The following is a 57,671-nucleotide window of genomic DNA, read 5'->3' as shown; positions in this document are numbered from 1 at the left end:
CTGCAGTAAAAACTTTTCTTCCAGATACCCCTAAAAAGTTTTTCAATTCATCTTTAGTCTTTTTATCAAACCTTTCAAGGTCTATATCAAATTTCAGATTTCCAAGAGTTTCTACTTTATTTGCAACTGCTCCTATCTTAATTATTCTTTCACTATCAAGTTTTGACTGCATATAGAATCCATCTACATTTTCAAAAAGTCCTCTAAGATAAAAACTTAATTTTTCATATCTTCCAAAACTTCTATCTGATATTCTTCCATTAACTACTATTACTTTCCCTTTTTTATGACATTCATTGATAAGATTTGGCCATATTTCAGTTTCAATAAGAATAAGTATTCTCATTTTTATTCTTTCAAGTATATTTTTTATGATTTTTTTATCATCTAAAGGAAAATATAGTATATCTACTCTTTCACTGTTTTTATATTTCTCTTTTGCTGTTCCCATCCCAGTATCTGTCATTACTGTAAGAAATATTCTTTCTTTTCTTTCAGATAGTATTTTTTTTACTAATGCTTCTGAAAGATTCACTTCTCCTACTGAAGAACAATGCACCCAAATATATTCCTCTTTTTTTAATATATCTATATTCTGATTTATTCTCTTATGAAAAAATTCTTTTTTTTCTTTATTTACAAGCATATACACATATAAAAACGGCATAATTAAAGCTCTTAAAATATTGTACAACATTTAATTTACCTTCTTGTCTATGCATTCAGATATAGCTTGAACTACTTCATCTATTGTCATTACACTGCTGTCTATTTCCACAGCATCATCTGCTTTCATAAGAGGGCTTTCTTTTCTTGTAGAATCTATATGATCTCTTTCTTTTATAGAAGTTATCACAGATTCAAAATCAGCTTCTATCCCTTTTTCTTTATATTCATTAAGTCTTCTTCTTGCTCTCTCTTCTGGTGAAGCAACTAAAAATATCTTCACTTGTGCATTTGGGAAAACCACAGTTCCAATATCTCTTCCATCTAAAATAGTTTTCTTTCCTTTGCTTATTTCTCTTTGCAATTCTACCAGTTTTACTCTTACAGCTTTTATTGCTGCCACTGGAGAAACTATTCCACTCACTTCAGGAGTTCTTATTTCTTCTGACACATCTTTTCCATTAAGAAAAAATTTATTTCCTACAATATCCAGTTTTGTATTTTCCAGCATTGCCTCTACACTTTTTTCATCTTCAAGATTTACACCGTTTTCCAAAGCATAAAGAGCAATCATTCTGTACATTGCTCCTGTATCTAAATATGTAAGTCCATATTTAGCTGCAACTATTTTAGCTATTGTACTTTTCCCGCTTCCTGCTGGTCCATCTACTGTTACTATGAATTCTTCCATTTTTCCCCCTGATTATTAATTAGCTTTTATAAGCATTGCTCTCCATTCTTTATCAGCTTTTATTTCCAATACCTTAAATCCTAATGCCTCTACTTCTTTTTTCAAAATTTCGCATTTATCTTCAATAATACCAGAAAAAATTATTAATCCATCTTTTTTTACTACTTTAGATATATCATTCAGCAGAATTAAAAGTACATCTGCCAATATATTAGCTACTACTACATCAAATTTTTTATCTTCAACTACAGATATGAGATCACCTTTAAATACTTTAGCTTTATTTTCATCTATTTTATTAAGTTCAAGATTTTCTTTTGCTGATTCTACAGCTAGTTCATCAATATCTGTTCCATATATCTCAGAAGCCCCAAGTCTGTCAGCTGCTATCATCAATATCCCTGACCCTGTTCCTACATCTATAACACTGTCCCCCTCTTTAATGTTTTCTTCCATTAATTTAAGACAAAGAGATGTTGTAGGGTGTGATCCTGTTCCAAAGGCTCTTCCTGGATCAAGTTCTATTATAAGTTCATCACTTTCTGGTTCATACTCTCTCCAAGTAGGTTTAACTACAAACTTTTCACTCACTTTTTCAGGAAAAAGATATTTCTTCCAGCTGTTTTGATAATCTTCCTCATCATATTCATAAAAATCAACAGTATATATTATATCATCTCTTTCTGAAAATTGCTCTTGAAATCTTTCTAATATAGCAATTTTTCTTTTTTCAGAATATGGATTCAATGGAAAATAAGCTGATATAGCATGATCCACCATTAAAAAATCTTTTTCATTTTTATAAAAGTCTAATGGATTTTTATGAGAAAGAGGTTCCTCTATCTTTAATCCTGTAACTCCAAAATCATAAAATATATCTGATATTTCTTTTGTAGCTTTTTCTATATTGTCACTTTCATAAATTACTTTTATTTCTACTACTTTCATTCTCATCTCCATTAACTAAAACTTATTTCAGTAAGTGATTTATTTATTCTCTCTATACTTTTACATTCTCCTGTTTCCATATCTATCTCTACTTCTATTCCATTTAATCTTTCGTTTCCTTCAGCTATTTCAAATCTCTGAGGAAGTGCATTTAAAAACTTTGGAAGTATTGACTCAACAGACATTCCTATAACTCCATTATCTGAACCAGTCATACCTACATCAGTTATGTATCCTGTTCCTTCTGGAAGTATCTTATTATCTGCTGTCTGAATATGTGTATGTGTTCCATATATTACTGAAGCATATCCATCTACATGCCATCCCATAGCTATTTTTTCTGATGTAGCTTCAGCATGAAAATCTATTATGATAATTTTTGTTTCTTTTTTTATCTCTTCTATCAGTTCTTTTGCTTTTTTAAATGGACAGTCAATAGGCGGCATAAAAACTCTTCCTTGAAGAGATATAATCCCAACTTTATTTCCATTTCTATCCTTTACTATAGTGTGTCCTACTCCTGGTACTCCATCTGGGTAATTTGCTGGTCTTAATACCTTATCTGTTTTATCAAGGTAATCATAGAATTCTTTTTTATCCCAGATATGATTTCCTCCAGTTATAACATCACAACCCCAGCCAAATAATTGATCTGCCAGTTTACCTGTTATTCCAAATCCTGCTGCTGAGTTTTCTCCATTTACTATAACTAAATCATAATCTTTTTTCTTTCTTTCTAAATATGTTTTTAATGTTTCTCTTCCTGGATTTCCTACTATATCTCCAACTATTAAAACTTTCATTTTCGTCCTTCTTTCTATAACGTTTTATCCAACACAAATTATATCATTTTTTCTCTAATTTTAAAACCCCACTAAAATATTAAACATATATTTCAGTGGGGCGATTATTTTCTATTACATTTTTTTCTTATTTAGCGTATTCTACTGCTCTAGTTTCTCTAACAATAGTTACTTTTATTTGTCCAGGATACTGCATTGTTTCCTCAATTTTCTTAGCTACATCTCTAGACATTTTAGTTGCTGCATCATCACTTATAGAATCTGGATTAATTATTATTCTGATTTCTCTTCCAGCTTGTATAGCATAAGATGATTCAACTCCATTAAATGAATTTGCTATTTCTTCTAAATTTTCCAGTCTTTTTAGATAAGCAGTAAGAGTTTCTCTTCTTGCTCCTGGTCTTGATGCTGATATAGCATCTGCTGCTTGTACAAGTATAGCTTCAACAGTTTCAAACTCTACTTCATTATGATGAGCCATAACAGCATTTATTACATCTGATTTCTCTCCAAATTTTCTTAAAAATTCTCCACCAATAATAGCATGAGAAGCTTCTATATCATTTTCAAGAACTTTTCCTATATCGTGTAAAAGTCCTGCTCTTTTTGCCAATTCTGTATCTGCACCTATCTCAGCTGCTAGGTTAGCTGATAATTTAGCTACCTCGATTGAATGAGTAAGTACATTTTGTCCATAACTTGTTCTGAATTTCAATCTTCCTAAAGTTCTTATTACTTCAGGGTGCATTGCTGGTATTCCTAATTCGATTAATGCTTCTTCTCCAGCATCCACTATTTCTTTCTCTATTTCTTTTTTAGCTTTATTTACTACTTCTTCAATTTTACCAGGATGAATTCTTCCATCAGTAATAAGTTTTTCTATAGCTATTCTTGCTATTTCTCTTTTTACTCCATCAAAACTAGAAAGTACTACTGCTTCTGGAGTATCATCTATTATAATATCTACACCTGTTAAAGCTTCAATAGCTCTAATATTTCTTCCTTCTCTTCCAATTATTCTTCCTTTCATTTCATCATTAGGAAGGTTTACAACTGAAACAGTTGCATCTACCACATAATCAGCTGATGCTTTACCAATAGAAGTTGAAAGTATTCTTCTAGATATTCTGTCTTTTTCATCTTCAAGTTTACACTCATACTCTTTAATAGCTACTGCAGTTTCATGAGTAAGATCATCTCTCAATTTTGCTATAAGGATATCTCTTGCTTCCACTTTTGAAAGTCCTGATATTCTTTCAAGTTCATTTTCCTGCTGTAATCTTATTTTATCTATTTCTTCTCTTTTTAACTCAAGTTCTTCAGTTGTTTTTTCAAGTTCCTGACTCTTAACTTCTAATTTTTCTATCTTATTATCAAGAGTTTCCTCTTTTTTAGTAAGTCTTGCTTCCTTTTGAAGAAGTTCATTCTTAGAGTTTTTTATCTCTCTTTCAGCTTCCTCTTTTAATTGATACACATGCTCTTTAGCTTTTAACTCTATCTCTTTTCCCTTTGCTAATGCTTCTTTTTCAGCTAATTCTATTATTTCTTTAGCTTTTATTTTTGATTTTGTAACCTCATCTTCTAAGTCATTTAACTCATTTATTTTTTTATCTATAACAGACTTTTTATACATCAGTGAAATGATGATACTAAGTCCGATTATCGCCAATCCTATACTTATTCCTATATTCATAATTTATCCTTTCTCCATTTTTTTATTTTTATTTGAAGCTTTCTACTGCCTCATCTTCTGTTTCGTATATTTCGAATATTTCGTCTAATCCTATCATTTCAAATATAGTCTTAATATTCTCGTTTAATTTTATAAGTTTGATGTCCCCACCTATTTCTTTTACTACTCTTAATTTTCCTCTTAGGATTCCCATAGCCAGACTGTTTATGTGAACTAATTCTTCAAAATCGATTATGAATTTTATTGTGTCCATCTCAACAAGCTTTGTTATTCTTTCTTTTAATTTTGGAGCTACTAAAGCATCTAATTCTCCAACTACTTTTATAACTTTTATATCCCCAACATTTTTTTCGATTATATCAAAATTTTCTACCATTTTTTATACAGCCTCCTTAATTCTCTTTTCTATCTTAAAAAGTGTTCCATTCAATTTTTTTTCAATTTTAAAATTGTCAGCTATGGCTCTTGCTATATACAGCCCCATCCCGCCTTCTTCTTTACTCAATTTTTCCTCATCAAAACCGATTCCATTATCTTCCACTATCAATTGTATTACATCATTTGATTTCTGTATTTCTAGAATAATGTCTCCTGGCTTATACTTATATCCATGTTCCACCACATTTGTTGAAAGTTCATCTACCACAGACAACAGCTGAAATATATCTTTCTCATTTATATGTTGAACTTCTAAATAAGTTTTTACCAAAGCTCTAATAAGAGATAAATTCTCTAAAGAAGATGGGATTGACATCCTAATGATATTTTTCACTCTCCTATCACCTTCTCTCTTTAAATTCTGTTATTTTCCATTCCCCTTTTTCTAATAAAAATTTTACATCAAAGTATATAGTTCTATCTTCAAAATTAAATGCAGTTATATTACTAGCGTTTTTCTTATAAAATTTTGGCTTAGTAACAAATATATTCATTTGGGAAAAATCTATTTTTTCTATTTCATTCCCTAAAAAAACATTCTTCAAAGAAAAATTAAGCGTTTTCTGTAAACTTTCTGTATCACCCTTTTGTAAATCTATCTTTATCTTCTCTATCAATGTTTCTAGAGCGATTTTATCTTTTTCTCTTTCAGTTAATAACTTTTGATACTTAATAATCAAGGAATTTTCCCCTTGAGTCATTTTGTTCTCATTAAGTTGTTTTTTAAGATTTTCCAATTCCCAGTTTTCATATAAGTATACATATTGTTTTTCATACTCATTTTCAACTTTTTTATTTATCAAATTAGAACATCCTGTCAAAAAAAAGATTGAAATTATCCAAATAAAAATCTTTCTCATAATTACATACACCTAATCCCTATTACTATTAATAATACCATATCACTATGTTTTTATCAAGAATTTAATTACACTTGATTGCAGTTAATCATAACTTTAATTCAGTTGTTATTTTATTTACTATTTCCTCTTCATTCATCTTGTCTAGATCATACCAGGTATATGAAGGGTCATTTTTAAACCAAGTAAACTGTCTTTTTGCATATCTTCTTGAATCTCTTTTGATATTTTCAACTGCCTCTTCAAAGGTACAGTTATTGTTAAAATAGTCTATTAATTGTGTATAACCTATAATATTTATTTTTTTTAAATTTTCTCCATACTTTTTATATAATTCTTCTACTTCTTCCAGAAGACCTTTTTCCAGCATTATATCTACTCTTATATTTATTCTCTCATAGAGAATATCTCTGTTTCTTTCTAAAGCTACTTTTAAAAAATTATAATTATTTCCTTTGATATTTTTCTTAGACAGAACAGAAAATTTTTCTCCTGTCAGTTTAAAAACTTCAAGGGCTCGTTCTACTCTTCTTCTATTATTTTTATGTATCTCAAGTGCTGCTTCTGGATCTACAGCTGTAAGTTCATTATAAAGTTCATCTATATCTTTTTTTAAAAGCTCTTCTCGAAGTATTGGATTCCCCGCTGGTAAAGAGGATAATCCCTCAGTTATAGAACTTATATACAGTCCTGTTCCCCCTGTAAGAATAATATTTTTCCCCTCTGCTTCTTTTCCTTTTAAAATGTTATCCACATCTTTTTGATAATCTCCAACATTATATTTTTTTACAGGTTCTACTATATCAAGCATATAGTGTTTTATTCCCTGCATCTCTTCAGCAGTAATTTTAGCTGTTCCTATATTCATTCCCTTATATACCTGAGCTGAATCTGCTGAAAATATATCTGCCTTCATCAACTTGGCCAGTTTAATAGATAAATCTGTCTTCCCTACCCCTGTAGGCCCTGCAATGACTAGTCCCTTCAACATCTATTTTCCTTTCTAAATCACAAAAAAGCTGAATAATGTAAATTCAGCTTTCATGTTTTTATATATTTATTACTCTACATATTCAAACTCTACATCTGCTATTCTTACATTATCTCCATCTTGAATTCCAGCTTCTCTCATAGCTTCTTCCAATCCAAGTGATCTCATCATATGAAGGAAATTAATGATAGATTCCTCTTCCATAGTAATAACATATTTAGCAAGAACTTCATCTAAAATTCTTCCTTCTATTACATATGTTCCCTCTTCATCTTGAGTTATTACAAAATCTTCCATATCTCCTTTTATTTCTCTCAATACTTCATTTACATTAACTTCATCTTCCAATGGTTCTCTCTCTATTTCTTGAAGCATTGAGTAACTTCTATAAAGCACCTCTTTGATTCCTTCATTTAAGATAACAGAAACTGGAAAAACTTCATGTCCTTGAGCTTCCACATGAGCTTTAAATTTTTCATATTTTTCCATATCCCATAATAGATCCATTTTATTCGCAAGAACTATCTGTTTTTTAGTTGAAAGTTTCTCACTGAATTTTTTTAATTCCTCATTTATTTTCTCATAATCTTCAATAGCATCTCTTCCTTCTATTTCAGCCACATCTACAAGATGATATATCATTTTACATCTTTCTATATGTCTAAGGAATTTATCCCCAAGTCCTACTCCTTCATGAGCTCCCTCAATAAGCCCTGGTATATCTGCTATTACAAATGATTTTCCTTCTTCAAGTCTTACTACTCCTAGTTTTGGTTCAAGAGTAGTGAAATGATAACTTCCTACTTTAGAGTTGGCAGCTGATACCTTGTTGATAAAACTTGATTTTCCAACTGATGGATATCCTACAAGAGCCACATCTGCTAAAAGTTTCAACTCAAGTTTTACTTTTATCTCTGCTCCCTCTCTACCTTTTCCAGCAATTCTTGGAGTTTTTCTTGTAGAAGATTTAAAATGAACATTTCCTGCCCCTCCTCTTCCACCTTTTAAAAGTGTTCTAGGTTCTCCCTCTACATTCATATCTAAAAGAAGTTTTCCAGTTTCTATATCTCTTACCTGAGTTCCAACTGGAACTTTTATAACAAGATCTTCTCCTGTTTTTCCATACATTTGTTTTTTTTGTCCATTTTCTCCATTTTCAGCTTTAAATACTTTTTTAAATTTAAAGTCAATAAGAGTATTTATGTTGGGATCTGCAATAAATATTACACTCCCTCCATTTCCTCCATCTCCTCCATCTGGTCCACCAAACTGGATGTACTTCTCTCTTCTGAAAGCTGCTGATCCATCTCCTCCATTACCGGCTTTGACCGTTACTATTACCTCATCTATAAACATCTTATTTTCACTCCCGATTATATATCAAATTTACTATCAATATATTTTACCTTAATTTATATCTTTTTACAAGTTTTTTTCAAGCTCTCTGTTTATCTGTACTTATCTCTATTGAATATTTTCAGCGGGTGCTACTTGGTTACTACTAAAAGGTATAATTTATACCTTCTCTTACAAATTCTAGCAAGTAGATATCTACCATTTTAAATATTAACCAAAGTTTGAATCTAATACCTTTTCAATAAATAAAAGTCTTTAAAATCAGTTTATAAAATCATAAAAAAATTTCAAAAAATAGAAAAAAGAGCTAGTATTATCTCTAGCTCTTCTTAAATAAAATTTAAAATCACATTAATTTGCTATTTTGAAATAAAGGTATAAAGTTATTTATGTGCTTTGAGATATTTTAGTTAATGTAAATTTATATATTTCGAAAGTGCATCATGATAAAGATCCAAATTTATTTCTTTTGGTTCTGTTGGTTCATTTAAAATCAAATCAATCATATGGTGTGGTATTTTCCCTCCAATTGCCATAGACTTAATGCAAGAAACACAATAAACAACAACATTTTGACAAGGCATTTGATCAGCTCTTTTTTTCTGTAGTTTATTGACTTCCTTTATTGAAAGCTTTGAATAAAAAGTATCTCCACAACAAATAGATTTTGTTCCATTGAATTTAGATTCAATAATTTTTATATTCATTTTTTGAAGTAGATTTCGTACAGCTGTATGAACTTGAGGTTTACATCTAAAAGAGCAAGAATCTTGGACAGAAACAATTAAATTATCATAAACAGGAAGTGGCAAATCTTTGATACTATCAATAATTTCCCATAAACTAATTGTCTGAATTCCTTCATATAATGAACGGAAACGTCGATCACACCCTGCACAATTATTTATGATAGTTGATCCATGAGGCAATTTTGGATTATGACGACAACAAACATTATGCATTTTTACTTCTCCAAAATACTTATTTAAAAATTTAAGAATTTTTAATTCTGAATTTGAACTATGTATACTTAATGCACATCCAGGATTAAAATAACATTTATTCATATCAATATTCATAATATCTATACTAGAAATTATATTTATACTCATAATGTATCCTCCTTCATTAAATTTGATAATACATTATAACAAATTATCTTATTATTTTTACGCTATATTCGGACATATAAACAATTTTATTTAAAATTTATTTTGAATTTATAATTTATATTTAAAAAGTTTTTCAGAATTTTTTTGAATATTTTAAAAATACTTTAAAATTAATTAAAAAAGCAAAAAAATAAATACATCATGACAACCAGAGACTTAGAAAAGAATCTGTTAATATTTGAATATTATAAAAAAGAAAAAAGAGGAACTGTACAAATTTTTTTCATAGTATTTAAGTGCATATAAAATATTTTTTTATTGCTTTTTTTCAGAATTTATTGTATATAATATCTATATGTTATCTATTATTTTAACTTTTTTCTTGGGAGGAATGTATTAATAATGAAAAAATCTATTGTAATTCTTGCAGGAGTTTTGTTGATTCAACAAATATCTCTTTCTGAAGTTATTAACAAAGATGTAACTTTTACTGAAAAAACTTATGGAGTATGTTCTACTGAAATGACTGTTTCTGTTAAAGATGGTAAAATTGAATCATTTTCTGCTGTAAAAGGGTGTCCTGGAAACCTTGCTGCAATTGGGAAACTGCTGCCTGGTATGGAAGTAACTAAAGTAATTGAACTTTTAGATGATAATTATTGTTCTGGAGCTCCTTTGGCAGGATATACTTCATGCATGGATAACTTAGTTGAAATGCTAAAACAACATGTTACTGGAGAAGGAGAGGGTCCTTTAATTGAAGTCAGAAAAGCTCAAAAAGCAGCTGCTAATAAAGTAGCTTTTGCTGGTCATGTTTGTTCTGGTTGTGGTCTTTGTCAAGCTTCTTTATCTTAAAAATTACTTAAATTTATAGGAGGAACAAAATGAAAAAATTACTTATTTCTGCTTTAATAGTTATATCTTCAGTTGCTGTTTTTGCAACATCAGAAGGAATAGGATTTGGATATAAAGATGAAATTAAAGTTTCTGTGGAAAAAGATGGAGACAAAATTGTTGCCATCAAAGTTTTAGAAATGAAAGACACTAAAAGAATAGCTGAACCAGCTATTGAAAAACTAACTTCTGAAATTATAGCTAAACAATCTGTTGAAGTCGATGATGTAGCAGGTGCTACTTATACTTCTCAAGGATTCAAAGAAGCTGTAGCTGACGCTTTGAAAAAATAATAAGATTAGCTTCTGTAATTTAAAAATAGTCTAATAACTTAAAAACTGACTTGAAGTTTTTCTTCTTGTCAGTTTTTTATTTATCAAATTTTTTCTTCAGAATCTTACAGCATTTTTTAATTATAAATATTTTTTCAATTTATTCTATTCTCTAACTTACTTTTCTTGCAAATCGTTTAAATTTTTCAAAATCATTTTCAAATAACTGCTGCCATTCTTCATTATACCCAAATAAAGATCGTTTATGTATTTTAAATAAATAGTCTATAATCCATATTTCATTTTCATTGACAGGAATACAATACTTATTTTTTGTTTCTTCTGCAATACACAGTCCATAGATAGGTTTTCTGCTGTAATTACTTCTCGCTTCTTCCAAATAGATCCATACTATATTATCAATATCTATGATATATAAATATTTTTCAATTCTAAAAAGCATCCATTTTTCATTTATCCAAACATTTTTTATCAATGGTTTTTCACTGCATAGTTCATTTATTTTCTGCCAAGTATATTCATAATTTGAAGATTTTTCACAATAATCTTTTAAATAACCTAAATAACTATCTTTTTCTGATTTTATTATTAAACAAGATGCTGCTGTCACCAAGAAAAAAGAAAGACCAGTCAATAGCCACATTACTGTAATATCTATAGCTACTGATACAGAGCCTCCAAAGTAAGATACATATCCTAAAAAAATTAATATTGCTCCCATTATAAAAAGAAATGCAGCTAATCTATTTTTTCTCTTTATTGAATAACCTACATTGCTAATTCCCATTATACTTCCCCTTATTTTTATAACTCTTTAAATATATTATAATTAACCACTGCAAATGGTGATACTTCATAAATATTATCTGAAAATTCTGATACTTTTATTTCATAATTTTGTTCATCTAAAGTTACTTTTTTCACTTCATTGACAAGGGTTTTGAATAAAAAACTGCTTTTGAACACTGCACCAAAAAGAATTATTTTTTCAGGATTAATTACTGAAATTATTCCATCAATAGCATGAGCAGTGAGATAGATTGCTTCGTTCATTATATTTAAAGTAAGCATATCCTTTTCTTTTACAGCATTTATTATATCTCCTATATCCAAGCTTCCCTTTTCATTAAGAATATTTTTAAGGCTGCTATAATTGTTCAATTTTATCTGAGATATTACTTTTTTAATAACTGCTACATTGGATACCTCTGTTTCAAGACATCCCCTCTTTCCACACGAACATTTTTCAGAGCTATTTCTTTTTACCACCATATGTCCTAATTCTCCTGACATAGATCCATACCCTTGATAAAGAGAATCATTAAGAAAGATACTTCCTCCTACTCCATCACCAATATTCAGTACAACAAAATTATGCTTTTCCCTGCAAGAACCAAATATTTTTTCAGTAAGAGCCATACCTCTTACATCATTCTCTATAAAAACTCTTTTATTAAATTTCTTCTCCAATAATTCTTTAAGCTTTATATTTTTCCAATTATAATGTGGAGAAAATATTGATATCCCAGCTTCACTATCCACCATTCCATTTATTATAACAGATATTATAGTTATCTCTTCATTTCTTAATTCTCTTTTTATAAGAACTTCAACAGCTTTAAATATATTATTTTCTTTTTGAGCCAGTCTTTTTTTCAATGAATATCTTTTAGTTTTTAATATTTTTCCATTTATATCCCCTACTGATATTTGAATAAATCTTGGTGCTAATGATATTCCTAATATTTTCCCTATATTTTCTTCATTTATTCTTAATATAAGGGGTTTTCTTCCTCCAGTAGAAATTCCTTCACTGTATTCTTTTATAATACCTTTATTTAAAAATCCATTTACAATTTTTCCAATTCCTGCTGGGGTAATATCTAATTCTTTAGCCAACTCTATTCTAGAAATTCCATCTGCATTTTTTATGAGTTCTAAAGCTTTCATTTTTACACTTGTTGATTTCATATTCTACCCCCTTTTTTCTGTATACTATATTATACAATATTTTTAACAAAACTCCAAAATCTTATTTTACTTAGTTTATAAAGTTGTGGTGTTTTTTCATAATTTTAGTTGTTAAAATCAATTTATACTATATACTTATATTAAGGTAGGCTAGATTTTTAGAAAAGAATTTGCGGAGGTTGAATATAATTATGATAAAAGGATTAGTACAAGATTTTAAAACTCTATTTAATTATTCAGGAGCTGTTGAAGTATTCTTTTCTCCTGGAAGAGTAAATCTTATTGGAGAACATACTGACTATAATGGTGGATTCGTATTTCCTTGTGCATTAGATTTTGGTACTTATGCTGTTGTAAAAAGAAGAGAAGATAATGTTTTTAGAATGTATTCTAAAAACTTTAATAAATTAGGAACAAAAGAATTTTCTTTAGATAAACTTATAAATACTCCATCAGATAATTGGGCTAATTATCCTAAAGGGGTAATAAAAACTTTCATAAATGCTGGATATAAAATAGACAAAGGATTTGATGTATTGTTCTTTGGAAATATTCCAAATGGTGCTGGACTTTCTTCTTCAGCTTCAATAGAACTTCTTACATCAGTTATCTTAAAAGAAATCTTTAATCTTGATATAGATATGATAGAAATGGTAAAACTTTCTCAAAAATCTGAAAATGAATTTATAGGAGTAAATTGTGGAATAATGGATCAGTTTGCTATTGGAATGGGTAAAAAAGATAATGCTATTCTTTTAGACTGCAACACTCTTGAATATCACTATGCTCCTGTAGAATTAAATGGTGCTTCAATAGTTATAGCTAATACAAATAAGAAAAGAGGTCTTGCTGATTCTAAATATAATGAAAGAAGAAATTCTTGTGAAGCAGCTGTTAAAGTCTTAAATGAAAATGGAATTAACATAAGAAATCTTGGAGAACTTTCAGTAGAAAAATTTAATAAAGCGAAACATTTCATAACTGATGAAGAACAACTAAAAAGAGCAACTCATGCTGTAACTGAAAATGAAAGAACTAAAATAGCTGTTGAAAAATTAAACTCTGGAGACGTTGACGCTTTTGGAAAACTTATGAATCAATCTCATATTTCTTTAAGAGATGACTATGAGGTAACAGGGTTTGAGCTTGATTCTCTAGTAGAAGCTGCATGGGAAGCAAAAGGTGTAATAGGTTCTCGTATGACTGGTGCTGGTTTTGGAGGTTGTACTGTAAGTATTGTAAAAGATGAATTTATTGATGAATTTATAAAATCTGTTGGAGAAAAATATAAAGGTAAAACTGGATTAACTGCTGATTTCTATGTTGCTAAAATTGGTGATGGAAGCAGAAAGTTAGGTGATTTTTAATGAATATATTTGAAGAAGTAAAATTGCTGTTAGCTTATGGATTAAAAAATGATCTTATAGGAAAATATGATGAAATTATATCCAGAAATGAAATTATGTCTCTTTTAAAACTTAAAGACTGGGAAGATGTGGATATCTCTTCTAAAACTATACCTCAATATCCAAATGAAATACTGGAAAATATATGTAACTGGGCTGTAGAAAAAGGCATAATTGAAGATAGTATTGTTGTAAAAGATCTTTTCGATACAGAAATAATGGGGAAAATAACTCCATCTGCCACTCATGTAATAGATAAATTTATAAAAATATCAAGTCTTGGAGGAATAGAAAAGGCTACTGATAATTACTATGAATTTGCTCAAAAGACTAACTATATAAGAACAGACAGAATAGCAAAAAATATGCACTGGTATTCAAATACAGAATATGGTGATATGGAGATAACTGTAAATCTTTCAAAACCAGAAAAAGATCCAAGAGATATAGCTAAAGAAAGACTTCTTCCTCCATCATCATATCCTAAATGTCTTTTATGTTATGAAAATGTTGGATATGCTGGAAGATTAAATCACCCAGCCAGACAAAATCACAGAGTTCTTCCATTTTTCTTAGAAGGAGAACAATGGTTTCTTCAATATTCTCCATATGTTTATTATAATGAACATGCCATTATTTTTTCTGGTGAACACAGACCTATGAAAATAAACAAAGATGCTTTTAATAGAATAACAGCTTTTATTGAACAGGTTCCTCATTATTTTGTAGGATCAAATGCTGACCTTCCTATTGTTGGAGGATCAATTTTAAGCCATGACCATTATCAAGGAGGACACCATGAATTTCCAATGGCAAAATCTCCTATAGAAAAAACCATAATTTTTAAAGGATTTGAAGATGTTGAAGCTGGTATAGTTAAATGGCCTATGTCAGTTATAAGAATAAAAAGTCCTGATAGAAAAAAACTGGTAGAGCTTGCAGTAAAAATACTTGATAACTGGAGAAGATATAGTGATGAATCTCTAGGAATATACGCATTCTCTGAAGATACACCTCATAATACTGTTACTCCTATTGGAAGAAGGAGAGAAAAAGATTTTGAGCTTGACCTTGTTCTTAGAAATAACAGAACAAGTGAAGAACATCCTTTAGGAATATTTCATCCACATGAAGATGTGCATAATATAAAAAAGGAAAATATAGGTCTTATTGAAGTTATGGGACTTGCTGTACTTCCAGGAAGACTGAAAGAAGAACTTGAAATACTTGGAAAATATCTTACAGAAGCTGATTTTGAAACTAAAATTAAAAATGACCCTAAAGTTGAGAAGCATTTAAACTGGGCTGTTAATATTAAGAAGAAATATTTTGAAATAACTTCTAAAAATGTAGAAAGTATCTTAAAAGATGAAGTAGGAATGACTTTCTCCAAAGTTCTTGAAGATGCTGGGGTGTACAAAAGAAACCTAGAGGGAGAAAAAGGTTTATTAAGATTTGTTCAATATATTAACATGAATTAGGTTAATATTTTTAAAAATATGATGTATAATATAGAAAAATATTTTCTAAGGAGGATAAAATGGCAATTTTAGTTTGTGGTGGAGCTGGGTATATTGGAAGTCATGTTACTAGAGCTCTTATTGACAGTGGAGAAGAGGTAATTGTGCTTGATAATCTTCAAACTGGTCATGTTGATGCAGTTCATGAAAAAGCAAAACTTGTTCTTGGAGATTTAAGAGATGATGAGTTTATGGAAAGAGTTTTTAAAGATAATAAGATAGATGGTGTAATTGATTTTGCTGCTTTCTCTTTAGTTGGTGAAAGTGTAGAAGAACCTTTAAAATATTTTGAAAATAATTTTTATGGAACTTTATGTTTACTAAAAGCTATGAAAAAACATAATGTTAATAAAATAGTTTTCTCATCAACTGCTGCTACATATGGAGAACCTGAAAATGTACCCATCCTTGAAAGTGATACAACTTTCCCTACTAATCCATATGGAGAAAGCAAGCTTGCTGTTGAAAAAATGCTTAAATGGTGTGATAAGGCTTATGGAATAAAATATACAGCTTTAAGATATTTCAATGTCGCTGGTGCTCATCCCTCTGGTGAAATAGGAGAAGATCACAGCCCTGAGAGCCATCTTATCCCAATTATACTTCAAGTAGCTCTTGGTAAAAGAGAACATATTGGAATATATGGAGATGACTATCCTACTGCTGATGGTACTTGTATCAGAGATTATATTCATGTAATGGACCTTGCTGATGCACATATCCTTGCTCTTAAAAGATTAAACAATGGAGGAGAAAGCGAAATATTCAACTTAGGAAATGGAGAGGGATTCTCTGTAAAAGAAGTTATTGAAGTTGCCAGAAAAGTAACTAATCATCCTATTCCAGCAATAGTTTCACCTAGAAGAGCTGGAGATCCTGCTAAACTTGTAGCAAGTTCTGACAAAGCTATGAAAGAATTAAAATGGAAACCTAAATATAATACTCTTGAAAAAATAATTGATACAGCATGGACATGGCATAAAAATCATCCAGAAGGGTATGAGGATTAATCTATAAATTTTAATAGGGGAGATTATATCTCCTCTTTTTGATTGGTAAAAATCATATGTTTATGCTATAATTATAATAATTTACATCTATGGAGGAAGCTAAATGAAGAAACTTTTACTGCTTATTTTTTCAATAATATTACTTAGCAGCTGCTACGAAAAAGAAAGGGAAGTAGACATCTCTAAAAAACAGGAAAGAAATGGAATAGTTTATATAATTAATGAAAGTAAGCCCTATTCTGGTAAAATTTTAAGAAAATATGACAATGGACAAATACTTCTTTTAATGAGTTATAAAAATGGGAAACTTGATGGAAAATATGTGCATTTCTATAGAAATGGACAAATATACATAGACAGTGAATATAAAGATGGAAAACTCAATGGTCCATATAATAAATATCACTTCAATGGACAGATTGTTTTAGAAACAAATTATGTTTCTGGAGAACCTAATGGAATCTACTTGGAATACTCAAAAGAGGGAGAAAAAATCAAAGAAATAAAATACGATAATGGAAAAATTTTAGAAATCATTCAAGAATAAGATTTTATTTTTTAACATTTTATCATTATTCCATATTTATTTCACTATATTGTGTACACTATTTTATATTTTTTTATATTATTTGAATAATAACAACAATTTTAGAACTATCAGGAGTAAAATACTCCTGATTTTTTGATTTAAATTGACAAAGAGGTCTTATAAGGATATAATTTTCAACAACTCTATGAATTATTGAAATTATTTATAGAGAATAATATTGCTGTAAAACAGAGGGGGAAAATTTATGTCTGCTAAAAGTGTAAAAAGATATTCTTGTATCTTTCTTGCATTACTTTTAATTTTGTTTATAAAACATCTTCCACTTCCAGTTGGAATGAAACCACTTGGAATGAATGTAATAGGAATATTTCTTGGAAGTTTATTACTATGGCTTACTGTTGCCATTGACTGGCCTAGTTTGCTTTGCATAACTGCAATAGGATTAATTCCAGAAATTGGATTTAAAAATGTTTTTCTAAGTTCTTTTGGAAATGATACCTTTGCTTTTTTAATGTGTACATTTCTATGTACTTATGTTTTAGCAGAAACTCCATTTTTAAAAAGATGTGCTGTTTCATTCATAACAAGCCCAATAGCTAAAAAAGGTCCATGGCTTTTTGTTATATCTTTTATTTCAGCAATAATATTTATTGGATGTTTTGTATCTCCATCTGTATTGTTTGTTGTTTTTCTTCCTATACTAGAAAAAATCAATGAAATATTAGGGCTAAAAAAAGGTGATAAAATAGGAAAAATGCTCATGATCAGCCTTGCATTTTGTGTATCTGTTGCTGCTGGAATGACTCCTATAGCTCATGTCTTCAGTATTATGGCTATGGGATTTTATACTACTGCTACTGGATTGACTATAGGCTATGCTGAATATATGGCTTTTGCTGTTCCTGTAGGAATTATATGCACAGTTTTCCTAATTCTTATATTCAGATTTATTCTTAATCCCGACATGACAAAAATAAAAAATATAGATGTTTCTTCTTTAAAGAGTGAAATAAAACCAATGGAGAAAAAGGAAAAAGCTATCCTTGGAGTATTTTGTATAATAGTTGCCCTATGGGTACTTCCTAGTATATTGAAGCCTTATTTTCCTGTAATATGCAAAAAAATCTCATCTATGGGAACTGCTATGCCTCCTATGCTTGGAGTTATCTGCTATTCTATAATGTCTTTTGATGAAAAACCAGTATTGAATTTTGCTGAAGGAATGAGAAAAGGGGTACAATGGTCAAGTATTATAATGGCTGCTGGTACACTGGCTTTAGGAAGTGCTATGACAAATCAACATGTAGGATTGGCTCAATATCTTGTAGAAACTTTGACTCCTATATTAAAAGAAGTAAGTCCTATGCTTCTTGTTCTCATATTTACTCTATGGGCTTGTATTCAGACAAACTTCTCTTCTAATATGGTTACTGTTACAGTTGTCACTACTGTTGCTATTCCTTTGGTGCAGGCAACTAATGGAGCAGTATCAGCTCCAGCAATTGTTTCTATTATTGGAATGATGTCTGCTTTTGCTTTTGCTACTCCTCCAGCTATGCCGCACATTGCCATAGCTATTGGATCAGAATGGGTAGAGTCTACTGATATGTTTAAATATGGATTTATCTTTATGGCAGTTGCAGTAATAGTTACTATCTTTGTGGGATATCCTATAGCTTCAATACTGATGTAATAAAAAGAGGGTCTTATTTCAAATAGATATAATTTTGAATCTGGCCCTCATTTTTTATTTAATTATTTTTATTGAAGTTACTTCTTTATTCTTGGAGAATTCAGATGTAAGATCTAAAATACTATACTGTCTTGGAATAACAAGGGTATATAATATTCTATTTTCATTAGGATCTTTTTTCATACTTCTCACTCTTATACTAAACTCTTTAAATATTTCATTAGTGTTGGAATAATACATTCCATTATTAATTTCAGCATCATATTCTATTTCTATTTTTGAAATTGTCCTATCATCAATAAATCTTCTTTCTACTTTCTTCAATGTTATAAGAACTAAAAGAACTGCAAGCCCTGAAAGAAAAGACATACTATAGAATCCCCATCCTACTCCCAATCCTATACATCCAGTTACCCAGATAGAAGCTGCTGTTGTAAGTCCACCTATAGTTCCCTTATCTCTCATTATAGTTCCCGCTCCTAGAAAACCTATCCCACTTACTACCTGAGCACCTATTCTTCCTAAGTCAGTTTTTATAACCTGAGCTACATTTCCATTTTCCATAGCAAATCTGACTATGTTTATTCTCAAATGATCCTGCACCATAGAAACTACTGCTGCTCCCAAACATACAAGTATATGAGTCCTAAATCCAGCAGGTCTGTTATTATGACCTCTTTCATAACCTATCATACCACCTATAATGATAGCCATTCCTATTCTCAAGCCTATCTCATAAACACTAAGGTTCATAGTAAAATTATCATTCATCCAATTTACCTCCTTCCTTATGATTAATGACTTTACTTTAAATCTTTTTATTAATTTTTTAGATATATATATTTTTACATAATAAAACATTTTTCTAAAAAAATCAACATATAATTAACTTTATTTTTAATCTTTATTCTACACATAAATTATCTTTTAAAATAAAAAAATGGAGAGAAATCCATATACATCCATCAAGATTCTCCCCATTTATCATTTATTTATAATCAAATAAATCTAATTCAATAAATTTATCAAGATTGAGGTAAGCAGAAGCATGAAAGCTCCCCCTATTCTTGATGAAATTTGTGAGAAAGGCATAAGTTCCATTCTGTGAGCTGCTGACATAACTGCCACATCTCCAGTTCCACCCATATTTGCCATACATAATCCAGCTGTTATAGAACCTTCTATTACATAGAACCCTATCAAATGTCCTACAATAGCAGTTCCTACAATTGCTCCAATTACTGTGGCAGCAACTAATAAAAGATATATTGGGCTGAATGCTTCTATTACCTCTTTTAAACTTGTATAGGCTATTCCTATTCCTACTAAAAGAGCTGATGTAAAGTTTTTCATTATAAAGTTAAACCATTTAGCACAACATTCTTCATAATATTCATTTACTACTCCTAATATTTTTACAATTGCTACTGAAATTATCATTAAAGCATATGCATGAATAGGTATAAATTTACTTAGAATATTTCCAAAAATAAAGAATGATGTAGCCATAAGAAGCCCCATTCCAAGCTCTTCATATTGAAGCGGTGTATGTTTTTTCTCTTCTGTCATTTCAGCATCTTGAGCTTTTAAAAGTTTCCCATTTCCAGTAAGACTTGGAAATCTTTTCCCTAATTTATCCAATAACCCTGCAGCTACTATTGCCAGAGCATTTCCCAGTGCCACTGCTGGAACCATTACTGCCAATAATTCTGTTGGCTGCTTATTAAGAGCCTGTCCAAAAATTTGTGATAATGGTACTGCTCCAGCTCCCATTCCTCCTCCCATTATAGGAATTGCAATATAGAAAACTGCATTAACAAAGCCATACCCAGAAATATATCCTATTACCCCAGTGAATAGTATTGAAACAACTACTCCTCCTATAATAACAGGAAGATATCCCATTGCAGCCTTTATCAAAAGTTTTCTGTTCATTCCCATAATACTTCCAACTATCAATGCTGCAATATAGAAGTCAAGAAAACTCTGTGTTGTCATAAAGTCTTTAATTATCTTTGTTTCATTACTTGGAAGTATATTAAAATAAACCAATGCAGCTGAAGCAAATATTATAACTATAGGCCCTCCACCAAGATAATCTTTTACTATTGGAGTTTTGTTTCCAATATAATCCAAAATAGCTCCAATAGCTATCATTATAGGAAATGCCCCAAGCATTCCTTTTGGAAGTTTTCCTAAAGCTACTGCTGCTGTAAGTATTATGACTATGGGAATAAAATATTTCATTTCCAAGCCTGCAAGTTTAAACTTTTCTTTCATAATAACCCCTCCCCATTTTAGTAAATTAGCAAATATTTTTAAATACTATATATCTTATTGTATTCTTTTTATCTGTAAAAGTCAATTTTTTAAATCATTTTACTTTATAATGATAACTATTCTAAAATTATATGTTATTTTATTTATTTTCTTAATTTTTTCAAAAAATAAAAAACTTCCTCTATAATAAACAGATTTTTTTAATTTTATCTGTTTGCTATAGAGAAAGCATTGTCAATAGTTATTTTTAAAATTAAAATTTAACTTTAGGGACCTCTTTTGCTCCCTCTGCTGCTTTGAATAAAGGTTCCTCTGTAAATTTAAATATTCCTGCAAAAATGCTTCCAGGTATCATTTTTATACTTTGATTATATGATGTAACAGTGTCATTGTAAAATTGACGTGCATATCCTATTTTATCTTCTATATCTTTCAGTTGTTTTTGTAAGTCCATAAAATTAGTGTTTGCTTTAAGGTCAGGATAACTCTCTGATACTACCATCAGTCTGCTTAAAAGTCCACTTAATTCTCCACTGGCTTTCATCTTTTCATCTACTGTAGAAGCTGTTGTATAACGAGTTCTTGCCGAAATTACAGCATCTAATGTTTCTTTTTCATGTGTAGCATATCCTTTTACAGTTTCTACTAAGTTAGGTATTAAATCCACTCTCTTTTGAAGCTGTACATCTATTTGGCTCCAAGAATTTTTTACTCTTTCATGAAGTTTAACAAATTTATTTTGATAAGATACAGTTAAAAGAACTAATAAAACAATTACAACTATAAGAATTATCATATTTTTACTCCTTTAATATTTTTATTTTATAAAGCTTCCCTTGCTAGAAAGCTCCCCCTCCGCCACGGCTTCCTCCACCGCCAGAAGAGCCTCTGCTGAATCCTCCGCCACTACCACTTGAGGAAGATCTTGTAGATTTTGCAACTTCGCTCATAGAACGGGATGCAGCCTTTACTGTTGAACTTTCCATAGTTCTAAAAGCTCTAGTATAAAGATATGTATTCATAAGAGTCATTCTATTTCTTCCAACTCTTAAATTAATATCCTCTTCTCCCCTTAGTGCAGCTATTTTCTTATATCCTGCTGCTACTTTTTCAGCTACCCCAAGAGCTATTGCATATACAAAGTAATGTTCCCATAAATGTATTGAAGCTAATTTTGCCTCCTCTAAATTACTGTAGTCTACAAGGAATTTCTTAAAAGCTTTCCATCTTGAGTATGCTTCCTCTTTTTCTTTGCTTGGTCTGCTCACTGCTGCTGAAAATACTATTAATGGGATTCCAAGAAAATTAAATAACATAAATTTAGGATCTTGGAATATAACTATGAGTACCATTCCTCCAATAAATAAAAGTATTCCTGTTATAACCCCAAGAGCTACAGCCAATTTATTTCTTTTGTCCTGCTTTAATCCCTTAGAAAGCATATCAGTATACACAAAGGTTTTCCATTTCTCAAAATTAGCATTAAATTTTTTAGCATTTGTAAGATTTTTACTAACATATTTTTCTACATCTTCCAATACTACTTTTTCTCCATCTCCAAGTTCATTTATATACCATTTTAAAACTAATTTTTCATAATCTTTTAGCTCTGAAGTTCCTTCTCTTATTTTTTTCAATATAGTTTTTTTAACACTTTTTCCCTTTGAATTAACTTCATTTATTTCTTCCATTTCTAAATAATCTTTTCTTACCAAGTCCATTACAGTGGCAAAAAGATGTGTTGGAGCTGGATACATTTTTCTTGATACTAATGTTCCTGCTACAGCTGGAGTATAATCATCTGGAAGCTCTCTGAAATATTCTCCATAAGGATTAGTTACTTTATATTTTTTACCATTTTTCAAGTAAATAAATATCATTAAAAACAGCCACCAAGCCACTCCTCCATAGAAAACACCTCTATTTAAAATCATTCCTCTTACTGCTCTATCTCTTTCTCTGTTTGACTCTTCAGCTAAGTTTTTTTCCATAGCCATTATACTTTCATAACCTTTTGCTTTTTTTATATAGCTTGGATTTATTTTGCTGACTATCTCTTTTGGAAAAAGTATATTTGTTTCAACAAATTCTCCTGGTCTATAATTTTTCAATGTAAAAAGTATTTCTTTCCCATTTAATATCTCTATATTTCCTGTAAGTGGTCCATGTCCAAAAGCATGTATTTTATCCTTATCTACCTCTTTAGGAAGTATCACTTTTACAGAAACGTCTTTTATACTGTTCTCCCAGCCTCTTCCTACCATTTTTCTGTTAAATTGAGCTATATCCTCATATACTGTTACACCTCTTGGCAAAACATATCTGAATCCAAAATATCTTTTTTCATTTCTCATAGGAGAATAAAGTTTTATCTTGTAAAGATCATCACTTGTTGATACAGTATACATTCCTGAAGCAGTTCCTCTGCTATTTACTGCTGAAACAAATTCTCCATTTTTTTCATAGAAAACCTCTAATGACTGTAATTTTCCATATCCTTTAGCATCAATATTATATAATACTCCATTTATTTCACTGGCATTATACAGAGCTATCTCTTCGATAATCACTGACCCATCTTCCTGTATTTTAGCTGTTATATCCAGACTGTCTATTTTATATGATGGTGCTGAAAATATAACCGAAAAAATTGTGAAAAATACAGCTATAATCAAATAAATGTTCCTTAGTCTTTTCAAATGTTTCCCCTCCTGTTGTTTAGTCGAGATCATATATTTTTGAATATTTTTCTTTTAAATATTCTATATAGTATTTTGGTTCAAGCTCTTCTCCAGTTATCTCTTGAATAAGTTCAGCTGTTTCTCTTAGTTTTCCATAAATATGTATTCTATCTCTCAGCCATCCTTTTATCCTGTCTAGTTTACCATTTTCAAGAAGAGAACTTACATCCATATCTTTTTTCATAGTATTATATAATTGAGCAGCATATACATTTCCCAGTGCATAAGATGGAAAATATCCAATAAGCCCGCATGCCCAATGCACATCCTGCAGTACTCCCTCTCTATCTGTTTCTGGTACTACTCCTAGATACTCTTTCATCTTTTCATTCCACACTTCTGGAAGATTATCTATCTCTATCTCTCCATTAATTATTCCTTTTTCTATTTCATATCTAATCATTATATGAAGTGAATATGTAAGCTCATCTGCCTCTGTTCTTATAAAAGAAGGTTCTACTCTGTTTATCTCCCTGTATAGCTCATCTATTTTTATTTCTTTAAGAAGTGGAAATATATCTATGTTTTTATCATATATTCCCTTCCAGAAACTCATACTTCTTCCTATCATATTCTCATAAAATCTCGATTGAGATTCATGAAGCCCCATAGAACCACCAGTAGCTAAAGTAGTTCCTTGTAAATCATCTCCTACCTGCTGTTCATATATTCCATGCCCTGTTTCATGAATAGTGCTGAATATTGAAGAAAAAGGCATATCATCTATATATTTAGTAGTAAGCCTTACATCATTCTTATCCAGATTCAGTGTGAAAGGATGTTCACTTTCAGCTGTTACTCCTCTGTCAAAATCAAATCCCAAATATTCGCTTAAAAATCTATTGAATTTTTTCTGTTCATCAACATTTACTTTTGCCTTTAAACTTGATATCTTACTGTTTTTATTTTTTTCCATTATCTTTTTTAGAAGTGGAACTATCTCTGCTCTCAATGCTCCAAAAAACTCATCCAGCTTTTCTGTATTCATTCCTCTTTCATACTCATCTAAAATTATATCATATATTTTTTTATCCTTTTTCCCTTGATATTCTGCAAATTTTATATTAAATTCAAATATCTTTTTTAAATTTTCTTTAAACATATTAAAATCATTTTTAGCCTTTGCCTCTTCCCACACACCTTGAGTTTTAGCAGTCAGTTCTGAATACTCTTGATATTCATGAGGAGGTATTTTACTTATTTTCTCTATCTCTTCAGCCATATCATCTATTTCTTTTCTTTGAATATCATCTAATTCCTTCTCATTTGCTTTTAAAAATTTCACAAGATTTAAAAATTCTTCTGAGGTAACTATATCATAGCTTTTCATACTTAGATATCCTACCATCTCAGAAAGAAGTTCCTTTCCTTTTCTTGGAGTAGTTGTTTCTAAATCCCATTGCAATATTCCCAATGATGAATCTATCAGTTTTTTTTCTTTAATTAATTCTCTAAATCTTTTTATCTCTTTTTTCATATTTTTAATCCTCTCTTCTGTGTTCTAATCTAAAATTCCTTGGATTCTGTGGATTTTTATCTTTCCATAGCCCCAATTTTTGTTCCTGAGCACTTTTAGATGCTTTTCTATATTCTTTTTCTTTTTTAGCATGATATTCATAAAACCAAGCATTTCCTGTTTTTATCATTTCTAAATTTATATCTTTATTCTTGTAAAACACTTTTCCTACTTTACGGCCATACTTATCTTCATTTATCACTTTTACATCAACATTTTTATTCAATATTCTTTTTTCTAAATAATTTTTAGAATCTTCTCCATAGTTCTGTTTTAATTCAGGAGCATCTATTCCATACATTCTTACTTTTATCCTCTGACTTCCAGATTGAAGCAAAATAGTATCTCCATCAGATACTTTGATTACTTTTCCACTGACAGCCATAGCTATCATACTTAAAGAAAATATGAATATTGAAAACAATATTTTTCTCATTTATATCCCTCTTTTCCATTAATTATAAAATTACTTTGAATATATTATACTTTATTTTGAATTATTTTAATAGTAAGGAGAATTTATTCTTTCCCACTTGTTATTTTATAAAATTTATTTGTATCTGTAATATAACATTATTACTGTTGATACTATCAATAGAGCAGTAATTATTCTTATCCTAAATTTAATCTTTTTTCTATAAATTCTTCCTATATGTATATTTTTGATCATACCTCTCCCTTTGTGTTATTATTTCCTATTTAAATAAACTCTTAAAAAAACCAAAAAACAATTTTCCTGAGAAAAATAAAGTTATTGCTGAAAATAATAAAGCTACTATTCCTTGTAGAATTTTTTCTGTTCTTAAAAGCATTACTGAATTATATAATATATAGACTCCCATTATAAATATGATTCCAAACATCAATACAAAAAATAAAATTATTCCCTTTCCAGATTTATTTTCTTTTTCTTCTTTCTTTTTTCTTTCAATTATTTCCTCTTCTGTTTCTTTATAAGGAACAGCTTTTTTTAAAGAATATATCAAAGACTCCAAATACTTTTTCCAGATTTCACTCATTTCAGTTTTTTCCCATTGAATACAGATATTTCTTTCTCTTCCCTCTACTTTGTTCTCATTATAAATATCGTCAAGAACTTGTAGAAGCAAGTCTTTTGTTTTCTCATCTATAACAACTTCTTTGACATCATCCATATTATATATCCAATTAGGAAATCTTCCATAATTCTGATATTCTGTAAAAAGTTCTGCCAGCATGATAGCAAAAGGATCGAAATAATCTGCATGCTGAGATTCTTCAATTAAAAAACCAATTTCCCTGCTCATTTCTAAAAGATCTCTCATTTTCAATTTTTGATTTTTTGAAGCTGTCATTATAATACATTCTCTAAATTGATCTCCTGCTTCTGTTTCAACTGGATGTTTTTCTAGTTCTATCATATTTTCCCTTCCTCTATCATTTTACTCATATTTTATAATTTTATCATAAAAAAATATATTAATCTATCAACCAAGAGTTGCTTTTATGTATACTCCTGCTTTTATAAAGATTGATTTAAATCTCAAAGTTCATATTTATATGTAAAAAAGACCTTTATGTATTCATTTAATTTTAAGTATGTTTTATAATTCAGCATATAAAATTTTAAATATCTTTTATACAATTAAAACTTTTCCATCACATATTTTTCTGTGATTTTTTTTATTATATAAAAAAAGACTGTAAATATATTTCTATACTTACAGCCTAATAATCATCACAATATTTAGAAAATCATATTAGTTAAGTGAATAACTCCATCTGGTCCTAATGGCAAATTAAACACATACCATATTACCAGCAATATAGTCCAGAAAATCATGAATAAAATTGTATAAGGAATCATCATAGATATAAGTGTTCCTATCCCAAGTTTATCATTATATCTTTGACCAAAAGCAATTACTGTTGCAAAATTTGACATCAAAGGAGTGATAATATTAGTTGTAGAATCCCCTATTCTATATACAACTTGTGTAAACTCTGGTGCAAACCCTATTCCCATAAACATAGGTACAAATATGGGAGCCATGATAGTCCATTTTGCTGAAGCTGATCCCATAAATAAATTCATAAATGCAGAGAGAAGAATGAATGCCATTACTAGAGGAAGACCTGTAAAACCTGTTTCCTTTAAAAAATCTGCTCCGTTAACTGCTAAAATAGTTCCCAAATTAGAGTATTTAAAATATGCAATAAACTGACTAGCAAAAAATACAATACTGATATACCCAGACATTGAAGCCATTGAATTTTTCATTCCTTTAATTACATCTTTATCACTCTTTATTTTTTTAGAAAATATTCCATAAAAAATCCCTGGTATCATAAACCCTAAACTAATTATTGGAACCATACTATCCATCAATGGAGAATGATCTGTTAAAGAATGATTTATTGGATTTCTTAAAATTCCGCTTTCTGGAATAGTTAGACATCCTATAAATATAAAGAAAGCTAGCAATGATAATCCAGCTGCTTTTAATCCCCTCTGTTCTATTGGAGTTATTTCAGTTATTTCTACTTTTTGATCTCCTTCATATTTCCCTAATCTTGGTTCTACTATTTTTTCTGTTATTAAAGTTCCTATTATTGTAATTAAAATGCATGATACTGCCATGAAATAATAGTTAGCTGTTGGAAATACAGTATAATTAGGATCTAATAATCTTGCAGCTTCTGTACTTATTCCCCCTAAAAGTGGGTCAAGAGTTCCAATCAACAAATTGGCTGAAAATCCTCCAGATACCCCAGCAAAACCTGCTGCCAACCCAGCTAGTGGATGACGGCCAAAACTTAAAAATATCAATGCTCCCAATGGTACAAGAACAACATATCCTGCATCTGCTGCTATATTTGACATTACTCCTGCAAAAACAATTACAGCAGTAATTATTGATTTAGGAGCGCTCAAAACAAGTTTTCTCAACATTACTGTCAATAATCCAGTTTCTTCTGCTACTCCTACTCCAAACATGGCTACTAATACCATTCCTAAAGGTGCAAATCCAGTAAAGTTTTTTACAATAGACTTAAACATCCATCTTATTCCATCTGGTGTCAATAAACTAACTGCTTTCACAGTTTTATCCACTAATTGATGATCTTTATTTATTGCTTTAAAAGTTACTTCAGCTCCACTTAAAAATGCAAAATGAGAAATTATAACTACCATTATTGCAAAAATAAGAAATATTGTTCCAGGATGAGGAAGTTTATTCCCAACTGTTTCTACCCCATCTAAAAATTTGTTAAATAACCCTTTATTTTTTCCTTGCATATAATTCCCCTCCCAATATGTTTTAATTTAATTTTTCCATTATTCTTACTATTAGCTCTATCCTTTCTTCAACAGAATCTAATTCTAAATATTCATCTACACTATGCTGTCCACCTCCAATAGGCCCTAATCCATCTATTGTAGGACTTCCAACACTTGATGTAATATTTCCATCTGACCCTCCCCCACTTGAAACCCCTTTTATTTCAATTTCTAATTCTTTTCCTGCCTCTTTTATTATTTCAAATAATTTCTTGCTTTTTTCATTAAAAACCATTGGGCCTCTATTTAGTCCTCCTATAATTTTTAATTTTATTTCTTTTTCCTCAGCATGTTTTTTCAAATCCTCTATTTTCTTGATTATTTCTTCAACAGCTTCAACTTTTTTTACTCTAAATTCCATTCCAAGATAAGCTTTTTCTGCCACTACATTTTTTGCTGTTCCCCCATTTGCTATACCACAATTAATAGTAGTCCCCTTTTCAAAATCAGTAACTTCATTCAATTTATTTATCCAATATGCCATTTCACTTATAGCATTTCTCCCTTTTTCAGGAGCACTTCCTGCATGGGAAGCTTTTCCAGTAAATTCTATATCATATCCTCCAGAACCTTTTCTTTCTATTACCAATGCCCCATCTGGTCTTGCATGCTCTATCACCAGAGTATATTTGCTTTTTTCTGCTATTCTTTCTATTAATTCTCCATAGTGTTTTGAACCAATTTCTTCTTCACTATTTAATAAAATACAGAACTTTTTTAAATTTTCTTTATCAACTAATTCCTTTACAGCATAATACAATGAAAGTAATGGTCCTTTCATATCTATTACCCCTGGTCCAAATACTTTATTCCCCTCTTTTTTAAAAGGTCTTTCTTCTATTGTTCCCTTTGGAAAAACTGTATCCATATGCCCTAAAAAAAGCACATCATAATTTTCTTCATTTGTATTTGTTACTTTTAAACAAGGACCTACCTCTGAATAGTTTTGGATTTTCTCCACATTTAAAAATAATTTTTTATATTTATCATAAAAATAATCTGCTACTTCAGCAACACCTTTTATATTTTTACTATCACTTTCTATATTTACTATTTTTTCTAGTTCTGTAATATACTCTTTCATATTAAAATTTTTCATTATATCCCTCCCAGATGAATATTATATTTTTCCAAAGATACTTTTTAAGAACTCTTTCCCTTATTTTATTCCAAGATTTATTTCTACTATTGACATAACTGCTTTAGTCATCAATATTTTTCATACTTTCCTCCTATTTTTTATACATTCTATAGAATGTATTATATTTTAAATTTACTATTTTTTATACTAAATGTCAATAGTTTTTTATTTAATTCTTTATCTTTAAATCTTTTAGATTAATATATTGGTTATGGTTTTATAATGCATAAAAAAAACAGCCGCAAAAACGGCTGTTTTGATTTCATTTTTAGTATTTAGTTATTAACTACCTTAGCAAGGACTCCATTTATGAATTCAGATGTTTTTTCATCTCCATACATTTTTGCAAGTTCCACTGCTTCATTTATAACTATCTCGTGAGGTGTATCTTCACATAAGATCTCGTAAACAGAAATTTTTAAAAGAGCTTTTTCTACATTTCCTATTCTTTCAAAACTCCATCCTGTTATTTTTTCTTCTATTGTTTTTAGGATCTTATCATTGTTTTCAGCTATTCCATTCATATATTTTTTAATAAAAGTTATCTCATTTTCATTTTGAAGAATTTCTTCTCTTTTTAAATAACTTTCTAATATATCTTTAGTATTTTCTTCATTTATTTCCCCTTCAAATACTAACTTAAATAACTCTTCCCTCGCTAATCTTCTACTCATTAAATTTCCTTTCTAATCCTCTTTTATTTTCTCTAATATAAATTTTTTAATTCTTTTTATAAATGTCATATCTCCCATTTTATATCCTATAATACTTAGAACTATTATAAAAACTGTTTTAGGCAGACCATACTCCACAAGGAGAATTCCTAAAACAAATCCTATAAAGCACCCTAAATATTTTTTCCAATTATTTACAAGGGATACTAATAACTTTTCAAGCATTTCAGCTAACATATATGATCACCTCTATTCTTCTGAAGTATCTTGAGATTTTATTGACAGTTTAGAAATTTGTACTTCAACAGTATCAACTTCTAATCCCATCTTATCAGCCAATCTTTTTTTCAATCCATCTTGAATAGAAGCAGTCTTTTCTGCAATATTTCCATCTGTAAGCATATCAAGTTTTATTTTCACAAAGAATTTTCTTCCTCTTTTTCCTGTAAAAACTTTAATACCTTCTACATCTTTATCTCTAGATAACATTTCTTTTACAAAATTTGTAACAGAAGCTGCTGATATAGTTACTTTTCCATTTTCTGTTTTTATTTCATAATCACCAGTTTTTTCAAACATAGAGAAAAGTTTTAAGATACAAAGCAAGAAATATGCTACACATATAACAACAATAGCAACATTAGTTTTTGTTGAGTCTAATGGATTAAATTTTACAATAAAATCCGGCATTACAATACATACTATTCCAGTGATCGATAATATAAATATTCCTACCCATCCTAGAAAAAAAAGAAATTTATTAGTCATAATAATACCACCTTTAATAAAAGTTTAGAGGCGCTTTGAGACGCCTCTTTATATTATAATCCTTCTTCTGTATCTTCCTCTTCTTCAGAAGTTCCTTCTGTTCTGATTTTTACATCTTGAACATATACATTTACTTCAACAACTTTTAGTCCACTTAATTCAGATACTGCTTTCAATACAGCTTTTTGAACTTCATGAGCTACTTCTGAAATTGGATATCCAAATTCTACGATTACAAATACTTCGATGCTGCACTCTTTTTCTCCTACTTCTACTTTAACTCCATTAGTTGGTCTTTTTTTACCTAACATCTTACTAACTTCATCTACTACTCCACCAGCAAGTTTATAAATACCTTCTACATCCCCTGCAGCTTTTGCAGCTATTGTTTTCACTACATCATCAGCTATTCTTATATTTCCTAATTCATTCATTGAAAACACCTCCATGCATTATGTAATTCTATTATATCTAATTTTGTTAAAAAAAACTATACTTAATTATTTTTTTTAGAAAAATTCTCTTCTATGAAATTAGTTGAAGTTTTTCCTTCAAGATATAATTCATTGTTAAATACTTCTAAATGAAATGGAATAGTAGTATCTATTCCTTCAATTATATACTCGCTTAGAGCTCTTTTCATTTTTGCAATAGCTTCCTCTCTGTTTATTCCAAAAGCTATTAATTTTCCAATCATTGAATCATAGTATGGACTGATTTCATATCCTTGATATGAATGCGAGTCAACTCTTATTCCATTTCCTCCAGGAACTATATATTTTGTAAGTACTCCTGGTGATGGAAGAAAATCATTTTCAGGATCTTCAGCATTGATTCTACACTCAATAGCATGCCCATATAATATAACATCATCCTGAGCTATGTTTAATTTTTCTCCAGCTGCTACTTTTATTTGAAGTTTTATAATATCTACACCTGTTACCATCTCAGTTACAGTATGCTCTACCTGTACTCTTGTATTCATTTCCATAAAGAAGAAATCATTATTTTTATCAACAAGGAATTCTAAAGTTCCTGCTGAGTCATAATTTATAGCTTTAGCAAGAGTTACAGCTGCCTCTCCCATAGCTTTTCTGATATTGTAAGGTAACGAAAATGATGGAGCTTCTTCTATAAGCTTTTGATGTCTTCTTTGAATAGAACAGTCTCTTTCACCTAAGTAGATAACATTTCCATGTTTATCTCCCATTATCTGAATTTCTATATGTCTAGGATCTTCTACAAATTTTTCTATATATACATCTGGATTTCCAAATGCAGATTCTGCTTCATTTTGAGCAGCTACTATATTTGCAGCTAATTCCTCATCATTTCTGGCAATTCTCATACCTTTCCCTCCACCACCAGCAGTGGCTTTGATCATTACAGGGTATGTTATTCTTTCATTTACTTCTTTTTTAGCTTCTGCAATACTCTTGATTATTCCAGTTCCATTAGTTATAGGAACACCATTTTCTATGGCAGTTGCTCTAGCTGTTGCCTTATCTCCCATTTTTATTATACATTCAGGTCTAGGTCCTATGAAAGCAATATTATGCATTTCACATATCTTTCCAAATCTTGCATTTTCAGAAAGGAATCCATAACCTGGATGGATAGCATCTGCTCCTGTAATCTCTGCTGCTGCTATTATATTTGGTATCTTCAGATATGATTCTGAACTTGATATTCCTCCTATACATACAGCCTCATCTGCAAGAGTCACATGAAGACTTTCTTTATCAGCTTCTGAATATACAGCAACTGTTTTTATTCCCAGTTCTTTTGCTGCTCTTATGATCCTGACTGCTATCTCTCCTCTATTAGCGATAAGTATTTTCTTAAACATATTTTCTTTCCTCCTGGTAATCCAAATCATTTCAGATTATTAAATTTTGATCTTTAATAGTGGTCTTCCATAATCTACTGGATTACCATTCTCGATATATATTTCTTCTATAGTTCCAGAATAACTTGAAGTAATAGTAGTATCTACTCCAACTGTTGAAACATATCCAATTTCCTGTCCAGTTTTTATTTTCTGCCCCACTTCTATTACAGGTTCTCCATTCTTTTTCATATAGAAATATCTTCCTATATGATCAGACAGTACCTCTTTAAATTTTACTGCTTCTTTATTTTCTATAACTTTAGCTTCTTTTACTGTTTCTTTCTTTACTGCTGCAGTAAGGGGTCCTTTAATTGTAACTTTAAAATTAGAATCCTCATATGATATTTCTGTAAGTTTCTGCTCATGCAGAACTTTCATCAATTCTTCAACTGCCTTTATATCTCCCCTCATAAAAACCTCCTCATTTTTTTATATTTTACCACTACAAGACTTTTATTTCAACAAAAATTACATATGTTATTTTATAGTGAGCTTATCAATTCCGATCAAATCTATGATTTCATCTATAAACAGTCTTGATGGGGCTATTTTATATTTTGTAGCTCTTATTTCTTTAGCTGTTTTTGTTTTTATTGCAAAGCTCAGTTTTGTATCTCCAGGATAAGAGAGAATTATTTTCTTCAATCTGCTGAATTTGTCTTTATCTTCCTCTTTTAGGAGAATATATGCTGTAAGTCTTTTATCTCTCACTATATCATCTAAAAATTTTATATTTCTGACAATCAGCTTTTTAGTTTCTGCTCCCTTAAAATAATCTGTTTGGATCGTTCCCTCTATATATACAGTTTTTCCTTCCATAAATATATGGGCATTTTCTGCATAATCTTTTGGAAAAACCACACAATTTATTTTATCATAATAATCCTCTAATTCAAATAAACACATAATTTGCCCAGTTTTTTTGGTAACTATTTTTTTTATCTCTCTAAGTATACCACATGTTCTGAAAATCTGCACACTTTTTTCCTCTTTAAGTTCTTTCAATTCTGATATTTTAGAAAGCCTATACACTTCTATGAGCCTTCTGTAATTATCTAAAGGATGGGCGCTGAAATAGAATCCAAGATATTCTTTCTCCCTTGCCAGAAGTTCCTCTAAAGAATATTCTGGTACCTGTGGAAGAGTAAAAACTCCAAGGGATGATTTAGCTTCTCCAAAAAGATTCATCTGCTGTATTTCATCCTCTTTTATTTTTCTTGTTGCATAGTCTAATATTTTATCTACTGATTCAAATTTCTGTCTTCTGTTCCCTGGAAGACTATCTAATGCTCCTGCCAATATAAGCGATTCCAAGGCCTTCTTATTCAAGCCATGTTTTCTTGTACGAACTACAAAGTCTTCAAAATTTTTATAATCTCCATTTTCATTGCATTCTTCCAGTATTTTTGCTGATACCCCTTCTCCTACATTCTTGATAGCAGCAAGGGAAAATATTATTCCTTCCTTATCTACACGGAATTTTGAACTTGCTCTATTTACATCTGGCAGATGCAGTTTCAGATTATGAGCTTTAGCATCTTCCATATAAAAAGCTATGTCTTCTACATGGCTCATTTCTGAAGTCATAAGAGAGGCATAGTAATGTTTCATATAATAAGCTTTAAAGTATGCCGTCCAATAAGCTATAAGAGCATATGCTGCTGAGTGTGACTTATTAAATCCATATCCAGCAAACTTATCTATCAAATCAAACATCTCTATTGATTTTTCTTTTGTATATCCATTTTCCATAGATCTTTCTACAAATTTCTCTCTGTTCTCCTCCATAATCTGGATATTCTTTTTACCCATGGCTCTTCTTAACAGATCTGCTTCTCCTAGAGAGTAATTTGCCATTATATTAGCTATTTTCATTACCTGTTCTTGATAGAGTATTACTCCATAAGTTTCTTTCAATGTAGCTTCAAGAGATGAATGAGGATATTTTATCTCTGATATTCCATTTTTTCCATTTATAAAATCATCTACCATTCCTGAACCTAAAGGTCCCGGTCTGTACAAAGCTAAAAGTGCTATTATATCTTCAAATCTATCTGGTTTTAATTTCAGCAGTATTTTTCTTATTCCTTGAGATTCCATCTGGAAAACTCCAGAGGTATCCCCTCTCGAAAGCATTTCATATACTTTTTTAGAATTAAGAGGAATATCTGATAATTCTATATCTTCCCCTAAATCTTCTTTTATATAATCTATTGTCCTTTGAAGGTTAGTAAGATTTCTAAGTCCTAAAAAATCCATTTTAAGCAGCCCTAAATCTTCTAATTCTTTCATTTGATACTGTGTAGATACTACCTTATTTTTGTTGTCACTATATAAAGGAACTGTATCTGTCAGTGAATCCTTTGTTATAACTATTCCAGCAGCATGAACAGAAGCATGTCTCACTTTATTTTCCAGCCTTGCTGATATATCAATTACTTTTTGTATGTCTGGGTCATTGAGATACATATTTTTAAATTCTTCTACATTATTTAAAGTCTGCTGTATAGTTGCATTAAATGGAACCAGTTTAGCAACACTGTCTATTTTAGATAAAGGAGTATCCATAACTCTTCCTACATCTCTTATTGCAGCTCTTGCCTTCATTGTTCCAAAAGTTATAATCTGTGCTACTTTATCCTCTCCATATTTTCTGATAACATATTCTATTACTTCCTGTCTTCTTTCCTGACATATATCTATATCTATATCTGGCATAGATATTCTTTCAGGATTCAAAAATCTTTCAAAGATAAGATTATAATTCAATGGATCAAGTTCTGTTATTCCAAGAGCATATGCTACAAGACTTCCTGCAGCTGATCCTCTTCCAGGACCTATTGGTATTCTGTTTCTTTTTGCATAGTCTATAAAATCCCATACAACTACGAAATATGCAGCATATCCCATTTTTTCAATAACTGAAAGTTCATATTCCACTCTTTCTAATACTGACATTGTCAATCCATGAGGATATCTTTTTGAAAGACCAAAGTATACAAGTTTTCTTAAAAATTCTTCTATAGTTTTTACACATGATGGTATTTCATAATCTGGAAATTTAAACTTTCCAAACTCTATGTCTACATTACATCTTTCAGCTATCTCAACAGTATTATTCACTGCTTCCTGATATTTTGCTCCCAGTCCATCTATTATCTGCTCTCTGCTTTTAAGAAAAAGTTCATCTGTTTCTATCCTCATCCTTTTTTCATCAGATACCTTTGTTCCAGTTTGAACACATATAAGGATATCCTGAAGTGTATGTTCTCCCTCATTTACATAGTGGGTATCATTTGTTGCTACCATTTTTAACTGATGTTTTTGAGCCAGATCATAAAGCTTTTCATTGAGAGCTGTCTGTCCTTTTACTCCATTTGCCTGTACTTCTATATAAAAATTATCTTTTCCAAAAATATCTATATATTCATTTACTATCTCATCTACTTTTTCTTCGCTTTCATTATCCAGCATTCTTCTTGGAATCTCTCCCTGCATACAGGCTGAAAGTGCTATTATTCCTTCACTGTGAGTCTTTAAAAACTCTTTATCAATTCTTGGCTTATAATAGAATCCCTTTATATAACTTTCAGAGCTTATTTTAAGAAGATTTTGATATCCTTTATTATTTTCAGCAAGAAGTACCAGATGAAATATTCTTCCATCTTTCTCTAGCATAGAAAATTCTGATACATAGGCTTCCAAACCAATTACAGGTTTTATCCCTTTTTTCATTGCTTTTTTGTAAAGCTCCAGTACTCCAAAAAGATTTCCATGATCTGTTATGGCTATCGCCTGCATTCCAAGTGCTTTTGCTCTATCCAGATAATCATCTATTTTTCCTACTCCATCAAGGAGGCTGTACTCAGTATGAAGATGAAGATGCACAAAGTTTTTTATCATAAAAATATCTCCTCCTTTTTTAGAGTTTATTTTTCCTTAATGATATATTATACCACAAATTTTACTAATTTTTTCTTAAATTATATCTAAAACTATATTTTCTGCTGTATATAAAAAAATCTGAATATTGAATATAATTCAGATTTTCAATTTTCATATTTTTTATCTCTAGAGTATAACTATATTTTTAGTAGAATTATTTAAAACTTCCACTCCTTTTTCTGTTATAGCTATCGCATCCTCTATTCTTATCCCAAATTTACCCTTTATATAAATCCCTGGTTCTATTGTAAATACCATTCCTTTTTCTAATTCTCTATTATTTTTGGAGCTTATTTCAGGCTCTTCATGTACTGAAAGCCCAAGTCCATGTCCTAACCTTGTAGTAAAATATTTTCCATACCCTTTACTTGTAATATACTCCCTTGAACAATTATCTATTTCTTTTATCTTGACATTTTCTTTTGCTTTTTCTATTCCTTTTAAGTTTGCTTTTAAAACTATTTCATATATTTCTTTTTCTTCTTGAGTTATTCCACCAATAAAAATAGTTCTAGTCATATCTGAATGATATCCTTTATAAATACAACCAAAATCCATTAAAACAATATCCTTTGTTAGTAAAACTCCATTTGTTTCACTATAATGTGGAAAAGCTGTATTCTTTCCAAAACATACCAAAGGATTTCTACTTACCCCTCCTTTTTCTGTTATTATTTCTTTAAGTTTATTTTTTACTGCTAATTCTGTCAATCCAGGTTTTATATATTTTAATATTTCTTTAAAGGATTCATCTGTTATTTGAGAAGATATTTTTAATTTTTCTAATTCTTCCCCTGTTTTTATTATCCTAAGATCATTTAGAAATTTCTCTTCACTTACAAATTTTATATTTATTTTTTCAGATATTTCTATTATATGTTTTGCTAATGTTGTAGAATTTACTAAAATTTTTTTTCCTAAAAGCCCATTCTCTTCAAATATTTCTTTAGTTACAAGACTATAATCTTCTCCATCATTCCATGAATATATCCTTATTTTTTTTGAAATTTTTTCTCTAATTTCATCTTTATTTAAAAGATTACAAATATAAAATATTTCACCATCATTCTTTATTATTAACCCTTGAAATCTTGATATAGAAAGGGGAGAATAACCTAATAAAAGTTTTAAGTCTTCTGAAGGTGCTACAAATATGGCATCTATATCTTTTTTTAATAATTTTTCTTTTATTTTTTCCAAGTATTTTTTATTCATAAGTTATCTCCTTTTATAAAAAACAAGCTCAGTTATATTAAAAATTACTGAGCTTGCTTCTAATTTTATTAAATTTAGAAAGGTCCTAAATTTATCATTGAAGCAATAGCTATCAGACCTGCTCCAATTAATAAGTTTGTAAAAAATATTCTTGATATAAATCTTATAAATTGAGGGTATTCAACATTTCCTATTGCTAAGGCTCCCATTAAAGATGCTGACATTGGAAGTATAATATTTGTGAGTCCATCTCCATAAGTAAATGCCATCACTACTGTCTGCTGAGTTACTCCAAGTACATCTCCTAATGGTGACATTATAGGAATAGTAGCTGCTGCCTGTCCACTTCCTGATATTATAAAACAGTTGATAATAAGTTGGCATATATACATAAATACTGCTCCAATAGTTTTAGGAAATACTACTAAAACTGATGAAAGACCATAAACTATTGAATCTATTATATGAGCATCTGCAAGAATAACTGATATTCCTCTTGCAAATCCAACTACTAAAGCTCCTACTAAAACTGTTTTAGCACCAACTACAAATTCTTTAGCTATATCATTAGCGTTCATTCCACTTACTAATCCTGCTACCATTCCCATTATCATAAATATAGATGGATAAGTAGTTTTTACTTCATAACCATTAATAGCTGAATAGATAAGTCCTGCTATTCCACAAACAACCACTGCAATAATCATTAAATTTTTCTTTGTTAATTCAGGCATTTCTTCACTTTCTATTGAACTATTTGTAAGTTCTACATTGTAGCAATAACTATTTTTCATATCGCTTCTTACTCTTCTAGCATACCACATAGTCCAGAAACATACACTTCCAAAGAAAAGTGCAAATCCAATAACTCTAAACCACAATCCTGAGAATAAAGGAAGACCTATCATTCTTTGAGCTGTTCCTACAGTTAAAGCGTTAAATAATCCACTGGCAAAACCTGATGTTCCAGAAACTGTTACAATTGCTATTCCTGTTAAAGCATCAAATCCCAATGAACGTGCTATTGTTATCCCTAAAGGAACAAAAGCAAGTAGACACTCAGAGTTTCCAGTAAATGCTGGAACGCATGCAAAAGTAAACATGATAAAAGGCAATACTCTAAAAGTATTTTGTTCATTAATTCCACCTAATACTTTTCCTAATAAAGCTTTTATTGCTCCTGTTTTTTCAACTACTGTAAATGATCCTCCAATTATAATAACTAAAAATACATTCCATCCTGCTTCTATCAATCCCTTTGGTATAGATTCTACTATTCCAAATAATTTTGTAGGATTTTTTTCCACTAAGTGATAAGTTGCTGGATCTACTATCATTCTTCCTGTTGCTGGATCTTTTACTCTTTCATAAACTCCAGCTGGAATTATATATGTTAATACTGCTGCTATTATTATTAAGATAAATATAACAACAAATGTATGTGGAAATTCTTTTTCTTTTTTAACTTTTTTCATTTTATCTGCTTTTGCTGCTGCTTGGCACATGGTTCCTCCCTAAATATTTTAATACTCCAGATTATATATTTTCATAAACTGCCACTATTTCATCTTCTGTAAGTTCAACATAATTATTAGCTAATAATCTCTGCTGTTTTTCAAGTACTTCCTTTGCAAATTCTCTGTATGATTCTTTTTCTACCCCATATTCTTCTAATTTTTTCTTTGGGTATATCTTCTCTAGCAATGTTTCCAATGCATTAAGCGAATCTTCCTTTCCCGCCCCTAATTTTTCTCCAAGAAATACTTCTAATTTTTCTATTTTTCCATTTGGCTGCTTTTCTTTATACTTTTTAAATACAGATATAAATACTAATTGATTTGATTCTCCATGTGGAATATGATATCTTCCTCCTAATGGATAAGAAAGTGCATGAACTGCTGCACATCCTGCATTTCCAAATGCTATTCCTGCAAAGTTGCTTCCTTGTAAAAATTCAATAAGTTTATTTTTTCTAGATTCCTCTCCATTTTCAGCTATATATTTAAATCCATTTATCAAAAGTTCTATAGCCTTTTCTGAAAACATTTCTGAATAAACTGTAGCTTTAGGTGAAAGATATGATTCAGTTGCATGAACAAGTGCATCTATTGAACTAGTACAAAAGAATTTATATGGAAGTGTTTCCAAAAATTCAGGAATTAAAACTGCATAATCAGGATATAATTCTGGTGCGGCAAGTCCCATTTTTATATTTTCTTTTTCTAAAAAAGCTATTGAGATATTAGTGACTTCACTTCCTGTTCCACAAGTTGTAGGTATTACCACTAACTCTTTTTCCTTTACTATATCAATTTTCTTCATAAAAAGATCCGCTGATATTCCACTATTTTTTAGAATAATAATTTTTGAAATATCTATTACAGTCCCTCCACCAATAGCGATTACTCTTTCAATATCCTTATCTGCTGTATCTTTCAATATAGCATCTATCATAGTATCTGTAGGTTCTCCATTTCCATATTTTTCTTGAAAAATTACACTACATTCCAGATTATATTTTTTCAAATAAGGATTATATATAAATTCATTAGTTAGAATAAGATCTTTCTTTCCCAGAGAAAATTTTTTATTAAATTCTTCAAAATTTTTAAATTCAACTATTTTAGAATTTAAAGAAAACTCCATTTGCTCCCCCTTATATATTTTTATTTTTTATTTTTGATATAGTTTAATTCACAAACACAATTTCCTTGAGCTATTGTTTTTCCCAATTCAAATGTAAATTCATCTTGAAATGGTGAGGCCATTCCTCTATCCCCATCCATTGCTATATCACAAAGTACTTCTATATCTTCATCTGAAAATCCTTGTTTTACCCATCCTGATACCAATGGACAATGGTGGAAATATAATCTCAATGCTTCTTCTGTGTCTTCTACTATTTCCATTTCAAAGAATCTTGTATTATTTTCATTTAACCATGCTTTTTTAAACTCTTGAATAGAATGATCTTTCATTACAGATTCAAATCCTTTTCCTCTTACACATCCACATTTAAATATAGCTTTTCTTGCTATATCTTCAATATCTTTACCTTGTTTTTTAGCTTCTTCATACATAAGTCCTAACCATGCTGCTCTTTGTTCTATTGCTCCCCTTACTAATTGAACATCCTTTTCTTGATTTTTTCCTTCATTTTTAATTTTAGACATTTTTTTCCTCCCAGTTTTATTTTAATTTGCTAATTTATATATTGTTTCAACATAGATCTTTAAAAGCATCTTAAAGTTTTCTAAATCCATAAATTCATCTACTTGATGAGCCACACTCTTTTGATTTTTAAATCTTGCTCCAAATGCAACACAATTATTTAGTGCTCTTGCATAAGTTCCTCCACTTAATGAAATAGGCTGAACTCCCCTTTCTCCTGTTACATCTTCATATATTGAAAGTAAAGTAGATACTAAGTAACTATCTTTTTCTTTATAGAGAGGCATTTGATTTTTTATTATTTCCATCTCAAAAGCATATTCTTTTTTCACTTTATTTATTTGAGCTAAAATAGTTTTTAATTTCATTTTTACAGGATATCTCACATCAAAAGATATTCTAAGTTCATTGTCTATAATATGTATTTTCCCGATATTTATACTTAAATCTCCTGATTCTTCATCTACAAATTTAAGTCCTAATTCCTTCCCCTCTATATCCATTTTTAAATATTTATCAAAAAAATCTATTACATTTTTCATTTCATTTTGAGCTGTATAAAATTGCTTTAAAAAACAAAATAAATTTTGGATGCTATTATATCCCATTTCAGCCATAGCTCCATGTGCTGCTTTTCCTTGAGAAAATATTTCTATCTTCCCTTCTGCTATTTCCTTATAATAAATTTTATATTCTTTATTTTCATTATATTTTTCTATTGAACTTTTTAATTTAGATTCATTAATATTTTTAAGTACTATATTAGCTGTATCTGGTACTGAATTTGTTGCTACTCCTCCATCCAAATAAATATCCCTGAATTCGTCTGATCTTTTTATAAAATCAAATTGAAAAATTCCTTTTTCTGAAAATATAACAGGAAATATTGCATCTGGTGTAAAGGCTATCTCAGGCTGTGGTTTGTTGAGAAAATCAAAATAATATTTTATACATTCCCAATCATTTTCTTCATCACATCCTATCAAAAGTTTCACTTTTTTCTTTAATTTTATATTGAGATCTTTCAAACACTTCATTGCATATAGACAAGCTATTACTGGCCCTTTGTTATCACTAGCACCTCGACCATATACTTTTCCATCTACTATTTTTCCTGCGAATGGGGGATGAGTCCAATTATTTCCTTCTGGAACTACATCTATGTGTCCTAATATTCCAAGAGTTTCTTCTCCCTCTCCAAATTCTATTTCTCCTATATAATTATCATAGTTAGTTGTTTTCATTCCCATTTTCTTCCCAAGATCTAAAAAATATTCTAGGGCCACTTTTACATCGTTTCCAAATGGCGCTCCATCTTTTTCTGATTTTTTTACACTTTTTTTCTTAATTCCTTCTACTAATGAATTTACTGCTTCTTCATTGTAAAATAAAACTTCTTTTTGTAAATTCACATCTCCTCCTAATTTTCTAGTTTAAATTTCTTTTTATATTTTTCATAAAGTTCTTCTCTAAAGTCAGGATGAGCTATATTTATAAGTTCTTTTCCTCTCTCTCTAAGAGTTTTTCCTTTAAGTTTTGCTATTCCATATTCTGTTATAACATAATCTACATCATTTCTTGTTGTAGTTATAGCTGCTCCCTCATCTAAAATTGGTACTATTCTTGATATTTTTCCTTTTCTAGCAGTTGAAGGTATAACTATTATTGATCTTCCATTTTTACTGAAAGATGTTCCTCTTATAAAGTCTACTTGCCCTCCAGTTCCACTAAATTGATCATAACCTATTGACTCTGCATTTACTTGCCCCATTAAATCTATTTGAATAGCTGAGTTTATTGATACCATATTATCATTTTTCCCAATTTCTATTGGATGATTTACAAAATCTACTGGATAAAAAACTACATTTGGATTATTATCTACATAATCATAAAGTTTTCTGCTCCCCATTATGAAAGTAACCAATGTTTTTCCCACAAATGTTTGTTTTTTTTTGTTAGTTATGACCCCTTTTTTTATTAACTCCAATATTCCATCTGATATCATTTCAGAATGTATTCCTAAGTCTTTTTTTAATTCAAGAAAAGTTAATACTGCATCTGGAATTGCTCCTATTCCTAATTGAAGAGTATCTCCATCATTGATAAGGCTTGAACAATACTCTCCTATTTTCTTTTCCACTTCTCCTATTTTAGGAAGAGGTATTTCTAATATTTCTTCATCTCTTTTTACTATAAAATCAATTTCATCTAAATGAAGAAAACTATCTCCTAAAGTTCGAGGCATCTTTTTATTGATTTGGGCAATTAATATTTTTGCTCTTTTTGCAGCTTTTAATGTATAATCCACTGATACTCCCAAACTTACAAACCCATGTTCATCAGGAGAGGATACTTGTATTAACGCTACATCTACTGGAAGAACTTCATCAAAAAGCTTTGGTATTTCATAAAAGAAACTAGGTGTATAATCTGCTATTCCTTTACTTATAAATTTTCTTGTTGAATTACCTGCAAATAGAGCATTATGATGAAAATTTTCTATTTTTTCTGCGTATCTGCTTTCTGTAAGAGATACCATATGTACCACTTCTACATTTTTATAATTTTCAGCTTTATCTGCTAATACATTTAAGAGATATTGCGGTTCTCCTGCTGCATGCCCTACTACAACTCTATTTCCATCTTTTATATTTTTCAATGCTTCTTCTGCTGTTACAATTTTATTACTATATCTATTTTCCCAATTCATTTTTATTCTCCCTCAAATACTTCTTGGCTATTTCCAGCAATTCATTAGATACCCCTGTTTCAACAACTATATCTATATCTGAGAAGTAAGAATATATTTTTTTCTTTATTAAGTTTTCTATTGTGTCCAAAGCACTTGAACATGTACAACATTTTCCACTGAGCCTTAATGAAAGTTTATTTATTTTTTCATCAAATTCCAGAATTTCTACTCCTCCATTATGAGTTTCTAAGTATGGAGTTATTTCTGTATCTATAATCATTTGAATTTTCTCTTTTTTCATCCTTCCCCCAATAGTTTTAAACTATTTTATATCAAGTATATCCTTAGCAAGCTGCTTTTTATTTTCAAGATTTGATTGTCTGCTTATCATAATTCTTTGTGCCTGAGGTGATCCAGCTCCATGCATAGATTCTGTTCTATATCCTACTGCTGCTGTTCCTAGAGTTATATTTTCTATAAGTCTTAAAACTTTCATTCTATCAAGAGTTGGAACTTCATTTTTTCCTCTTAAATATTTATCTAGATATTTTCCTAAAACTTCATCTTTGAAATCCTCTTCAGAAGGCATTGTTACTAAAAGTCCTCCTGCTATATCTTCTGCAAGTCTTGCTATTTCATATGGAAATCTTGTTACATTCTGTTTGCATACATTTGCTAAAAGCATATCTATTTCATATGATCCTGATGCTGTAGAATGCCCCTCACAAGAACAAGCTATTCCTGCACAATATAGAGTTTCATTTAAGTGAAGCATTTCTATTATTTTATCTTTGATATGTGTTGCTTTAGGAATTCCATTATAATCTGCTGCTAATGCAGTAGCTCCTATCAACACATCTCCTACTCCTACTTTACATCCTCCATAACTTTGTCTATGAAAACCAGCAAATCTTTCTACCAACAATCCTGAAAATTCATATTCTTCGCACATAAATATTCTGTCATTTGGAACAAAAACGTCATCAAATATTACTAAAGCTTCATGACCACCAAATTTTGGATTTCCTCTATCTAATGTTCCTGCTTCTAATTTTCTTGTGTCACAAGATTGTCTTCCATAAATCATTTTTATTCCTTGTGTATCTACTGGAATTGAAAAAGCTACTGCATAATCTTTATCTTCTTTTCTCATTGTACATGTTGGCATAACTAAAACTTCATGGGAATTTACTATTCCTGTTTGATGTGCTTTAGCTCCTCTTACTACAATTCCATCTTCTCTCTTTTCTATAATACGAAGATATAAATCTGGATCGCTTTGTTGAGATGGTGAAAGATTTCTATCCCCTTTAGGATCAGTCATTGCTCCATCTACTACCAAATCTTCTTTTTGAACATACTCTAAAAATTTTAAAAATCTTTCATGATAATCAGTTCCTAATTCTTTATCCATATCGAATGTAGTACTATATACAGCATTCATTGCATCCATTCCAACGCATCTTTGAAAGCAGGCTCCTGTTTTTTGCCCCATCAATCTTTGCATCTTTACTTTTTTTATAAGATCATCTGTACTGTGATGAATATGACAGAATCTATTTATCATCTCACCTGTAAGAGTAGATTTTGCTGTCATAAGTTCACTATACTCTTCTTTTTGAGCTAATTCATAAGTCATTGCTACTGAATTTAATGATGGTCTGATAATTGGATCATCTACAGGATTTTCCACTTTTTTTCCAAACATATATACTTCCATATTTAATTTTCTTAAACTTTCAATATACTCTTCAACACTTTTTAATGCCATTATTTTCTTCCTCCATTTTTATTTTATGACATATTAATAAGCAAAGTTTATGCCAATGTATATTTTTTTCATTTCCCCACTATTCTGCACTTTTTCTTTTCACAACTTATTTTTTCTTGCATAAATACAATTTTAAAAAACAAAAGATGCATATTTGCAATTTCTTGCATTTATGCATCTTTTATCTTTCTAGATATTGTTGCTTCATCTACTTTTAATATTTTAGCAACTATTTTTTGTTTTTTCTCTTTTTTCAACATTTTTTTTATCAAATCTCTCTGAATTTTTTCTGTTACTTCTTTTAAGGAATATCCCCCTTCAATTACCAGTCTTTCTATATTTTCAATATATACATCTTCCTTTTCGTTCTCTTGGTTTATATATGATTTTTTATCCTCTCTTTCATTCCATATAATAAATTTAATTTCATTTTCATTTGATAAAATTAAACTCTGTTCAACTACATTTTTTAATTCTCTTATATTTCCAGGCCATGAATAAGATTTCAACTCCTCTAAAGCTGAATATGAGAAATATTTATTCATATTATATTTTTCATTAAATATTCCTAAAAAATATAATACCATTTGTAAAACATCTTCTTTTCTTTCCCTTAATGGTGGAATAATTATTGGAAAAGCTGATATTCGATAATATAAATCTTCTCTGAATTTTCCTTCTTTTACCATTTGTTTTAAATCCTTATTACTTGCTGTTATTAATCGAAAATCTACTTTTATATTTTTATCTGACCCTACCCTTCTTATTTCTCCCTCTTCTAAAACTTTTAAAAGTTTTACCTGCATTTCTAAATCAAATTCAGCTATTTCATCCAAGAATATAGTTGAACCATTAGCCAATTCAAAAACACCTACTTTTCCTTTATTTGAAGCTCCAGTATAAGCACCTTGTACATATCCAAAAAGCTCTGTTTCTATAAGATTTTTGGGAACTGCTCCACAATTTAAAGAGATAAATTCTCTATCTTTTCTTTGGCTGTTCATATGTATATATTTAGCAAAATATGTTTTTCCTACTCCTGTTTCCCCACCAAGCATTAATGGTACATCTATCTTTGCCAATTTCAAAATTTTTTCAACAAGGCGAAGCATTATATCACTTCTTACATCATCATTATTTATAATTCCATACATCTGGTTTTTCATAGTCTTTAATGCTTCTTCATACTCTTTATTTAATGTTTCTACTTTTTTTAATCTTTTTTGTAAACTAGAAAGATCACTGATATCTCTTACATTAGTCACTATATAAATTATCTCTTCTCCATGAAATACAGGAGTACTTGTTATTAGTATCTCCTTGTTGCTCTTTACAACTTTTTGTCTTAATGAAACCTTATCTTTTGTTTGCAGTACAAGTAAGGAACCTGATGAATCATATAATTTATTTTTAACTAAATCTTTCATGTTCTTTCCAACAAGTTCTTCTCTATTTATTCCTGTCATTTTTTCATATGCTTCATTTAAATATAAAGTATTTGCTTCCCCATCTGTTATATAAATTCCATCATATGAAGACTCCAAGATTTTAATAAAATCCTGGTCTACATTGAAAAATTTATTCTTTTTTATCATTTCTCCCCCTAGATATTTTAAATACTTCAATGTAGGTTATTTTAGTAATTTTATTTAAAATTTTGTCTTATAGATATTTATAGTGTAATTCTACTACATTTAAAATTCTCTTGTCAATCTTAAATATATATCTGATAAACTTATTTTCATAATATATTTATTATAATATATTTAAAGAAGGCAGTTGATATTAAAATCAACTGCCTCTCTTTTCTTTCCCCATTTATATTACTTCTTTAAAGAAATCTCTCACTTCCAACAGACTTTCATACTTCCTATATGGCAGTCTGTTTTCCTCTTCAGTAAGCTGTACAGTATCTTCTACCACTATACATTTTATTCCTCCTGAAACAGCCGCTTTCAATCCTAACACAGAATCCTCAAGAACAACTGCATTTTCTGGAGCAACATCAAATTTTTTACAAGCTGCTAAAAATATCTCAGGATTTGGTTTCCCATTCTTCACTTCGTCCCCAAAAACAAATCCATCAAAATATTTATATATACCTGTATCCTGTAGCTCCTTTGTTGCCAGCTCTTTTCCTGTAGAGGTTGCCACTGCTGTTTTTATTTCTTTTTCCTTTAAAAAAGTCAATAATTCTAATACTCCCTTTTTTAACCTTATCCCTTCTTCTTCTACAACTCTTACTTGTATTCTTTTTTTCTCTCTAAAAAGTTTTTCACATTTTTCTTCATCTAAAAAACTCATTAAAACACTTTCTGCATTCTTTATATTACCACCCTTTATTCTTCTCAAAATATCATAGGTGATATCTATTCCCATATTTTTTCCTGCTTCTGTCCAGGCAATATTAGAAAGTCTTTCTGTATCTAAAAGCAGTCCATCCATATCAAAGATTACCAGCTTTATCTCTTTCATATTAATCAAGAAGTTCCTTAACCATTTGATATACTGCTTTTACATCTTCAATTTTTGTATTTCCGCTCTCTTTATCTATCACTGCTCCATAGATATGAGGCATAACTTTTTCTACTCCTGCATCCAGACATATTTTAGTAATCTCTTTGAAGTTGCTTAAATCTACTCCACCTGATGGCTCCATCATTGGTACTCCATGTCTTGCACATGCTTCTGCTACTGCTTTTAGCTCATCTTTTGATTTTAGACCTCCCATTGGAAAATATTTTATTCCCTGAGCTCTCATATCTAATACCATTGCCATTGCTGTATCTACATCAACTATTGCAGGCTCTTCCTTTGAACTTAACTCTCCAGTTGAAATTTTTACTTTTCCTACTATTCCTGTTGGGCTCATCAATACATTTACTGCTGTATTCTCTGCTTTCATTGCTTTTAATGCTCCAGCTGCATATGCTGCCCCTGTAAATACTTGATTTACATGTCCTGGATCAGTTGCTGCTGCTATTAAAGCTGCTTTCTGGAATTGAGCTGGGTCCCCTGCTCCAAGTCCTACTGATACAACTGGTACATCTTTCATGTAATCTTTTACATATTCAATTCCCTCTTCTACTGTATCAAATTGTTTTGATAATACTCCAACAGCTGTATATCCATCAATAGCATTGAATACATCTGCTCCATTTTTCTTATCTTTAGCTAAAAAGTTTACTGCTACTCTATCTTTATAAAATTTGATTTTTGTCTGCATTTGTTCCTCCTGATTATTTTAAAATCTCTTTTATCCTTGCACCTATAAATTTAATGTCACTTTCTGTCAGAGCTCTCATATCAACATTTACTATTCCAAGATTAGCATAATGCTTTCTCACATGAATTTCTGCTTCTCCTTCTCTTAAATGTTTCATGAAATCTTTTCCTGACATATCAGTAAGTTTTTCATTTAATTTTATCTGTACTCTGTATATCTCTCTTCCAGCTTCATCTTGTACTATAGATGTTTCTACTTTTGGTTCATCTTTTAATTCTTCCATTAAAAGTCCTGCCAATCTCATCTGCTCATCTATAACTGCTTTTTCATCTCTTTTTGAATATTCTTCTACAGCTTTTACCAGACCCATCATACATACTTTCCCTATTTTCATGGCTCTTCCAATACCTTTATACTGCATTTTTATTGCATCTATATATTGTTTTTTTCCAGTAACAAATCCAGAAGCTGGTCCACATAATGCCTTTGCTCCAGAATAAATTACCAGATCTCCACCTAATTTAAGATATCTATGTATATCCTCTTCAGCTGCTGCGTCTATTATCAAAGGAAGGGAATGTTTTTTAGCTATCTCTGACATCTCTTCTATAGAAAGCATTCCTTTTTGTACTGCATGGTGTGATTTTACATATAGAAGAGCTATTGTATTTTCATCTATTGCCTCTTCCACATGTTCAGGCTTTACTTCATTGCTGCACCCTGCTTCTACTGGTATTCCTCCACCTAATCTTATCATTGTAGTGATTGGAGCTCCATAGTTTACAGCATGTCCTTTTTGAAGAACTACCTTATTTTTCAATCCAGTTGTATCTGGAAGTCTTTCTATAAGAGTAAGGCTTTTTCCAGTTATCAATCCTGCTACTGAAAGAGCAATAGCTGCTGAAGCACTAGATGTAACACAAGTATCTTCTCCTCCTGTAACTTTAGATATCATCTCTCCCACTCTGTCAATAAGGTCATCTATGACTACAAAGTTTTGTCCTGCTTCCTTCATTGTTTCAGCTACAGTATCGCTTATTTTAGATACCCCCAAAGCTGTCATCTTTCCACTTCCATTGATAACTCTTTTCAATCCTATTTTTTCATATATATTCATAACTATTTCATCTCCATGTCATTTAGAAAAGTAAAGCTAATCCTCCAATAAGCATAGCTCCTATTATTGCTCCTCCTGCTATGTGTCTGTCAAATTTATAGAAAAGAGCTGCTCCTAAAAATGATCCTACTCCTGCTGGAATATTATATTGAATAGCAGATAATATAATAAGAGGACCAAGGAATCTTCCAGTAGCATTTCCAGCTCCCATCATTATTCCTGTACCACCAGCTGACATTCCATCTGGCATAGCTTTTCTAATAGCAATTATAATAAATCCAATGATAACTCCAATAGCTCCACCTACTAATAAAGCTAGTGGGAAACTTTTTACAGGACTTTCTATTCCAGAAGCTAAGAACAATGCTGGCAGTCCAACTCCAACTCCTGTCATCAAAGCTCCACCTATATCAAGCAATCCTACCAATGGTCCTTCCAATACTCTGGCAATAAGGAATCCAGCTGCAAATCCTGCTGCTGCTGCATAATCTCCACCATTAAGTCCCTGATCCAACATCTTTACAACGAATATTTCATTAAAAGCTCCAACTTTATGCACTACATACATATGAGTTCCTGCAAATATTGCTGCACATGCCATTCCTACTAGTATCGGAAATGACATATCAGCTAATAAAAAACTATTTTTTTTATTCTCCATAATTCATGCCTCCTAATCTAAATCTAACTATAGTCCTAATTTAGCGAAAAACCCTCTAAAGTAAGCAATTACAACAAATAGAATAACTACTATTGTAATCATTACTTTTACAGATTTATTATATCCATTTTCATCAATAGTTTGTCCTATAAGAATACCTAAAACTATTCCTGGAACAGCATTTCCCATAATCATATGAGCCATTCCACCTAGAACTGTTGCCCATACTCCAGTTATTTTACCTGCATCTAAAGCTGCAAGCCAGAACACTATGGGCATTACTGGATTAATCATTAAAGCTGCTGCTGGAGATAATATTTCTTTAGCTATTTGAGAAAGAGCTGCTGGAATAAGGAAAGCTACTGTATTTAAAAATGTAACTACAATTGCTCCTATAAATCCTCCTGCTATTCCCATTTTCAAAGGATCATATAAAGTTTCTTCAACTTTTTTATTTTTAGATAATAGTGCTGCTGCTGCAAAGTTAGGAACTACTCTATGAAAAACATCTTGAGTAAGTGCTCCTGCTGCAACTACTGCTGCTGCTGCATTAAATAAGAAACCTAAACCAAATGAGAAGTGCGCCATTGTATCTCCCTGACATGCATTAAGCTCTCCCAGTGTACGAAACGCTCCCATTGATTGTGAATTAGGAGTGTGAAACATTCTAGCTGCCCCTGCTGCTATTGCTGCTCCTCCTATAAATCCGATTATTAATGACTTGATGACTATAAATATCATACTTTCCTCCTTCTTAGAGTTTTATATATTTTACTTCATATTCTATTTCCATCTCTATGTGATATATAGTTTTTTCTCTTGGCATAAAAAGCTCCAAAAATCTTTCTGTTTTCTTTTCCTCTTCTATATCTATAAGATATGTTTCAAGAGGTTCAAGTTTTACTATAACTCCTGTTATTTCAGTTTGGACTTTCCTTCTGAAAGAGGTAAATATTTTCCCCAAAGCTTCCTCTTTTGTTTTTCCTGAATCTTTTATTTTCATAGTTTTTATTTCGCTATTTAATTTAGCCTCTCTCATTTTATGCCTCCTGAAAAAATTTTACATTTTATTTACTCTTTTGTACTCTTCTACTAATCTTCTTCCTAATTCTTCTGTATCTAAAAATCCAAATCCTACTACTTCATATCCTTGTTTAATAGCTGTAACTCCTGCTTCCACTGATCTTAAATGAGAAGTTGCTTTGTACCCATATTTTGTTTGAGCCATTATTGCTCCAGCTCCTCCACTTCCACAAAAAGAAATTCCAAATGTTGCATTATTTTCTTTCATTACATCTCCGAGCTTCATATCTGCTGCCATACCAGGTACAACTATTGCCTTTCCTCCAGCTGCTTCTACTCCCTTTGCTACATTTTGACCTTTCCCAAGTCTGTGTGCTATTACTACTACGATTTCTTTTTCCATCTTTTTTACCTCCTAAAGTATATTATATCATTAATTAATTATTTTCCTTCTGCATTTCCATAGCTAACTGTAGTTGAATAGCTGCAAGAACTATTTCCATTCTGTTTAAGTCTCTCTTATATTTTTCTGCCAAAGGCATAATTATTTTTTCTGAAACCTCTATTGCTTCTTTTTCCACTTCATCCTCTGGACAGTCATCTCCACAATCTAATCCAATATCTTCTTTTAATCTCTTTGCAAGGCTTACCATATGTGCATAAAATACAAGTTTAAAATCTGGAAGAAATTCTATTTTTTCTTCTGCCAATATCTTAGTTGTATGGTCAGCATCAGGAAGATACATTTCAAATTCCTCATCTGTCATTTTTAATCTTGTTTGAACATCTTTCAATAAATCTTTCACTAAATATCCTCCTTTTTAATTAATTCATCTTTTACAAAAACATACTTTGTCTTTATATATTTTTCTGCTGTTATTACTTTATTTACACTGTCTTTTAATTCTAATTTCCCATTTTCCACTATATCAAATATAGTAAGATCTCCCATATAACCCTCTTTAAGTTCTCCAAGTCCTTTTAATTTAAACGCTCTTGCTGGTTCATATGTAACTTTTTCTACACATTTTTCCACTGACCATCCAAGATATATCATTTTGTTTATTGTATTCTCTAAGCTTCCTACTGGTGTAATCATATTTCTCTCATAGAGATCTGTGCTTATCATATCAGCTTCAAAACCTTCTTTTATTCCCTCTTCTGCTGTATCCAGAGAGAAGCTTTCTGAACCATGTCCTATATCAAAAAGAACTCCACGTTTTATTGCTTCTCTAGCTTCAGGAATAACTTTTCCTTCTCTTATCAATCCATTTGCTTTATTATTGTAGCAGTGGGTAACCACATCTCCTTCTCCTAAAAGATTCAATACTTCTTCTACTTTTGGAGGAGCATTACCTATATGTACTACCAATGGAATTTCAAATTCTGATGCTATTTTCTTCCCTTCAGCTATAGGATTTACTCCATTTTCTTTTACTACTGAACCACTTGCTCTTGCTTTTAAGCCTACTATTGTTTCTGGATATTTTTCTAATGATTCTTTTATTTTTTCTTTATCTATATTTTTCATATCACTAAGTTCGCTCAAAGTTTTTAATCCTTGATGAGCAATATTTAGATAAGCGAATATTCTTGTTTTTGATTTTTTTATAAAGTTTTCATAAAAATCATCTATTGTATCTGCTCCAGAAGTTCCAGCATCAATTATTGAAGTTACTCCTCTTTTCACTCCTATTTCATCTGGTAAAGAACTTATTGCTGTTCCTTTTGGAAAGCAATGAACATGTATATCAATAAATCCTGGGGTAACTATACTATCTTTTACATCAATTACCTTGCTGTCCTCTTCATTGAGATTTTCTCCAATCTTTTTTATTATTCCATCTTCTATTAATATGTCTGCTCTTGTCATATGAAAATTATTCTTACTATCTAAAAGCCTTCCATTTTTTATAACAGTTTTCAATTTTAAAACCACCTCCTAAATCCGTTTCATTTTAAAACATTTAATCTTTTTATCAACCTCATTCTCTTGTTATCAGTTATACATTTTTTATTTTGTTTTGTCAAATTTTCAATTTTCGTCGTTATTTTTCATATAGCACTATATTTGTCTAAGTAATTTCTCAAACTATATGTTTATTTTATTGAATTTTTATGCTATTATTTCTTTATAGACGATTTTTAATTTTAAATTTTATCGTTTATAAAATAGAAAAAATATAAAATATCGTATAAAATAATTTTGAAAAGGAGGAATTTTTTTGAAGAAAAATTTTAATGATTATATCAGTTTAAGTGAAAAGGAGATAGATATCAAATTTAATAAAGTTTTTTCAAAAAAAGAAAAAATTCTCTTTGATTTTCTATTAAAAGATAAAGAAGATATATTAAGTAATAATATTCTCGTTCCAATATTAAAAATAAAAAAACTTTTACTCTTGGGAGAATTGGAAAATATTCTTAAAATATTTCAAAAGCTCAGTGAAAAAATAATTATCTATACAGTTTTTAAGCTGGAATTAATTGAAAAAAAGGGAGCTTTCTCTATTATTTCTTCATATCATATAGAAAAAAATTATATCAAGGTAATTTTTACAGAAGAATTCAGATCAATTTTCCAAAAAAATTCTTACTTTCAAAAAAATGATTTTGATATACTGCTTTTTTTCCAAAATGATTATGCTATTGCTCTATATAATTTTCTTAAATTTAATATTTCTATGAATAAATCCATTGAGATTTCTATAAATAAATTGAAAAGTTTATTGGGATTGGAAGAATCCTATGATAGATTTTTTGACTTTGAAAAAATGATACTTAGACCAGCATTTCAAGAAATATCAAAAGTGACTAAAAAAAACATTGAATATACAAAAATTAAGAACAGAGATTCTTCTAACTCTAAAATTATAGGTTTGCTCCTTGAAATAAAAGATATTAATGAAGAGGAAAAGGCAACTCTTACTAACAGTATTATTGAAAAAATTGAAAAAGCAATTTCTGTTGCAGATATAAAAAAAGACCTTTGGACAAAAGTCTTCAAGTCTTTGGATGATAAAAGTTATGATTATATAATAAAAAATGTAAATTACAGTATAGCTCACTATCCTAAAAATGGCTTTAAACTCTTTTTTGAAGAGGCAATTGACTTAAACTATGCAGAAAATAGATTTAAAAATAAAATAATAAAATTTTCAGAAACATTTAAGTGTATAGAAAATATTGAAAAGAAATACACTTCTTTGGCTCAGCTTCACTCTGATTTATTTAAAATACTGGCAAATCTAAAATTTAATTATCTTACTTTAAATCCTCAATTTTTAAAATCTCTCCAGTCTTTAAAAGTGAGAAAAGAATTGGAATATTTCGATAATGATTTTATAATCTTTGCTGAATATAATGATAACGAGATAAGCTATATCTCTTTATTTGAAAATTAATAAAAAAAAGTGAATTAAAATAAAAATATAATTTTAGACCTTTTCCAGTAGAAAGGTTTGTTATTTATCTTGTTCATAAAACTAAAAATAGTAAACTCGCTTTGCTCAAACATACTATTTTTTTACGTTTTACTTACTTCATTAATTACACAAACCTTTCTAATTTCCAAATTTCTAAAATTCAATTCAGCTTTTTAACTCACTTTTTTTATTTATTCTTGAATTTTTTAAAAATTTACATAGTAGCCATATTCCTTAAATAAATCAACTACCTGCCCTACATTTTCACTTTTTACAAGGACATGAAAGTCTTCTCCCTTTAGCAAAAGAGATTTGAATCTTTCATCTTTTGTTATTGTGCTTATAAGTTCTCTGTCATTTTTAAGTTTTAATACTACAAACTGATGTTCAGCTCTTATAGCACTGCTCTTTTCTACCAGATCATCAAAGAATCCCTGCCATAATTCATTTAAATTATCAGATATCTTTGTTTTAAACTCAACTATTCTATCTTCAAGCTCCTGATATCCATTCAATCCCCTAAGAAAATTCTCTTTTGTGAACTTGTATTTATTTACAGCTATTTTTTGAGATACTCTTTCCAGAAACATAGTTTGTACTGGAACATCTCCTATTATTGTAGCTATAAGTCTGTCTTCATCTAAGACTACTTCTCCTTCATTCTTTGTATTATCAAAGTCAAAATTATCTATTCTTCCCAGACAATATTTCCCTAAATCTGTTATTTTTATATATTTAAGCCCATCATATTTGCTTAAATATCCATTTTTAAGATATAGGCAGTTGTTGATAGATGGATAATCATAATACAGCTCCAATACTCCCATAGTTCCAAGAAGGAATAAAACTGATTTTATAAATGGAACAACAACATATGCAAGATATCTTTCATAATTAAGTATTTTTGTTCTTTCATAGTTAGCTTCATTTATATATATATAATCATAAGCATCTTTTATATCTATTATCTCTATAAATTCATCTCTATATAGTATAGATTTTATTATATTGTCTACACTTACAATTTTATCATTAGGTATCTCATCAATTATTTTTTTAATAGTGATAAGTCCTCTTTTTATCTCTTCTTTTGATTTCCATATATTCTTTACCCCTTTTAAATAGTTCAAGTATAAAGAGGTATAATGATAATTTTCTTCCTGTATCAATTCTCCAGTAAGGAAATCCTGTACTATTGTTTTTATATTAGAAACTCTAAAATAGCTTTCATTCATATATTTTTCTTTTACTAAAAAGAAAAATAAAGCTATAGTTTCAGTCTTTAAAAAGTCCAAATCTTTTGAATTTTCATAATACTCATTTATGTTGCAGTATTTTTTCATATTAACTTTTGACTCTTTTAATATTTTTCCACTGTTAGAAAGAACTATTCCACCTTGTTTATAGAAATCAAAGTATATTTTCAGATTTTCTGCTAATTCCTTTTCATTATTATTTACAAGACATTCTTCTATACTAGTCAGAGGAATTATATTATATTCAGGAGGTTTTATCATAAATTTTCTTATGACTCTTATCAAGTCATAATCCATATATAAATATTCCCCTCTTTTATTATCCTTCTCTGCTTTGAAAAATAAATACTCTTCTTTTAAATCCTTATTTAAATCATAGTTGTTTTCCAGTTTCAAATATTTTTCTCTGTCTTTTGCTGGAATAAAAAACTTTTCATTCCACATTATTTCTTCAAAGACTTTTTTTACCTCTTCATCTAATGTTGCAAACACTGAACAAAACACTTCTTCTTTAAGATATACCTGTTCTATCAAATCCATAAAAGTTTGTTTGTTGCTGTTTTCACAAATCAGAGATATTTCAAAAAGTCCTAAATTACTTCCAATATATCCCTCAGCTATCCAGTCCAGAAAATATCTGTTGTATAATCTAAACAATATATCTTTAGGGTAGAACTCATTCAGTGCTTCTCTAAATCTGTCTTTACTTATTCCCATTTTATTTTCTCCCTGTAATCTATTCTCCAAGTATAAACTCAATATCTTTTTCAGTAAGTATTTTCATTGATGAACTGTCCTCAGATATTAAATTATCTAATAACTTGCTCTTTGTATCCTGCAGCTGCAATATCTTTTCTTCTATTGTATCTTTTAGTATCAATTTATATGAAAATACCGTTCTATCCTGTCCTAATCTGTAAGCTCTGTCAATTGCTTGG

At 29.8% G+C, this 57,671-nt stretch carries 57 protein-coding genes (2 of these 57 cut by a window edge); 8 read left to right on the top strand and 49 right to left on the bottom strand.

Features of this window, described 5'->3' with window-relative positions:
* From E0E45_RS00815 to E0E45_RS00765, 11 genes are all read right to left on the bottom strand, one after another.
* Positions 1-697, bottom strand: the 5' portion of a protein-coding gene (locus tag E0E45_RS00815) for a 3-deoxy-D-manno-octulosonic acid transferase (RefSeq protein ID WP_130889391.1). It extends 545 nt beyond the left edge of the window; only the first 697 of its 1,242 coding nucleotides appear in the window; the start codon lies at positions 695-697; its stop codon lies beyond the left edge, outside the window.
* Positions 698-1,357 carry a (d)CMP kinase gene (cmk, locus tag E0E45_RS00810; RefSeq protein WP_130889390.1) on the bottom strand — a complete coding sequence of 220 codons (660 nt, stop codon included), beginning with the start codon at positions 1,355-1,357 and terminating at the stop codon, positions 698-700.
* A gap of 15 nt (positions 1,358-1,372) precedes the next feature.
* A complete protein-coding gene (prmA, locus tag E0E45_RS00805) occupies positions 1,373-2,305 on the bottom strand; it encodes a 50S ribosomal protein L11 methyltransferase (RefSeq protein WP_130889389.1) in 933 nt (310 codons plus the stop codon).
* 11 nt (positions 2,306-2,316) lie between these two features.
* Positions 2,317-3,108, bottom strand: coding sequence for a TIGR00282 family metallophosphoesterase (locus E0E45_RS00800; protein ID WP_130889388.1), 792 nt, complete (start codon positions 3,106-3,108; stop codon positions 2,317-2,319).
* 127 nt (positions 3,109-3,235) lie between these two features.
* Positions 3,236-4,801, bottom strand: coding sequence for a ribonuclease Y (gene rny, locus E0E45_RS00795; RefSeq protein ID WP_130889387.1), 1,566 nt, complete (start codon positions 4,799-4,801; stop codon positions 3,236-3,238).
* A gap of 28 nt (positions 4,802-4,829) precedes the next feature.
* Entirely contained in the window at positions 4,830-5,177 is a 348-nt protein-coding gene (locus E0E45_RS00790; RefSeq protein ID WP_096403903.1) for an STAS domain-containing protein, read from the bottom strand.
* A gap of 3 nt (positions 5,178-5,180) precedes the next feature.
* A complete protein-coding gene (locus tag E0E45_RS00785; RefSeq protein WP_130889386.1) occupies positions 5,181-5,573 on the bottom strand; it encodes an ATP-binding protein in 393 nt (130 codons plus the stop codon).
* Positions 5,574-5,580: 7 nt separating this feature from the next.
* Positions 5,581-6,042, bottom strand: a complete 462-nt coding sequence (locus E0E45_RS00780; protein ID WP_232044028.1) for a hypothetical protein — start codon at positions 6,040-6,042, stop codon at positions 5,581-5,583.
* A gap of 145 nt (positions 6,043-6,187) precedes the next feature.
* Entirely contained in the window at positions 6,188-7,090 is a 903-nt protein-coding gene (gene miaA, locus E0E45_RS00775) for a tRNA (adenosine(37)-N6)-dimethylallyltransferase MiaA (RefSeq protein ID WP_130889384.1), read from the bottom strand.
* Between the two features lie 69 nt (positions 7,091-7,159).
* Positions 7,160-8,446: a GTPase ObgE gene (gene obgE / locus E0E45_RS00770; protein WP_130889383.1), complete on the bottom strand. Its 1,287-nt coding sequence runs from the start codon at positions 8,444-8,446 to the stop codon at positions 7,160-7,162.
* Between the two features lie 410 nt (positions 8,447-8,856).
* The gene (locus E0E45_RS00765; RefSeq protein WP_172604125.1) at positions 8,857-9,558 is read right to left on the bottom strand and encodes a (Fe-S)-binding protein; all 702 of its coding nucleotides are present in this window, start codon (positions 9,556-9,558) and stop codon (positions 8,857-8,859) included.
* A 402-nt stretch (positions 9,559-9,960) separates the two neighbouring features.
* Here E0E45_RS00765 and E0E45_RS00760 point away from each other — a divergent pair, with 402 nt between their 5' ends.
* Positions 9,961-10,413: a TSCPD domain-containing protein gene (locus tag E0E45_RS00760; RefSeq protein WP_130889382.1), complete on the top strand. Its 453-nt coding sequence runs from the start codon at positions 9,961-9,963 to the stop codon at positions 10,411-10,413.
* 29 nt (positions 10,414-10,442) lie between these two features.
* On the top strand, positions 10,443-10,745 hold the full coding sequence (locus tag E0E45_RS00755) for an FMN-binding protein (RefSeq protein ID WP_130889381.1): 303 nt from the start codon (positions 10,443-10,445) through the stop codon (positions 10,743-10,745).
* Between the two features lie 151 nt (positions 10,746-10,896).
* On the opposite strand, the gene E0E45_RS00750 is transcribed toward E0E45_RS00755, so the two are convergent.
* Together E0E45_RS00750 and E0E45_RS00745 are read right to left on the bottom strand one after the other, a co-directional pair.
* Positions 10,897-11,532 carry a DUF6709 family protein gene (locus E0E45_RS00750; protein ID WP_130889380.1) on the bottom strand — a complete coding sequence of 212 codons (636 nt, stop codon included), beginning with the start codon at positions 11,530-11,532 and terminating at the stop codon, positions 10,897-10,899.
* A gap of 17 nt (positions 11,533-11,549) precedes the next feature.
* Positions 11,550-12,716, bottom strand: coding sequence for an ROK family protein (locus E0E45_RS00745; protein ID WP_130889379.1), 1,167 nt, complete (start codon positions 12,714-12,716; stop codon positions 11,550-11,552).
* 191 nt (positions 12,717-12,907) lie between these two features.
* Between E0E45_RS00745 and E0E45_RS00740 the strand changes: the two genes are divergently transcribed.
* From E0E45_RS00740 to E0E45_RS00720, 5 genes are all read left to right on the top strand, one after another.
* Complete coding sequence (locus E0E45_RS00740; protein WP_130889378.1) at positions 12,908-14,083, top strand: galactokinase; 1,176 nt, start codon at positions 12,908-12,910, stop codon at positions 14,081-14,083.
* Positions 14,083-15,603 carry a UDP-glucose--hexose-1-phosphate uridylyltransferase gene (gene galT, locus E0E45_RS00735; protein ID WP_130889377.1) on the top strand — a complete coding sequence of 507 codons (1,521 nt, stop codon included), beginning with the start codon at positions 14,083-14,085 and terminating at the stop codon, positions 15,601-15,603. The genes E0E45_RS00740 and galT overlap by 1 nt, the downstream gene beginning before the upstream one ends.
* A 59-nt stretch (positions 15,604-15,662) precedes the next feature.
* A complete protein-coding gene (galE, locus tag E0E45_RS00730; RefSeq protein ID WP_130889376.1) occupies positions 15,663-16,652 on the top strand; it encodes a UDP-glucose 4-epimerase GalE in 990 nt (329 codons plus the stop codon).
* A 103-nt stretch (positions 16,653-16,755) separates the two neighbouring features.
* Positions 16,756-17,199 (top strand): toxin-antitoxin system YwqK family antitoxin, encoded by a 444-nt coding sequence (locus E0E45_RS00725; protein ID WP_130889375.1) that lies wholly within the window; start codon positions 16,756-16,758, stop codon positions 17,197-17,199.
* Positions 17,200-17,446: 247 nt separating this feature from the next.
* The gene (locus E0E45_RS00720; protein WP_130889374.1) at positions 17,447-18,895 is read left to right on the top strand and encodes an SLC13 family permease; all 1,449 of its coding nucleotides are present in this window, start codon (positions 17,447-17,449) and stop codon (positions 18,893-18,895) included.
* A 54-nt stretch (positions 18,896-18,949) separates the two neighbouring features.
* On the opposite strand, the gene E0E45_RS00715 is transcribed toward E0E45_RS00720, so the two are convergent.
* From E0E45_RS00715 to E0E45_RS00550, 34 genes are all read right to left on the bottom strand, one after another.
* Positions 18,950-19,666 (bottom strand): MgtC/SapB family protein, encoded by a 717-nt coding sequence (locus E0E45_RS00715; protein ID WP_130889373.1) that lies wholly within the window; start codon positions 19,664-19,666, stop codon positions 18,950-18,952.
* A 237-nt stretch (positions 19,667-19,903) separates the two neighbouring features.
* Positions 19,904-21,175 carry a 2-hydroxycarboxylate transporter family protein gene (locus tag E0E45_RS00710; RefSeq protein ID WP_130889372.1) on the bottom strand — a complete coding sequence of 424 codons (1,272 nt, stop codon included), beginning with the start codon at positions 21,173-21,175 and terminating at the stop codon, positions 19,904-19,906.
* Between the two features lie 253 nt (positions 21,176-21,428).
* Positions 21,429-21,971 (bottom strand): LemA family protein, encoded by a 543-nt coding sequence (locus E0E45_RS00705; protein ID WP_130889371.1) that lies wholly within the window; start codon positions 21,969-21,971, stop codon positions 21,429-21,431.
* Positions 21,972-22,014: 43 nt separating this feature from the next.
* Positions 22,015-23,874, bottom strand: coding sequence for a DUF2207 domain-containing protein (locus tag E0E45_RS00700; protein WP_130889370.1), 1,860 nt, complete (start codon positions 23,872-23,874; stop codon positions 22,015-22,017).
* 19 nt (positions 23,875-23,893) lie between these two features.
* The gene (locus E0E45_RS00695; protein WP_130889369.1) at positions 23,894-25,393 is read right to left on the bottom strand and encodes a carboxypeptidase M32; all 1,500 of its coding nucleotides are present in this window, start codon (positions 25,391-25,393) and stop codon (positions 23,894-23,896) included.
* 4 nt (positions 25,394-25,397) lie between these two features.
* Complete coding sequence (locus E0E45_RS00690) at positions 25,398-25,868, bottom strand: thermonuclease family protein (protein ID WP_130889368.1); 471 nt, start codon at positions 25,866-25,868, stop codon at positions 25,398-25,400.
* Positions 25,869-26,127: 259 nt separating this feature from the next.
* Positions 26,128-26,832: a hypothetical protein gene (locus E0E45_RS00685; protein WP_130889367.1), complete on the bottom strand. Its 705-nt coding sequence runs from the start codon at positions 26,830-26,832 to the stop codon at positions 26,128-26,130.
* A 326-nt stretch (positions 26,833-27,158) separates the two neighbouring features.
* A complete protein-coding gene (locus tag E0E45_RS00680) occupies positions 27,159-28,712 on the bottom strand; it encodes an AbgT family transporter (protein WP_130889366.1) in 1,554 nt (517 codons plus the stop codon).
* Between the two features lie 22 nt (positions 28,713-28,734).
* Entirely contained in the window at positions 28,735-29,853 is a 1,119-nt protein-coding gene (locus E0E45_RS00675) for a M20 family metallopeptidase (protein ID WP_130889365.1), read from the bottom strand.
* 317 nt (positions 29,854-30,170) lie between these two features.
* Positions 30,171-30,569 (bottom strand): transcription antitermination factor NusB, encoded by a 399-nt coding sequence (gene nusB / locus E0E45_RS00670; RefSeq protein ID WP_130889364.1) that lies wholly within the window; start codon positions 30,567-30,569, stop codon positions 30,171-30,173.
* 12 nt (positions 30,570-30,581) lie between these two features.
* Positions 30,582-30,806 carry a DUF2273 domain-containing protein gene (locus E0E45_RS00665; protein WP_130889363.1) on the bottom strand — a complete coding sequence of 75 codons (225 nt, stop codon included), beginning with the start codon at positions 30,804-30,806 and terminating at the stop codon, positions 30,582-30,584.
* A 12-nt stretch (positions 30,807-30,818) separates the two neighbouring features.
* Entirely contained in the window at positions 30,819-31,337 is a 519-nt protein-coding gene (gene amaP, locus E0E45_RS00660) for an alkaline shock response membrane anchor protein AmaP (RefSeq protein WP_130889362.1), read from the bottom strand.
* Positions 31,338-31,390: 53 nt separating this feature from the next.
* Complete coding sequence (locus E0E45_RS00655) at positions 31,391-31,771, bottom strand: Asp23/Gls24 family envelope stress response protein (RefSeq protein ID WP_005949322.1); 381 nt, start codon at positions 31,769-31,771, stop codon at positions 31,391-31,393.
* 62 nt (positions 31,772-31,833) lie between these two features.
* Positions 31,834-33,186 carry an acetyl-CoA carboxylase biotin carboxylase subunit gene (accC, locus tag E0E45_RS00650; RefSeq protein WP_130889361.1) on the bottom strand — a complete coding sequence of 451 codons (1,353 nt, stop codon included), beginning with the start codon at positions 33,184-33,186 and terminating at the stop codon, positions 31,834-31,836.
* A 39-nt stretch (positions 33,187-33,225) separates the two neighbouring features.
* On the bottom strand, positions 33,226-33,639 hold the full coding sequence (locus E0E45_RS00645; RefSeq protein WP_130889360.1) for an acetyl-CoA carboxylase biotin carboxyl carrier protein: 414 nt from the start codon (positions 33,637-33,639) through the stop codon (positions 33,226-33,228).
* 66 nt (positions 33,640-33,705) lie between these two features.
* Positions 33,706-37,131, bottom strand: a complete 3,426-nt coding sequence (locus E0E45_RS00640; RefSeq protein ID WP_130889359.1) for a DNA polymerase III subunit alpha — start codon at positions 37,129-37,131, stop codon at positions 33,706-33,708.
* Positions 37,132-37,299: 168 nt separating this feature from the next.
* Complete coding sequence (locus E0E45_RS00635; RefSeq protein ID WP_130889358.1) at positions 37,300-38,388, bottom strand: M24 family metallopeptidase; 1,089 nt, start codon at positions 38,386-38,388, stop codon at positions 37,300-37,302.
* Between the two features lie 74 nt (positions 38,389-38,462).
* Positions 38,463-39,893 carry a YfcC family protein gene (locus tag E0E45_RS00630; RefSeq protein WP_197730044.1) on the bottom strand — a complete coding sequence of 477 codons (1,431 nt, stop codon included), beginning with the start codon at positions 39,891-39,893 and terminating at the stop codon, positions 38,463-38,465.
* A 31-nt stretch (positions 39,894-39,924) separates the two neighbouring features.
* Complete coding sequence (locus E0E45_RS00625) at positions 39,925-41,034, bottom strand: 4-hydroxybutyrate dehydrogenase (RefSeq protein WP_130889357.1); 1,110 nt, start codon at positions 41,032-41,034, stop codon at positions 39,925-39,927.
* 20 nt (positions 41,035-41,054) lie between these two features.
* Positions 41,055-41,561 (bottom strand): L-2-amino-thiazoline-4-carboxylic acid hydrolase, encoded by a 507-nt coding sequence (locus E0E45_RS00620; RefSeq protein ID WP_130889356.1) that lies wholly within the window; start codon positions 41,559-41,561, stop codon positions 41,055-41,057.
* Between the two features lie 21 nt (positions 41,562-41,582).
* Positions 41,583-42,971, bottom strand: coding sequence for a dipeptidase PepV (pepV, locus tag E0E45_RS00615; RefSeq protein ID WP_130889355.1), 1,389 nt, complete (start codon positions 42,969-42,971; stop codon positions 41,583-41,585).
* 8 nt (positions 42,972-42,979) lie between these two features.
* Positions 42,980-44,272, bottom strand: coding sequence for an acetyl-CoA hydrolase/transferase family protein (locus E0E45_RS00610; protein WP_130889354.1), 1,293 nt, complete (start codon positions 44,270-44,272; stop codon positions 42,980-42,982).
* Positions 44,256-44,555 carry a NifU family protein gene (locus E0E45_RS00605; RefSeq protein ID WP_130889353.1) on the bottom strand — a complete coding sequence of 100 codons (300 nt, stop codon included), beginning with the start codon at positions 44,553-44,555 and terminating at the stop codon, positions 44,256-44,258. The genes E0E45_RS00610 and E0E45_RS00605 overlap by 17 nt, the downstream gene beginning before the upstream one ends.
* A 21-nt stretch (positions 44,556-44,576) precedes the next feature.
* Positions 44,577-46,025 carry a 4-hydroxyphenylacetate 3-hydroxylase family protein gene (locus E0E45_RS00600; RefSeq protein ID WP_130889352.1) on the bottom strand — a complete coding sequence of 483 codons (1,449 nt, stop codon included), beginning with the start codon at positions 46,023-46,025 and terminating at the stop codon, positions 44,577-44,579.
* A gap of 170 nt (positions 46,026-46,195) precedes the next feature.
* A complete protein-coding gene (locus tag E0E45_RS00595) occupies positions 46,196-47,620 on the bottom strand; it encodes a sigma-54 interaction domain-containing protein (RefSeq protein WP_130889351.1) in 1,425 nt (474 codons plus the stop codon).
* 223 nt (positions 47,621-47,843) lie between these two features.
* Positions 47,844-48,500 carry an HAD family hydrolase gene (locus E0E45_RS00590; RefSeq protein ID WP_130889350.1) on the bottom strand — a complete coding sequence of 219 codons (657 nt, stop codon included), beginning with the start codon at positions 48,498-48,500 and terminating at the stop codon, positions 47,844-47,846.
* Between the two features lies 1 nt (position 48,501).
* Positions 48,502-49,251 carry a 2-dehydro-3-deoxy-phosphogluconate aldolase gene (gene dagF / locus E0E45_RS00585; RefSeq protein WP_130889349.1) on the bottom strand — a complete coding sequence of 250 codons (750 nt, stop codon included), beginning with the start codon at positions 49,249-49,251 and terminating at the stop codon, positions 48,502-48,504.
* 13 nt (positions 49,252-49,264) lie between these two features.
* Positions 49,265-50,368 (bottom strand): DgaE family pyridoxal phosphate-dependent ammonia lyase, encoded by a 1,104-nt coding sequence (locus tag E0E45_RS00580; protein ID WP_130889348.1) that lies wholly within the window; start codon positions 50,366-50,368, stop codon positions 49,265-49,267.
* A gap of 22 nt (positions 50,369-50,390) precedes the next feature.
* Complete coding sequence (locus tag E0E45_RS00575; RefSeq protein WP_130889347.1) at positions 50,391-51,029, bottom strand: DUF4310 family protein; 639 nt, start codon at positions 51,027-51,029, stop codon at positions 50,391-50,393.
* A 27-nt stretch (positions 51,030-51,056) separates the two neighbouring features.
* A complete protein-coding gene (locus E0E45_RS00570; protein WP_130889346.1) occupies positions 51,057-51,770 on the bottom strand; it encodes a DUF4311 domain-containing protein in 714 nt (237 codons plus the stop codon).
* Between the two features lie 13 nt (positions 51,771-51,783).
* Positions 51,784-52,068 (bottom strand): DUF4312 family protein, encoded by a 285-nt coding sequence (locus tag E0E45_RS00565; RefSeq protein WP_130889345.1) that lies wholly within the window; start codon positions 52,066-52,068, stop codon positions 51,784-51,786.
* 21 nt (positions 52,069-52,089) lie between these two features.
* Positions 52,090-52,455: an SFCGS family glycine-rich protein gene (locus tag E0E45_RS00560; protein ID WP_130889344.1), complete on the bottom strand. Its 366-nt coding sequence runs from the start codon at positions 52,453-52,455 to the stop codon at positions 52,090-52,092.
* A gap of 34 nt (positions 52,456-52,489) precedes the next feature.
* Positions 52,490-52,858: a hypothetical protein gene (locus tag E0E45_RS00555; RefSeq protein WP_130889343.1), complete on the bottom strand. Its 369-nt coding sequence runs from the start codon at positions 52,856-52,858 to the stop codon at positions 52,490-52,492.
* Positions 52,858-53,979, bottom strand: coding sequence for an amidohydrolase/deacetylase family metallohydrolase (locus E0E45_RS00550; RefSeq protein WP_130889342.1), 1,122 nt, complete (start codon positions 53,977-53,979; stop codon positions 52,858-52,860). The genes E0E45_RS00555 and E0E45_RS00550 overlap by 1 nt, the downstream gene beginning before the upstream one ends.
* Before the next feature lie 298 nt (positions 53,980-54,277).
* Here E0E45_RS00550 and E0E45_RS00545 point away from each other — a divergent pair, with 298 nt between their 5' ends.
* Positions 54,278-55,456, top strand: a complete 1,179-nt coding sequence (locus E0E45_RS00545; protein ID WP_130889341.1) for a replication initiation protein — start codon at positions 54,278-54,280, stop codon at positions 55,454-55,456.
* 227 nt (positions 55,457-55,683) lie between these two features.
* Here E0E45_RS00545 and E0E45_RS00540 read toward each other — a convergent pair whose 3' ends face one another.
* Complete coding sequence (locus E0E45_RS00540; RefSeq protein ID WP_130889340.1) at positions 55,684-57,450, bottom strand: hypothetical protein; 1,767 nt, start codon at positions 57,448-57,450, stop codon at positions 55,684-55,686.
* Positions 57,451-57,469: 19 nt separating this feature from the next.
* A protein-coding gene (locus tag E0E45_RS00535) for a DEAD/DEAH box helicase (RefSeq protein ID WP_130889339.1) crosses the window boundary here: on the bottom strand, positions 57,470-57,671 show its final stretch. Its footprint extends 2,546 nt past the window's final position; only the last 202 of its 2,748 coding nucleotides appear in the window; its start codon lies beyond the right edge, outside the window; its stop codon occupies positions 57,470-57,472.

The sequence above is a fragment of the Fusobacterium ulcerans ATCC 49185 genome, assembly GCF_900683735.1.
Taxonomy (GTDB): domain Bacteria; phylum Fusobacteriota; class Fusobacteriia; order Fusobacteriales; family Fusobacteriaceae; genus Fusobacterium_A; species Fusobacterium_A ulcerans_A.
Note: the sequence above shows the minus strand (reverse complement) of the source record. Positions and strands in the feature narration are given on the sequence as shown.

Bases quoted from the DNA above. Each gene is read 5' to 3' on its own strand.
- cmk (WP_130889390.1), bottom strand. From the start codon at position 1,357: ATGGAAGAATTCATAGTAACAGTAGATGGACCAGCAGGAAGCGGGAAA.
- prmA (WP_130889389.1), bottom strand. From the start codon at position 2,305: ATGAAAGTAGTAGAAATAAAAGTAATTTATGAAAGTGACAATATAGAA.
- E0E45_RS00800 (WP_130889388.1), bottom strand. From the start codon at position 3,108: ATGAAAGTTTTAATAGTTGGAGATATAGTAGGAAATCCAGGAAGAGAA.
- rny (WP_130889387.1), bottom strand. From the start codon at position 4,801: ATGAATATAGGAATAAGTATAGGATTGGCGATAATCGGACTTAGTATC.
- E0E45_RS00790 (WP_096403903.1), bottom strand. From the start codon at position 5,177: ATGGTAGAAAATTTTGATATAATCGAAAAAAATGTTGGGGATATAAAA.
- miaA (WP_130889384.1), bottom strand. From the start codon at position 7,090: ATGTTGAAGGGACTAGTCATTGCAGGGCCTACAGGGGTAGGGAAGACA.
- obgE (WP_130889383.1), bottom strand. From the start codon at position 8,446: ATGTTTATAGATGAGGTAATAGTAACGGTCAAAGCCGGTAATGGAGGA.
- E0E45_RS00765 (WP_172604125.1), bottom strand. From the start codon at position 9,558: ATGAGTATAAATATAATTTCTAGTATAGATATTATGAATATTGATATG.
- E0E45_RS00760 (WP_130889382.1), top strand. From the start codon at position 9,961: ATGAAAAAATCTATTGTAATTCTTGCAGGAGTTTTGTTGATTCAACAA.
- E0E45_RS00755 (WP_130889381.1), top strand. From the start codon at position 10,443: ATGAAAAAATTACTTATTTCTGCTTTAATAGTTATATCTTCAGTTGCT.
- E0E45_RS00750 (WP_130889380.1), bottom strand. From the start codon at position 11,532: ATGGGAATTAGCAATGTAGGTTATTCAATAAAGAGAAAAAATAGATTA.
- E0E45_RS00745 (WP_130889379.1), bottom strand. From the start codon at position 12,716: ATGAAATCAACAAGTGTAAAAATGAAAGCTTTAGAACTCATAAAAAAT.
- E0E45_RS00740 (WP_130889378.1), top strand. From the start codon at position 12,908: ATGATAAAAGGATTAGTACAAGATTTTAAAACTCTATTTAATTATTCA.
- galT (WP_130889377.1), top strand. From the start codon at position 14,083: ATGAATATATTTGAAGAAGTAAAATTGCTGTTAGCTTATGGATTAAAA.
- galE (WP_130889376.1), top strand. From the start codon at position 15,663: ATGGCAATTTTAGTTTGTGGTGGAGCTGGGTATATTGGAAGTCATGTT.
- E0E45_RS00725 (WP_130889375.1), top strand. From the start codon at position 16,756: ATGAAGAAACTTTTACTGCTTATTTTTTCAATAATATTACTTAGCAGC.
- E0E45_RS00720 (WP_130889374.1), top strand. From the start codon at position 17,447: ATGTCTGCTAAAAGTGTAAAAAGATATTCTTGTATCTTTCTTGCATTA.
- E0E45_RS00715 (WP_130889373.1), bottom strand. From the start codon at position 19,666: ATGAATGATAATTTTACTATGAACCTTAGTGTTTATGAGATAGGCTTG.
- E0E45_RS00710 (WP_130889372.1), bottom strand. From the start codon at position 21,175: ATGAAAGAAAAGTTTAAACTTGCAGGCTTGGAAATGAAATATTTTATT.
- E0E45_RS00705 (WP_130889371.1), bottom strand. From the start codon at position 21,971: ATGATAATTCTTATAGTTGTAATTGTTTTATTAGTTCTTTTAACTGTA.
- E0E45_RS00695 (WP_130889369.1), bottom strand. From the start codon at position 25,393: ATGAAAAAAGAGATAAAAAGATTTAGAGAATTAATTAAAGAAAAAAAA.
- E0E45_RS00690 (WP_130889368.1), bottom strand. From the start codon at position 25,868: ATGAGAAAAATATTGTTTTCAATATTCATATTTTCTTTAAGTATGATA.
- E0E45_RS00685 (WP_130889367.1), bottom strand. From the start codon at position 26,832: ATGATAGAACTAGAAAAACATCCAGTTGAAACAGAAGCAGGAGATCAA.
- E0E45_RS00680 (WP_130889366.1), bottom strand. From the start codon at position 28,712: ATGCAAGGAAAAAATAAAGGGTTATTTAACAAATTTTTAGATGGGGTA.
- E0E45_RS00675 (WP_130889365.1), bottom strand. From the start codon at position 29,853: ATGAAAAATTTTAATATGAAAGAGTATATTACAGAACTAGAAAAAATA.
- nusB (WP_130889364.1), bottom strand. From the start codon at position 30,569: ATGAGTAGAAGATTAGCGAGGGAAGAGTTATTTAAGTTAGTATTTGAA.
- E0E45_RS00665 (WP_130889363.1), bottom strand. From the start codon at position 30,806: ATGTTAGCTGAAATGCTTGAAAAGTTATTAGTATCCCTTGTAAATAAT.
- amaP (WP_130889362.1), bottom strand. From the start codon at position 31,337: ATGACTAATAAATTTCTTTTTTTTCTAGGATGGGTAGGAATATTTATA.
- E0E45_RS00655 (WP_005949322.1), bottom strand. From the start codon at position 31,771: ATGAATGAATTAGGAAATATAAGAATAGCTGATGATGTAGTGAAAACA.
- accC (WP_130889361.1), bottom strand. From the start codon at position 33,186: ATGTTTAAGAAAATACTTATCGCTAATAGAGGAGAGATAGCAGTCAGG.
- E0E45_RS00645 (WP_130889360.1), bottom strand. From the start codon at position 33,639: ATGAGGGGAGATATAAAGGCAGTTGAAGAATTGATGAAAGTTCTGCAT.
- E0E45_RS00640 (WP_130889359.1), bottom strand. From the start codon at position 37,131: ATGATAAAAAACTTTGTGCATCTTCATCTTCATACTGAGTACAGCCTC.
- E0E45_RS00635 (WP_130889358.1), bottom strand. From the start codon at position 38,388: ATGAATAAAAAATACTTGGAAAAAATAAAAGAAAAATTATTAAAAAAA.
- E0E45_RS00630 (WP_197730044.1), bottom strand. From the start codon at position 39,893: ATGTGCCAAGCAGCAGCAAAAGCAGATAAAATGAAAAAAGTTAAAAAA.
- E0E45_RS00625 (WP_130889357.1), bottom strand. From the start codon at position 41,034: ATGGAGTTTTCTTTAAATTCTAAAATAGTTGAATTTAAAAATTTTGAA.
- E0E45_RS00620 (WP_130889356.1), bottom strand. From the start codon at position 41,561: ATGTCTAAAATTAAAAATGAAGGAAAAAATCAAGAAAAGGATGTTCAA.
- E0E45_RS00610 (WP_130889354.1), bottom strand. From the start codon at position 44,272: ATGAATTGGGAAAATAGATATAGTAATAAAATTGTAACAGCAGAAGAA.
- E0E45_RS00605 (WP_130889353.1), bottom strand. From the start codon at position 44,555: ATGAAAAAAGAGAAAATTCAAATGATTATAGATACAGAAATAACTCCA.
- E0E45_RS00600 (WP_130889352.1), bottom strand. From the start codon at position 46,025: ATGGCATTAAAAAGTGTTGAAGAGTATATTGAAAGTTTAAGAAAATTA.
- E0E45_RS00595 (WP_130889351.1), bottom strand. From the start codon at position 47,620: ATGATAAAAAAGAATAAATTTTTCAATGTAGACCAGGATTTTATTAAA.
- E0E45_RS00590 (WP_130889350.1), bottom strand. From the start codon at position 48,500: ATGAAAGAGATAAAGCTGGTAATCTTTGATATGGATGGACTGCTTTTA.
- dagF (WP_130889349.1), bottom strand. From the start codon at position 49,251: ATGCAGACAAAAATCAAATTTTATAAAGATAGAGTAGCAGTAAACTTT.
- E0E45_RS00580 (WP_130889348.1), bottom strand. From the start codon at position 50,368: ATGAATATATATGAAAAAATAGGATTGAAAAGAGTTATCAATGGAAGT.
- E0E45_RS00575 (WP_130889347.1), bottom strand. From the start codon at position 51,029: ATGGAGAATAAAAAAAATAGTTTTTTATTAGCTGATATGTCATTTCCG.
- E0E45_RS00570 (WP_130889346.1), bottom strand. From the start codon at position 51,770: ATGATATTTATAGTCATCAAGTCATTAATAATCGGATTTATAGGAGGA.
- E0E45_RS00565 (WP_130889345.1), bottom strand. From the start codon at position 52,068: ATGAGAGAGGCTAAATTAAATAGCGAAATAAAAACTATGAAAATAAAA.
- E0E45_RS00560 (WP_130889344.1), bottom strand. From the start codon at position 52,455: ATGGAAAAAGAAATCGTAGTAGTAATAGCACACAGACTTGGGAAAGGT.
- E0E45_RS00540 (WP_130889340.1), bottom strand. From the start codon at position 57,450: ATGGGAATAAGTAAAGACAGATTTAGAGAAGCACTGAATGAGTTCTAC.